Source organism: Aeromonas sp. QDB62 (genome assembly GCF_027705695.1).
Classification (GTDB): domain Bacteria; phylum Pseudomonadota; class Gammaproteobacteria; order Enterobacterales; family Aeromonadaceae; genus Aeromonas; species Aeromonas allosaccharophila.
On the sequence record NZ_JAPDCD010000020.1, the window covers coordinates 1 to 55,666 of the forward strand.

The window sequence follows — 55,666 nt, forward strand, 5'->3', positions numbered from 1 at the left end:
CGCTGACGGGTCATAACACCTCCAATAGTTGCCTCATTTTAAGGCTGTGAGGTGTCTAGGGAACTGGGGGCGATTCAGCCCCCATCCGCGGTGGTTTATGTCCAAGCAAGATGTCTTCATCTATTTGCACGGGCTGCCACTCTGGAATATATGAACGAGCTCGATACAAGATGGTAAATCCATGGGTATCCAAATCACCCTGTTGATGCAAGACCAAAACCGATAGGCATATAGCCAAGACTCTTCGATACGAATCCACCAAACCGAAATAACTATTTAAGCTTGATTCCTGTTAAAAAATAACATTATTTTACGAATGGCGATTGATGTTAACTTGATTATTACAGGGGTTGTTGTTATAGCTAAACTCTGAGTTTAAAACAAACAGATGGGGGTATTATGAGAGATAACATCATGCTTATGTTGCAAGGAGTGGATGGAGAACATGATCTCTTCCAGTATGCAACAGCGTTGGCAAAAACATTAAATGGGAAATTGACTTTAGTCCATGTCATTTTCAATCAAAAAGAAAATGCTCGCGTTCTTAACGTGGATATACGCAGTTCAATCAGTGACCGAGAACGAGCGATAAGGCAAAAGATAAATGAATGGAGATTAAGCACAGATATAATGCCCGAGATAGAAACGCTATTGACCGATAATATCAGCAATGACCTTCAAACTCTGTTAGAACAACGCAAAATAAATTTATTGGTTATTGGCCACCATCAACACTTGTTCGACTATTCACTAACGCCCCTGCTTATAAAAAAACTGTGTATCCCTGTACTTATCTATCCGTTAGATAAATATATATAGATTCGATATTCATCGCCAGATAGGCAAGATGGACTTTCTTTGAATGCGAGATACAATGTGCTTGGAGATGGCATTCCTCCATATGCATAAGCAAACAAACCGCCGCTGTGGCTAATGATGCCTACGTTTCAGTCCAGGTCAGGACTGCGTAGCTTTATGCACCACTGTCCTGGAGTCTCAGCACTAAAGGACGAAATGATATGCTTAATTCGATTCTGGCCATCAGTTGTGGTGCCTCACTCGGCGCCATATCAAGGTGGTTATTGGGAACAGCGCTCAATGCACTCTTTCCCACTATTCCCCCGGGCACTCTCATCGCAAACTTGCTGGGAGGCTATCTGATTGGAATCGCTATCGCGTTCTTTTCGGCAAATCCGGCCCTCTCCCCTGAATGGCGCCTGCTGGTGATCACCGGCTTTCTCGGTGGATTAACCACCTTCTCCACATTTTCTGCCGAAGTGAGTTCATTACTGCAAGCAGGACGATTCGTTTGGGCTGGCGCAGCCATTGGTGTTCATGTAGTCGGTTCACTGGTGATGACAATTGCAGGAATGTGGTCGATGTCTATATTGCAGCGTCTATGACTGGAGGATTTATGAAAGGTTATCAATTAACATTTTACACTCGACAAGATCGTTCAATACAGGGTCAACCATTAACACAATGGTTGGTTGAACAAGCGAAAAACCTCGGTATCCAAGGTGCGACATTATTAGCGGCCAATGAAGGGTTGGGACATGATCGCCGGTTACACTCTGCTCATTTTTTCGAACTGTCTGACCAACCATTGGAAGTAACACTCGCAGTAACGGAGAGCGAAGTTAACCTTATGTTTGATGCACTTAAAAATAATAATACCAGCGTATTCTATACATTAATACCGATAGAATTTGGCATGTCTGGCGAACGAGACTCTGATAATTAGATGCAACCAAATTATTCTACATAAGTTTAATATGCCGCCACTCATCAATATCTGATCAGTGGCGGCATCAATCAACCATCATGTTTTATGCTTTCATTGCCTGTTCCAGCGCAACGGCAACCGCGACAGAGGCGCCCACCATGGGATTATTTCCCATACCGATCAACCCCATCATCTCCACATGGGCAGGAACCGAGGATGAACCGGCAAACTGGGCGTCCGAGTGCATACGTCCCATCGTGTCGGTCATGCCATAAGAAGCTGGCCCCGCCCCCATATTGTCCGGGTGAAGTGTCCGGCCGGTGCCGCCACCTGATGCCACCGAGAAGAATTTCTTGCCCTCAAGCAGACGCTCTTTTTTGTAGACACCCATCACCGGATGTTGGAAGCGCGTGGGGTTGGTGGAGTTGCCCGTGATGGCGACATCGACTTGCTCATGGTGCATGATAGCCACACCTTCACGCACATCATCCGCGCCATAACAGCGAACCGCAGCTCTCTCCCCTGCCGAATAGGCCTTCTCACGAACAATCTTGAGCTTGCCGGTGGAGTAATCAAACTCGGTCTGAACGTAGGTGAAACCATTGACCCGCGAAATAATCTGGGCCGCATCTTTTCCCAAGCCATTCAGAATGACGCGTAGCGGATTTGTCCGGGCATTATTTGCTGAACGAGCCAGACCGATCGCCCCTTCTGCCGCGGCAAATGATTCATGGCCCGCACAAAAGGCGAAACAGTCGGTGTCTTCACGCAGCAGCATTGACGCCAGGTTGCCGTGCCCAATCCCCACCTGGCGATCGTCGGCGACAGAGCCCGGGATACAGAAAGCCTGCAAACCTTCGCCCAGGGTCTGTGCGATGTCAGCTGCCGATACCTGACCTTTTTTCAGTGCCGCGGCGGCGCCAATCAGATAGGCCCAGCCAGCATTTTCAAACGAAATGGGTTGGATGGATTTGACGATTGCCCTGACATCGACGCCTTGCTTCAGACAAATCTGTTCGGCTGCCTCCAGCGAGGCGATATCATAACTGGCAAGGAATGGGGTGATCTGTGCAATACGTCTCTCGTATCCTTCAAAGAGTGCCATGGTCTTGTCCTTATTCTTTGCGCGGGTTGATAGTTTTAACTGCCTCGGCAAACCGGCCATAAGTGCCCGTTGCCTTCCGTAGTGCATCCTCAGCCCCCATGCCTTTCGATATGTGATCCATCATCACGCCAAGCTGAACAAACTTGTACCCGATGATTTCATTGTCGTTATCAAGCGCCAATTCAGTGACATATCCCTCCGCCATCTCCAGATAGCGAGCGCCTTTCAGATTTGTGCCATACATGGTACTGGTCACACTGCGCAGCCCTTTGCCGAGATCTTCCAGACCCGCACCAATAGGGAGCCCCCCTTCAGAGAATGCAGTCTGGCTGCGGCCATAGATGATTTGTAAAAACAGCTCCCGCATCGAGACGTTGATGGCATCACAAACCAGGTCTGTGTTCATGGCTTCCAGAATGGTCTTGCCAGGAAGAATTTCGGCGGCCATCGCTGCGGAGTGCGTCATCCCGGTGCAGCCAATTGTTTCAATGAGCGCCTCTTCGATAATGCCGTTTTTGACATTTAACGTGAGCTTGCATGCCCCCTGCTGAGGGGCACACCAACCCACCCCATGAGTGAGGCCGGACACATCGGTCACCTCTTTGACCTTGATCCACTGCCCCTCCTGAGGGATCGGGGCAGGCCCATGATTAGGACCTTTGGCAACGACACACATCTGCTCAATTTCATGAGTTTGCATCATGATACGGATACTCCTTCATCTCGGTGAGTTATCCAAAAACCATAGGCCCATACCAATGATGATGATGTGGGTATGATCAAAGAAATACGCAAAAACCTTAATGTATGTGTGAGTACCTGCATTCGATGGGGATCAATGAAAAGCGCACCGCCCCTAGCGTCCCCCGTGCTTGTGAAAACGCATAGCAAGGAGCAGCCAAGAGACATCATCCAAAGACACCGAGATGGTGTTTATAACTACATGATTAAAAACAATTTATTTATAAAAATGGGAGGCCATGCTGCCTCCCTGAACACCTGTTCCTTACCGATTTAAAACCAGCTTTGCACTGCGTCTCTGGCCGGGATCCCACCTGCATGTACCACCTTGTCATCGATGACGACAGCTGGCGTAGACATCACCTTGTACTTCATGATCTCGGACAAGGACTCGACTTTCTCAAGCTGGATCTCGACCCCCAGCTCATCCACCACCTGCTGGATCAGTTGAACGGTGTTCTTGCAGTTGGCGCAGCCCATGCCCAGCACTTTTACCTGTTTCATCTCACACTCCTCATCAAGAAATTAACGGCGATACGAAGTTAAATACCCACCCAACCAGCGTGAAGGAGACCAGCAGCACCAGCAGCAAGGTCCCCAGCAATGGCCACTTCATCACTTGTTTGAGCAAAATAAACTCGGGAAAACTGGCCGCCACCGTGCTCATGCAAAATGCCAGTGTCGTACCAATGGGCAAACCATTGACGATCAGGCTCTCCATGACCGGGATCACCCCGGTCGCATTGGAATAGAGGGGAATGCCGATCAGCACGGCAGCCGGAACTGACCACCATTGACCGGCACCAAGGTGTGAGGCAATCCAGCCATCAGGCACAAAGCCATGAAGTGCGGCGCCGAGTCCCACACCGACAATGACCCAGAGCCACACCCGTTTGAAGATGGTGAGGGTTTCCTCTTTGGCAAAGGCATGGCGCTTGGCCAGTGAGAGGCTCGGGGCATCGGCATGCGGCTGGACGATATCACCTTGCTGATGCTGCCCTTGCTTGAGGGCCTCGGCGGCAAAATCGGCCAGCCAGCGCTCGGCCTTGATCTTGTCCAGAAACGCCCCACCCAGCATGCCAACCGCCATGCCGACCACCACGTAAATCAGGGTGAACTTCCAGCCCAGCAGACTGACCAGCAACAAGACGGCCACTTCGTTGATAAGCGGTGAGGTAATGAGAAAGGCCATGGTGATCCCGAGCGGAATACCGGCTGAGGTAAAGCCGAGGAACACCGGGATACTCGAACAGGAGCAGAAGGGGGTGATGGCTCCAAAGCCGGAGCCCAGGAGATAGCCCAACCCTCTATGCTTGCCCGCCAGATAGTCCCTCACCCGTTCAACATTCAGGGAGGCCCGCAGCATGGCCACGATGTAGATCATCACCAGCAACAGGGCAAAGATCTTGCTCACATCCTCCACGAAGAAATGCAGCGCATCCCCCAGCTTGGTTTGTGGGCTCAGGCCCAACTGCTGATAGACCAGCCAGCTGGCAAGATCGGTGAAAATCTGAAACATAATGGCTCCATCAACATCGGTGTTATCCAGAAGACGTTGCATGTCAGCAAAGGATGCGCATATTTTCCGTTTTTTTTACCAGTGCCGCGTTCTCTCGGTTTTCACCCAGCTATTCGCGCCATCAATCACTGAATACCAGCGAGTCCAGGACTCCTTGCCCGCTATGAACGCCCCCTTCTGTCGATCCGGCCAATTTGCTACGAATGAGATATCCCGCAAAGCTTTGCGCCGCGCTGGCAGGATGGCCATCGCTCTGAACGGTGAACATCCCCAGCTCACTGATCAAATCCGTCACCCAATGCAGCTCTCCTCTGCGTACTATCCAGGCGGGCATGGCTCTGGGAACAGGATGTAAGCGGCGCATCAGTGACCAGGCCTGATATTGGAGTGGGTCAAGCATTGCCAATTTTGTCGGGATGTCCGCCCCAAACAGACAATGCCCACCCCCTTCCCCTTGGTTTTTAAGTACCCAGCTGTCGGAGGGGGCCGCTTTGATAAAGCATGCGCTATCAGGGGTCACAGGATGCATCTCACCCAACACGCCTCTTACGGTATCAGCCTCTTGCGAGGTCAGGCCAAATGCAGCGAATCCCTCTTCTCCCAAACGCGACAGCAGCATTTGTACTCGCTTGCTGGTCGCCAATTGCTGAGCGACCGTGGCATTGACGGCGACTCTGTGTCGCTCAATCAACACACGGGTCGCCATCAGTGCCTGACAGCATCTCTGCTCGTTGAGATCGGCTGCCTCATAATACGAATATTGGTATCCGGCCCGCAGATAGACGGTATCGAGGGGGCCGACACCATCGAGGATCAACCTGTTGTTGGCGCCCGTGCTCAGTCGATTATGAAGTTCACGAAAGGTTCTGCGCTGGGTCTCAATCCCTTTGCGCTGGAGTGCCAGCTCAAGCAGGTGTTGATCAAACACATTGTTTTCATGCTCCTGCACTATCATCAAAAACCTTGCCGGGCCAGGGTCGCCAAACTCGCGCTTAATCTTGAAAGTGGCCTCGGCAATACCAGCTGACAACCCTTCAATGGCCTCATTGCCGACAAGTTCACCCATCGCCTCGGGTGACAACTGCCCATATTCAGCAGGCCATTGCCGTTGCAGATAGTGGTGCAGTTCATGTATTCGCTGACCAAATGGCCCCATGCCCGCGGCGATACCATTGAACTCGACCAGCTTGTGGCCATCGCGCTGGTCGTCCATAAAGTCGCTGCGCATGATAAGCAGTGACAGCCGGGGTGCCTTGGTGGCTGATGAGTGGATCTGTTGATGCATGCCAAGCAGCGCTGAGAAGAAGGGGTCGCCTGCCGTGATGGGGTGAATGGCATCGTATAAAAAACCATGATCCTCAGAGACGGCATAGATCAGTTTGCTCAAGGTCTGAGCCGCACTTTTCAAATGCTGGTAGCCCGCTCTGCTGATCGGGGTAGGTGTCAGGGTAAACGGGGTATGCACGGCAGAATAGAGCGACTCTTTAAAAGCGACACCATGGGTTAATGCCCACTCGACTGCATCATCCCTGATTTTCTGAATGCCAAGAGAACTCATCATTCACTCCTGAATATTGACTCACGAACCGCAACATCGGGTTGCCCGGTACTCATCTCCCCCAGAGACGCCAACATGGCAAACCAGTTCAGCCATATCGGGCAGGCCCCAATGGCATGACGGTCCAGGCAGCCAACCAGGAAACCCTGGATGAATACCTGGCCGAAGCCAAGAAAAAATAAAGAAAAGGCCAAGGAGAACACCTTGGCCTTTTTGCTGAATAGCGTTCATGGCTTACTTCACCGCCGGGGTGAAGCAGCAGACCCGCCCCGAGCTATCCAACCTGACCTGACAGTCAAGAGAGAGCTGCTGACGCAAGCGCTCCCTGGCTCGCAACAGACGAGACTTGACGGCGGCAAGGGTCAAACCGTATCGGGCGGCATAATCCGCCTGCTTCATGCCATCCAAATCACAGTGTCTGAGAATATCCCGATCAGCCTGAGCAAGCTTCTCCAGCACTCTGGGTAAACAGCCCGCCAAAGAGTCGACCGCATCAAGCTCCCCCTGCTGCATGGCCAACTCGTCAGAGAGTGGCAGCAACGGGCGTTGCCTGCGGCTTTTATCAATCACCAGATGTCTGGCGACGTCAAACAGCCAAGCCCTGGCATTCTCGATGGCGCAGAACTTGCCCTGCTGGCGGATTGCCCGCATGAAGGTCTCTTGCAACAGGTCATCGGCATCCATCGGGCTGCCAGATTGCTTGAGTAGCCACCCATAGAGCTCATGTTCATGCTGCTGCCATGCCGTCATCAGGCAAGGTGGTGCCCCGGTTGGCTCGGTCACTTGATGCGTTTTCCCTGTGCATCTACCACCTGCTCTCCATCCTCCTTGGTGAAGGCCCCTTGCTGAGGGTTCGGCAGGATATCGAGCACCACTTCTGATGGACGGCACAGCTTGGTGCCAAGCGGCGTCACCACGATGGGGCGGTTGATCAGAATGGGATGCGCCAGCATGGCGTCAATCAACTCGTCATCGCTGAATCGCTCGTCGGCCAGCCCTAACGCTTCAAAAGGCGGCACGTTCTTGCGCAGCAAGTCGCGCACCGGCATGCCCATGGCGGCAATCAATGCAACCAGGGTCTCACGGTTCGGCGGTGTCTCCAGATAGTGGATAACGGTCGGCTCAACGCCTGAGTTACGGATAAGCTCCAGCGTATTGCGGGAGGTGCCACAGGCCGGGTTGTGGTAAATGGTGATCTGGGTGTTATTCATGATTAAGCCTCTGCGTTGAGATAGTTGCGTTTCATTCTAAGTGCCACATTGACCAGAGCGATCAAGACCGGCACCTCCACCAGCGGGCCGATCACACCGGCGAACGCCTGATCCGAGTTCAACCCGAACACGGCGATGGAGACCGCAATGGCCAGCTCGAAGTTGTTACCGGTGGCAGTAAAGGCGATGGAAGCGTTCTTGTCGTAGGGAATACCCAGCTTCTTGCCAACCAGGAAGCTGGTGAAAAACATCAGCACGAAATAGACAACCAGAGGCACAGCAACCCGCAGTACATCCATCGGCAACTCGACGATCATCTCGCCCTTGAGGCTGAACATCAGCACGATAGTGGCCAGCAAGGCGATCAGCGTGATGGGAGAAATAGCCGGAATAAAACGCTCGGTGTACCACTTCTCCCCTTTCGCCTTGACCAGATAGTGACGGCTCAGGAAGCCTGCCAGGAAGGGAATGCCAAGATAGATCAGCACGCTTTCGGCGATATCCAGCATGGTGATATCCACTGCGAAGCCCTGCAAACCAAACAGCGGCGGCAGTACGGTAATAAACAACCAGGCCATGAAGCTGTAAGTCAGGATCTGAAAACCGCTGTTGAGCGCCACCAGGCCCGCACCGTACTCCTTGCTGCCACCGCCGAGATCGTTCCACACCAGCACCATGGCGATGCAGCGTGCCAGACCGATCAGGATCAGGCCCACCATGTAGTCCGGGTAGTCATGCAGGAATGTCAGGGCGATGACAAACATCAGGATGGGGCCGACCAACCAGTTCATCACCAGTGAGAGGGTGATGGCCTGACGGTCGCGGGTCATGGCGCCCATGATGCCGTAGTTCACCTTGGCCAGCGGCGGATACATCATCAGGATGAGGCCGATGGCGAGCGGCACATTGGTGGTACCGACCGACATCGCCTCGTTCCACTGGGCCACCTGAGGGAACAGATAACCAATCCCGACCCCTATGGCCATGGCGACAAAGATCCAGAGGGTCAGATTGCGGTCGAGAAAACTCATTTTTTTGCTGACGGGCAGATCGCAGCAGGCGTTGGTACTCATCAAGAGACTCCATGAGAGTTGGATGAAACAAAGGACTCAACCCGGGCAAATGCCCCTGTTGGTTGCGCCTTGGCAGTAAACTCGCGCGGTTGCATGTCACCCCGCCCTGTGGACAGGGTGACACAACGCTTGCAGCGCTTTCACGCCCACCGGTTCGACAGCTTGCAAGGGCACCACGGCATAACGCTTGGCATGCTCCCCCTTGACCGCGTCGATATGGGGCTGCTGGCGATACGCTCGCTGGGCCAGCAGTGGTGAGGTGACACTGGCTGGGGCCAGCATGTGATTGACCACCCAGGCCCATGGCTCGATACCGGCGCGGCGCAGGTCAGCTTGCAAGTTGGCCACCTCCTGTACCGGAGTGGGTTCGGGCAGGGTGACGATCATCACCTTGGTCTGTTTCGGGTCTTGCAGCTGCATCATGGGGGTCGTGAAGTGCATCCCCTTGCCCCCCATCTGACGGGCGATCTCCCGGTGATAGGCACCGGTCGCATCGAGCAGCAAGAGAGTGTGACCGGTGGGTGCGGTATCCATCACCACGAAGCGCTTGCCCGCCTCACGAATGATCCGCGAGAAGGCCTGAAACACGGCAATCTCTTCGGTACAGGGGGAACGCAAATCTTCTTCCAGCAGAGCGCGACCCTGGGCATCCAGACTCGCCCCCTTGGTGGCCAGCACCTGAGCACGGTAACGCTCGGTCTCGGCGTGGGGATCGATACGGCTGACCTCCAGGCTAGGCAAGGCGCCAGCCAGGGTCTCTCCCAGATGGGCTGCGGGATCCGAGGTGGTCAGATGAACCGGCAGCCCCCGACTGGCGAGCTCCACCGCGACTGCTGCTGCCAGGGTCGTTTTACCCACACCGCCCTTGCCCATCAGCATGATGAGCCCGTGGCCATCGCTGGCCAATTCATCGATAAGTTGCTTCAAACCAGGATGTGGTTCAGTGGTTGCGATCTCAACCTCACAAGTCCCGGTAACCGGTGCTGCACCCAGTAACTGGCGCAGGCTCTCCACCCCCACCAGGTTGGTCGCCAACAGCGGCACTCTGTCTTGTGGCAAACTGGCCAGCAGCGCTGGCATATCAGACATCGCCTGCTGCTCACGTTGCCATACGGCTGTCGCCAGGGGGTCATCCGCCAGCTCGCTTTGCGGGAAGATGCCATTGATGACCAGTTGCTGATTGGCAAGGCCGATGGCCGCCAGTTCGTCATGGGTACGCGCCACTTCCCGCAAGGTTGAGGCTTGCGCCCGGGCCACCAGAATAAGTCGGGTTTTCCCCGCATCTGACAGGGCAGCCACGGCCTCTGCGTATTGGCTATGCTGTTTTTCCAGTCCCGCCAACGGCCCCAGACAGGAAGCATCGCCCTTGCCTTGCTCCAGAAACTCGCTCCATGCCCCCGGCAGTTGCAAAAGACGGATGGTGTGACCGGTCGGTGCCGTATCGAACACGATGTAGTCGTATTCCCCCACCAGGCTGCTGTCGGTCAAGAGCGCGGTGAATTCATCAAAGGCGGCGATCTCTGTGGTGCAGGCACCGGAGAGCTGCTCTTCAATGCTGCGCACCACGCTCTCGGGCAGCTTGCCGCGCACCGGGCCAACGATACGTTCGCGATAGGCTTGTGCGGCGGCTTGCGGGTCAATCTCCAGTGCTGATAACCCACTGACTGCCGCGATGGCGGTAATGCTGTTACCTATCTGGGTGTCGAACACCTGACCTACGTTTGATGCCGGATCCGTGCTGACCAGCAGTACCCGTTTGCCACTGTCACACAAGGCAACCGCACTGGCACAGGCCAGCGAGGTTTTACCCACCCCACCTTTACCGGTGAAAAAGAGAAACGGTGGCGCATCATTGAGAAACGAGTAGTTCAGCAACGGGGACATGAGAGACTCCTATCAGGAAGAACGAGGCAATAAAGCAAACAGAGATCTTGCCAACCAGGCGATGACGCTTAGCAGCAACCACTGCTGCCGGAGCAGCATCCACTCTTGACGATCCCTTTGATGGCGCCCGCTTTGTTGGGCTCGGCTGCTGGCTGTTCAACGTCTTCGCCATCGACGTCAGCCGCTTTCGGTGACTCAAGTCCGGCATAACGCATCAATTCAGCGCGGCTGGGATAGCGACCGGTGAGTACCACCTGGCCATCAACCAGGGTCACCGGTAATCCTTCTTCACCGGACAGTTCCAGGAAGGAAGCCACTGCCGGGGTCTCGGCGAATACCAGAGGTTGCTGAGCCAGATTGAAGCGATATAGAGATCCCCCCTGCTGCTTGAGCCACTCGGCATCGCCAGCGAAGATCACCAGGTTTTGGTCAACTTCTGTGCCACATACGCCGCTGGAGCAGCACAGGGCCGGGTCAAAAACTTGTATCAGTCTCATGGTCTACTCCTTATTGCAGCATGGCTGCGCAGGCAATACATGGGGTGAGCAGCCAGACTCAGCCCTCATCACCCCGCAGGCTTCCGGATGACCGGCGCAGCACTCCTCGGTGAGGTAACCGATCAAGTCGAGCATCAGGGGAATATTGGCGCGGTAACGCAAGAAACGGCCCTCTTGCTCCACCGAGACAAGGCCTGCATGCAGCATGGCTTTCAGATGGAATGAAAGAGTGTTCGGGGCGATATCCAGTTCACTGGCAAGCTGGCCAGCGACCATCCCCTCCAGCCCTGCCTTGACCAGCAGACGCCATACATCGAGGCGGATACCGGATGCGAGAGACTCGAAGACTTTAGTGGCTGTATCTTTATTCATTTGAACCTCTTCATTCACTTCGTGATTACAACTATACAAGAATAGTTGAAATGATCAACCCACCCAAACCTTGCTATTGGTGTATTTAGGTACAGTTGCTGTTTACACAACACTCTTCACGGAAAAACGCGATGATCTCTTCCAGCACTTCGTATTGAGAGACGCACAGCAGGGTACGGCTCTCCCGGTTCTGCTTGACCAGACCAACCGAGACCAGCGCGGCAATGTGGTGGCTCAGGGTCGATGCGGGAATGGCGAGCTGCTTTTGCAACTCTCCGACAGGCAGGCCCTGCTCCCCCGCCTTGACCAAATGTTTGAAAATGAACAACCGAGTCGGATGACCCAGCTCTTTCAGTGCCTTGGCAACTTCTTCCAACTCCATAGCTCACTCTCCTTGATGGAACATATTTCGATAATACCAGAAATATCTTGACCACCCCAATGATTCGACTATTTTAGAAATATGGTAAATCAAAGAGGGTATGAAAATGAATGACTGGTTAACCATGCTGACAGATGCATCTCAGATGTTTTTGTTCCTGGCCTTCGAGCTCTCTGTGCTGTTTCTGGTGATCAGTGCAGGGGTCAGCTTGATCCGCCAGAAGATCCCCGATACTAAAATCCAGGCCATGCTGGGAGCACGAAAAGGAAGGGGCTACTTAATCTCTGCGGCACTGGGGGCATTGACGCCCTTTTGCAGTTGCTCAACCATTCCGATGCTGCGCGGACTGTTGTCTGCCAAAGCCGGTTTTGGGCCAACCCTGACCTTCCTGTTTGTCTCGCCGCTGCTCAACCCGATCATCGTCGGCCTGATGTGGGCCACCTTTGGCTGGAAAGTGACGGCACTGTATGCCGTGATTGCAGCCGGCGTTTCGGTGCTGGCGAGTATGCTGCTGGACATGCTGGGGTTTGAGCGTCATGTGATTGACCCCAAAGAGGCGTAGCTGTGGCACCGGTTGTGGCACCCCAACAAGTGAACCTGCCAGTGTGAGTGCAACCGCCTGCTGTGCAAGCAATGCTATCAAGTCCGTCAAACCGCTAAAGGCTCAGACATCCTGCTGTACTGCGCAGCCCGATGAGACCGCCCCCACTCTCTCTTGTTGCGCAGATGGCACTGCGGCACTGACCCAGGCCCCTGTCATTTCCACGGCCTTCGCCAAAGCGCGTATCGATGCCTGGCAACAATTCAGAGAAGTACTGCCTTATTTGTTGCTGGGGGTGCTGATAGGGTCATTTATCTACGGTTTTATCCCCGCCGAATGGATAGCGGCCCACGCCGGGGCAGACAACCCGCTGGCGATCCCGTTCAGCGCCACCGTGGGTATTCCGCTCTATATCCGGGCAGAAGCCGTTATCCCTCTGGCATCGGTATTGTTGGGCAAAGGGATGGGCATGGGGGCCGTGATGGCACTGATTATCGGTAGTGCAGGAGCCAGCCTGACCGAGGTGATCCTGCTCAAGTCGATGTTCAGAACCCCGATGATAGCGGCGTTCCTGACCGTCATACTGGGGATGGCCGTCATGATGGGCTACCTGACCCAACTGCTGTTTGCATAAATGACAAAGGGCCTTCTGAAACAGAAGGCCCTTTTGTGTGTAACTGGTTGCACCATGACCATCATGGGCGACGGGGCCGCAGCCAGCTTTATTTATTCACATACGACGAGTTTGTTCCGAATACGGAGAGATGTCTTGATGTCTTTGCGGCGGCCACAGGGGAACACGGTCACCTTGCGGTAGTACCAGATACCTTGCGGAGAGAGCCAGAGATTTACTATGAAGATTCCTGATCCATCCACACAAAGTGGATTACCAAGAGGTCTGAAAGGGGGTATTAGCTGTAACTTATTGAATTGCAGAAACAAGTGGTGGCCCTACCAGCCACATCCCGGCACTCGAGTCCCCCGCCTTGGCTGCTACCTTCCGGTCCTGACCAGGTCGACGGGTTATCAATGCGAGAGGACCAATAGGACCACCGGCGAGGAGAATAGGCAAACTGGGCGTTCAATGCAACGGCTTTCTACCCTCCAACAGATCGTTTGCCTTATTTTTCAACAATCTGCCGAATGAATCAGCTAAACAGCATAAATTTCGCCCCCACCAGCAGCATCAGCAGGGCAAATGCCTGCTTGAGGCGTTTTGGTGACAGGCGGTGTGCCAGCTTGGCGCCAATGCGGGCGAACTGGGTACTGGTCAGCACAATGCCCAGCAGGGCGGGCAGATAGATGTAGCCAACACTCCACTCGGGCAGATCGGCATGATCCCAACCCGCATAGAGGTAGCTCAGGCTGCCCGCCAACGCGATGGGCATGCTGCAGGCCGCAGAGGCCGCCACCGCATTGCGCATCGGTACCGAGTTCCAGCTCAGGTAAGGGACGGTGAGCGAGCCACCGCCAATGCCAAACAACGCGGACATCCAGCCGATAAGGGTACCGGCGATGCCTGTGCCGAGCGGCCCTGGCATATGACGCTCCGCCTTGGGTTTGAGGTTGAGCCCCATCTGCAACGCCATGCTCCAGGCGAAACAGCCGATGATGATATTGAGGGTGCTGGTACTGAGCAGATTGGCAGTCATGCCGCCAAGCCAACCGCCGATCAGCATGCCGGCGCCGAGTCGGCGGATCATCACCCAGTCGACGGCGCCCGCCTCCTGATGGGCTCGCAGCGAGCTGAAACCGGTGAAGATCATGGTGGGCAGCGAGGTGCCGAGGGCCAGATGGGTGATGATGTCCGGGTCGACGCCCTGGGCGTGAAAGGTCATGACCAGCACGGGCACAATGATGAGACCGCCGCCGATCCCGAACAGTCCCGCCAGCATCCCGGCGAATGCCCCCAGCAGGAGGTAACCCATATACAGCATAAAAATTCCTGTCTTAAACGGAAAATGGCCAAACTGGCCAGATAACAGATCAATATCAGCATGAAAAAAAAGAGATGGCGCGAGGGCCATCTCTTCATTGTGCCGGTTAGTGCAGTGGAATGGTACCGTCCATCACCTTGTAGAAGGCCAGTACGGCACAGCCGAGCAGGGCCGCCGTCATTCCCTGCTCCAGCCGGTTAAGGCCGCGCAGACCGTGATGCTGACGCGCCTTCCAGTAGATGAAGATGCCCGGGCTATAGAGCAGCGCCACCAGCAGCAGGTACTCGGCACCGGCAGCATAGACCAGCCAACAGCCGTAGACGGTTGCCAGCAGGGCCAATAGCAGATCACGCTTGCGCTGATGGGGTTGACCCTCATAGGTCTCCCCTTTCAGTGCCAGCTTCAGGCCATAAGCGCCCGAGAAGACGTAAGGCACCAGCGCCGCCGAGGTGGCGATGTTGACCAGCGCCAGATAGGTGCTGTTCTGGAAGTAGATGATGATGAGGAAAGTCTGCACCAGACAGGTGGAGCACCACAGCGACACCTGTGGCGAGCCGTTCTTGTTCTCCTTGGCAAACCAGCCCGGGAACACGCCGGTCTTGCCTGCGATGTAAGGCACTTCCGCTGCCAGCACGGTCCAGCTCAGCAAGGCGCCCATCACCGACACTACCAGACCGATGTTGATAAGCCAGGCCCCCCAGGGGCCGACCACGGCTTCGAGGATCATGGCGGTTGAGGGGTTCTTGAGCGCCGCCAGTTGTGGCTGACTCATGACCCCCAGCGAGAACAGGGTCACCATCACATAGAGCGTCAGGGCGCCGAGCAGCGCCAGCACGGTAGCGCGGCCCACATCCTTGCGATGACGAGCACGGGCGGAGACCACCACGGCCCCTTCAATCCCGATAAAGACCCAGAGGGTCACCTTCATGGTGGACTTGACCTGATCCATCACGGAGCCCAGCTCCATGTTGTTCTGGCCCCAGATATCCAGGGTGAAGGTATCCATGTTGAAGGCCAGCAGGATCGCGACGCAGAAGACGATAAGCGGCACCATCTTGGCGATGGTGGTGACGATGTTCACCAGTGCAGCGACCTGCACCCCGCGCAGCACCAGCGCATGCACCGACCAGATCAGAATAGACGCGAGAGTGATGGCGACCGGGGTATTGCCATCGCCGAAGATGACATTGTCCGGCGTATCGAAGAAGTAGCTCAGGGCGCTGAACACCACGATGGCGTAGGAGACGTTGGCCAGCAGTTGGCAGAGCCAGTAACCCCAGGCGGCGTTGAAACCAATGAAATCGCCGAAACCGGCTTTGGCATAGCTGAAGATACCACCATCGAGATCAGGGCGGCGCATGGAGAGGTTCTGGTAAACCAGTGCGAGACAGATCATGCCAAGGCCGGTGATGGCCCAACCCAGGGCGACCGCCCCGGCACTGGCATGCGCTGCAATGTTTTGTGGCAGACTGAAGACCCCGGCGCCGACCATAGAGCCGATCACCAGCGAAATGAGGGCGCCCAGCCCTAGTTTCTTGTCCATCTCAATCCTGTTTATTTAGGCGGCGGCAGAGCGTCCGTATTCATACTGCGCGCAATATGGGAGGGGCTAGAAATCCTGACCCCGTGAAAAAGGCGGCAACTATATTGCATGACTATTCCGACCGCAATCCCTCGTCCCGTCAATCATGCACCGCCTTGACCGCGCGCAATTTTACAGCACTGACCCATATGGCCTGTGAGCTGGCTCAAATTAACCAAGACCCGTTGATATTTCTCATTTTTCTGCCAACGTGACCTGACTCGCATGGTCCCCATGCATCCCCATTCAGCCCCTTACTGTATAAATAATCTGCATAAAAAAGCCCCGGTGAAAACACCGGGGCCCATGGTGTAAATCTCTATAAACGCAAACCGCCATCCAGTTCTATCATCCGTCCCGACAGATAGTCGTTGGCAAAAATAAAGCTCACCGTCTCGGCCAGCTGTTGCGCCTCGCCAAGGGTGCCGACCGGAATGGCCTGCTGCATCCGCGCCATCGCCTCCGGCTTCATCACCGCCGTCATGTCGGTGGCAAACACCCCGGGGGCGATCCCCATCACCCGAATACCGTGGCGCGCCAGCTCCCGCGCCCAGGTCACCACCAGCGAGGCAACCCCCGCCTTGCTGGCGGCATAGTTGCTCTGGCCGATATTGCCGGCGCGGGCGATGGAGGAGATGTTGATGATAACGCCCCCCTGCCCCCCTTGCGCCATCAGCGCCGCCCCTTCGCGACCGCAGAGGAAGGTTCCGGTGAGGTTGACGTCAATCACGCTCTGCCACTGGGCCAGCGTCATCTTCTCCACCAACTCACCCTCTTTCACCTTGATCAGCATGCCGTCGCGCAGAATGCCAGCGCAGTTGATGAGGCCGTGCAGCACGCCAAAGCGCCCCTTGATGGCGGCAAAAACCGACTCAACCTCGACTTCGCTCGCCACATTGCAGACAAACAGCTCGCACTGGCTATCTTGATCGCACTGATCATTCTGACTGCGCACCATGGCGGCGGTCGCCTCCAGATCGGCTCGATTGATGTCGAGCAGCGCCAGCGTCGCCCCCTGTGCGCCCAGGGCAAGAGCGATGGCGCGCCCCAACCCTCGTCCGGCGCCGGTAATGGCGATAACCCGTTGTTTGATATCCATCAATGCTCCTTGTAGCAGGTCGAGGGGAGATGCTTTGAAGAAAGGTGGCCCGTCAGGCGGGATCCTGTTTATCCAGATAGAGTTCGACAATGCTGGAGAAATCCCGACTCCCCTGCCCCTGGGCGGCATGCAGGTTGAACAGGTTGCGCGCCAGCGCCCCCATGGGCACCGCACTGTGGCCATGCTCGGCCAGCGCCATGGCCAGCCCCAAATCTTTCACCATCAGGCGGGTCATAAAGCCCCCCTGATAGTTGCGGGCGGCGGGCACATTCTCCATCACCCCGGGCCAGGGGTTGTAGCGCTCCAGACTCCAGTTGTTGCCCGAGCTCTTGCCCATGATGGTGGAGAGCACGGCGGGATCCAGCCCCTCCTTCACCCCGAGGGCCAACGCCTCGGCGGTGCCCGCCATGTGGATCGCAAGCAGCATATTGTTGCACATCTTGGCGATCTGCCCTGCCCCCAGCGCCCCGGCGTGAAACAGGTTCTGCCCCATACAGGCGAGCAGAGGTTTTGCTGCCTCGAAATCCGCCCTATCGCCGCCGACGATAAAGGTGAGCGTCCCGGCGGCAGCACCGCTAACACCACCCGACACGGGAGCGTCGATAAAGCGCAAACCACGCGCGCGGGCCGCCTCCCCGACCTGACGGGCAGAATCGACATCGATGGTGGAGCAGTCGATCACCAGTGCGCCAACCGGCAGGGCAGCCAGCAGATCCTGCCCGCCTCGCTCACCGGCGCTCTCGCCCTGCCAGAGGGCGCGCACATGCTCCCCCGCAGGCAGCATGCTGATCACCACCTCGCAGCCGGTCAGCGCCTCGCGGGCATCCCCCGCGGCGATGCAGCCAGCAGCAATGGCACGATCAATGTTTTCGGCAACCAGATCAAATACCTGCACCGTATGCCCGGCCTTGGCCAGATTGGCCGCCATGGGGCCCCCCATGTTGCCGAGCCCGATAAATCCTATCCTTGTCATCCCGCTTGCTCCTTGCGTTGCTGATGGCGGTGTCCGCCGGTTGCCAACCTGTTATTCCTTGCAGGCCAACGGATTGCTCCCCTGCGGCCAGCGGTAGAACTCGTCCAGCCACTCCCCCTCCGGTGGTAGCTGCTGCCAGCGGGGATCTTTATCCTTGTCGATCAGCAGTGCTCGCACCCCTTCCACAAAATCGCCCTTGAGCACGCAGTTGACCGAGAGGGTCAGCTCCTCGGCAAATACCTCGGCCAGGGAGTTGCGGCGAGCCTGCCAATATTGGCGCCACAAAATGGCGCGGCTGATGGGGCTGCCGGTGCGGCAAATCTGCTGCGCCTGCTGGAGCACAGCTTCATGTTCATCGAACTGGGCATCGAACAGCCGCGCCAATACCCCTTGCAACGTGCGCCCCGCCAGCAGGGTATCGATCCTCTGTTGATGGGGTAACAGCACAGACGCAGGCAAGCGGGCCGCCACCTCACCATGTAACCCTCTGAACAGCAGATCGATCTGCTCACGGGGATCACCACTGCCAGTCCAGTCGAGTACGGCGAGGTGTGACAGCAGCGCACTGCGCTCGCCACTGGCGATGGCGTGATCCGCCAGCCCAAGACCGATGGCATCACTCCCGTTGAAGCGGGCGCCAGTCAGACCGAGCCAGAGCCCGAGTCGCCCCGGCATCCGGCTTAAAAACCAGCTTGCCCCCACGTCGGGGTAGAGGCCGATGGTCACCTCCGGCATGGCGAACAGGCTTCTTTCGGTCACCACCCGAAAATCGGCTCCGGCAAACAGGCCAATGCCGCCCCCCATGCAGATACCGTCCGCCACGCAGATCAGGGGCTTGCGATAACTGTGGATGTGGTGGTCGAGCCGGTACTCCTGCTCGAAAAAGTCGCGGGCATAGCCAAACAGTTCCGCCTCGCTCGCCTCCTGCTTGCGGTAATAGAAGGAGCGAATATCGCCACCGGCACAGAACGCCTTCTCACCCGCCCCCTGCAGCAGCACACAGACGATGGCGGGATCCTGCTCCCAACGGGTCAGCGTCTGTTGCAGGATCTGGATCATCGGCAGGCTCAATGCGTTGAGAGACGCAGGGCTGTCGAGGGTCAACACCCCGATCTGATGACCATCTTCGGTGGGATAACAGCTAACCTTGACCGGCTCACTCATAAACGGCTCCGTATGGATTTATTCTGTTGGGCCATATTGCCAGCGTGGTGAGCGTTTCTCCAGAAAGGCGGCCACCCCTTCACGCTGGTTGGCATCGGTAAAAAGATCGAGAAACAGCGCCTGTTCAAGGGGCAGGGCCGCATCCCGAGGGCCGCTGCGGCCCTGATTGATCAGGGTCTTGCAGGCGCGCAGGGCGCTCGGGCTCTGGCGCTCCACCAGATGGGCCATCTGGTGCGCCGCCTCCCATGCCTGACCGGTTTTCACCACCTCCTCCACCAGCCCCATCTCGTAGGCCAGCGAGGCACTCACCTTCTCGCCGCAGAGGATCATCCGTTTGGCCCAGCCTGGCCCCACCAGCTCGGTCAGACGCTGGGTGCCACCGGCACAGGGGAGCAAGCCTACCGATGCCTCCGGTAGTCCCAGCAGCGCCTGCTGCTCGGCGATGCGGATATCACAGGCCAGCGCCACTTCCAGCCCGCCTCCCATGGCATAGCCATTGATGGCGGCGATGCTGACGCCGTGAAAACGGGTCAGCGCCTCGAAGGCCTTGCCAAAGGCGTCGACCACCTGACGAGCCCGCTCGAGATCCCCCTCGACAAACATATTGAGGTCAGCACCGGCGCAGAAGAATTTGTCGCCCGCGCCGCGGATCACCAGCGCCACCACGTCGGGGCGGCTGTCGAGCTCCACCATCATCTGCAAAAAAGCCTGCAGGCTGGCGAGGGTCCAGGTATTGGCAGGGGGATGGTCGAGGGTGATATAGGCAACGTGGCCATGATATTCGAGTCTGATCCTTGTCATAACATTGTCCTTGTCGATGAAGCTGCAGCCATGATGACAGGCTTGAATGACACCAACCTGTGGCTGGCTCACAAAGCCGAAACCGGCATGGCATGGCGCAAATCGGGTGGCAGGAGACACACCCTTGCTGCGACCACCGGTTAACCCAGCGACAAGCCGGGGTCGGCCAGCAGGCGACGCGCGATGATGAGTCGCATCACCTCGTTGGTGCCCTCCAGAATGCGGTGTACCCGTGTATCGCGCAGATAGCGCTCGAGCGGATACTCGCGGATATAACCATAGCCGCCAAAGAGTTGCAGAGCCTCATCGCAGACCCGATAACCCACATCGGTGGCAAAACGCTTGGCCATGGCACACCAGGCACTCTTGTCCGGTGCCCCGCGATCCAGCTTGTCGGCGGCCTGACGTACCATCAGGCGAGCCGCCGCCAGTTCGGTCGCCATGTCGGCCAGGCGAAACTGCACACTCTGGAATTCGCTGATCGGGCGACCAAATTGCTGACGCTGCTGCACATAGGCCAGCGCATCATCCAGCGCCTGCTGGGCGGTGCCCACCGAACAGGTGGCGATATTGATGCGCCCCCCATCGAGGGCCTGCATGGCGAATTTAAACCCTTCCCCCTCTTCACCCAGCCGGTAGCTGGCGGGAATACGCGCCCCGTTAAACGCCACTTCCCGGGTCGGCTGACTGTTCCAGCCCAGCTTCTCTTCTGCCTTGCCATAACTCACGCCGAGGGTATCTGCCGGTACCATAAAGGCAGAGATCCCTTTCGCACCTTCACCACCGGTGCGGGCCATCACCACCAGCACATCGGTGCTGCCCGCCCCCGAGATAAAGACCTTGGTTCCCTCAATGAGATAGCTGTCACCCTCGCGAATTGCTCGGGTCTTGAGTGCCGCAGCATCGGAGCCCGCACCCGGCTCGGTAAGGCAATAGGAGCCCAGCAGCTCGCCGCTGGCCAGTTTGGGCACCCACTGCTCGGCGACCTCCCTGGGCAACCAGCTGCCCAGCATCCAGCTCACCATGTTGTGGATGGTCAGATACGCCGTAGTAGAAGTGCAACCCATGGCGAGGCGCTCGAAGATGAGGCTCGCATCGAGGCGAGGCAGCCCCAATCCGCCAAACTGCTCCGGGGTATAGAGACCGCAAAACCCGAGTTCGGCCGCCTGCTTGATGGTGGGGATCGGAAACTCGTGTTCTTTATCCCAGCGCGCGGCATGGGGTTTGAGCGCATCGTCGGCAAAGGCGGCGGCCGCCTCCACATACGCCTGTTGATCATCGGTCAGGGTAAAATCCATCTTGTCGTTCGCTCCCTTGTTGCCCCGCGCTTATTTTCCTGAGTTAGTGCTTTATGACGCGGCGCCCAAACACTGGTCATTCGGATCTGCCACTATGGCGCTGTTGTGGTGGTAGCTGATGACACTCTCACGACCACCTCTCTATCGACACACAACAGATTAACAATTGATTTACGTTTACGCTAACGTAAACTTAAGACAGAAGTGAAGTACAAAAATGGATCGACCACTGCCAGCCGTAACGCCGAGTCAGCCGGTCGAACCAACCTTCCTACCCGACTGTCATATCCGCAAGGAGAGCATGGATGCAGATGGATGAGACCCTGAATGCCCTGACCGAACAGGTTGCGGCTTTCTGCCAGAAAGTGATCGCCCCGCGCGCCAGCGAGATCGATCAGAGCAACGCCTTCCCCCGTGATCTCTGGCCCCGGATGGGTGAGCTGGGGCTGCACGGCATCACAGTGGCAGAGGAGTATGACGGGGTGAACCTCGGCTATCTGGCCCACGTGCTGGTGATGGAGCAGGTGAGCCGCGCCAGTGCCTCGGTCGGCCTCTCCTACGGCGCCCACTCCAACCTCTGCATCAACCAGATCCACCGCCACGGCTCGGCGGAGCAGAAAGCGCGCTACCTGCCCGCGCTGGTGAGCGGCGAGCATGTGGGGGCGCTGGCCATGAGCGAGCCGGGCGCGGGATCCGACGTGGTCAGCATGCGCCTGACTGCCGTACGCGAGGGCGATCACTTCGTGCTCAATGGCAACAAGATGTGGATCACCAACGGCCCGGATGCCGACACCTTCGTCATCTATGCCAAAACAGATGCCAGTGCTGGCCCCAAAGGGATTTCTGCCTTTATCGTCGAGGCAGGCACTCCCGGTTTCACTACCGCCCAGAAGCTCGACAAGCTGGGGATGCGCGGCTCCAGCACCTGCGAGCTGGTGTTCGACAACTGTCAGGTGCCGCAGGAAAACCTGCTGGGCACCTTGCACGGCGGGGTCAAGGTTCTGATGAGCGGGCTCGATTACGAGCGGGTAGTACTGGCGGCGGGCCCCCTTGGCATCATGCAGGCCTGCATGGACGTGGTGCTGCCCTATGTGCGCGAGCGCAAGCAGTTCGGCCAGGCCATCGGCGAGTTCCAGCTGGTGCAGGGCAAGCTCGCCGACATGTATACCCACCTCGCCAGCAGCCGGGCACTGGTCTACTCGGTGGCGAGCGCCTGCGATCAGGGCCGCACCAGCCGCAAGGATTGCGCCGCCGCCATCCTGTTTGCCGCAGAAAACGCCACCCAGATGGCGCTCGATGCCATCCAGCTGCTCGGCGGCAACGGCTACATCAACGAATACCCCACCGGCCGGCTGCTGCGGGACGCCAAGCTCTACGAGATCGGTGCCGGCACCTCGGAGATCCGCCGCTGGCTGATCGGTCGCGAGCTGATGGGGGATAACCCATGAGTCGTATCCACTCCCGTCTCGACACGGCGAGTCCGGAATATGCGGCCAATCGGGCCGCCATGCAGGGGCAGGTCGACGATCTCCATGCCCGCATTGCCGAGATCGCGCAAGGGGGTGGCGCGGCCAACAACGCCCGCCATCAGGCCCGCGGCAAGCTGCTGCCCCGCGAGCGCATCAATCAGCTGCTGGACCCGGGCTCCCCGTTTCTCGAACTGTCGGCGCTGGCTGGCTGGCAGGTCTATGACGAGCCGGTGCCCGCCGCCGGCATCATCACCGGCATCGGCCGGGTCTCGGGCAGACTCTGCATGCTGGTGGTGAACGACGCCACCGTGAAAGGCGGCACCTACTACCCGCTCACGGTAAAAAAACACCTGCGCGCCCAGGCCATCGCCGAGCGGCTGCGCCTCCCCTGCCTCTATCTGGTGGATTCCGGCGGCGCCTTTCTGCCGATGCAGGATGAGGTGTTCCCCGACCGGGATCACTTTGGTCGCATCTTCTACAACCAGGCCCGCATGTCGGCCCAGAACATTCCGCAGCTGGCGGTCGTAATGGGGCTCTGTACCGCCGGGGGTGCCTACGTCCCCGCCATGGCGGACGAGTCGATCATGGTCAGAGAACAGGCCACCATCTTTCTGGCGGGCCCACCGCTGGTCAAGGCTGCCACCGGTGAGGAGATCAGTGCCGAGGCCCTGGGCGGCGCCGAGGTGCACTGCGCCCACTCGGGGGTGGCGGATCATATGGCCTGTGACGATGCCCATGCACTTGCCATCGCCCGCATGCTGGTGACCCACCTGGGGAACGAGCCGGTAGAGAGCAGCCCCGGCTACGAGCCCCCCTGCTACCCCATAGAGGATCTCTACGGCCTGGTGGGCACCAGCCTCAAACGCCCTTACGACGCGCGCGAGCTGATTGCCCGACTGGTGGATGGCTCTGACTTTGACGAATTCAAGGCGCTGTTCGGCACCACCCTGGTGACCGGCTTTGCCCGCATTTGCGGCATGGAGGTGGGGATCCTCGCCAACAACGGTGTGCTGCACAGCGACAGTGCCCAGAAGGGCGCCCACTTTATCCAGCTCTGTAACCGGCGCGTTATCCCGCTGATCTTTTTGCAGAACATCACCGGCTTTATGGTGGGGAGTAGCGCAGAAAAAGAGGGGATCGCCAAACACGGCGCCAAACTGGTCACCGCCGTGGCTTGCAGCCGGGTGCCCAAGGTAACGATCATCGTCGGCGGCAGCTTTGGTGCCGGCAACTACGGTATGTGCGGCCGCGCCTATGAACCCGATTTTATCTTTAGCTGGCCCAACAGCCGCATCTCTGTCATGGGAGGCGAGCAGGCTGCCGGGGTGCTGGTGCAGGTGCGTCGGGACAAACTGGCTGCCGAGGGCAAGTACTTGAGCGAGCAGGAAGCGGCCACCATCCGCGCCCCGGTGATCGAGCAGTATGAGCGCCAGGGTCACCCCTACTACGCCAGCGCCCGCCTCTGGGATGATGGCGTCATCGACCCGGCCCAGAGCCGCACCGTGCTGGCGCTGGCACTGGCCGCCTGTCAGGGTGCCCGCATTGAACCCGAGCAGTACGGCATCTTCCGGATGTAAGGAGCAAACCTATGTCAGATCCACTCACTTCCTCAGCACTTGGCTCTTCAACACAGGGCCCGTTTCGGCTTGAACGGCATGGCCCGCTGGCCGAGCTGGTGCTGTCGCGCCCGGCCCGCCACAACGCCTTTGATGCCGACCTGATGCTGGGGCTGCTCGACTGCCTCGATGATCTGGCCCATCTCCATGGTCATGATCTCGCCGAACGCCCTCACGCCCTGCTGCTGCGGGCCGAGGGCAAACACTTTTGCGCGGGCGCCGATCTCAACTGGATGCGCAATCTGGCCCACACCGATTTCGAGCACAATCGCGAAGACGCCCGAGTACTGGCGCGGCTGATGCAGACCCTCGACGAGCTCCCCTTCCCCACGCTGGCGCTGGTGCAAGGGGCAGCCTATGGCGGAGCGCTGGGGCTGATCTGTGCCTGCGATCTGGTGCTGGCCAGCGACGATGCCCGCTTCTGTCTCTCCGAGGTGAGCCTGGGCCTGGTGCCTGCGGTGATCAGCCCCTACGTGGTACGCACCATGGGGATGCGTCAGGCGCGCCGCTACATGCTCAGTGCCGAGCCGTTCGATGCCATCACCGCCTGTCGGCTCAATGTGGCGCATCAACTCTGCAAACCGGATCAGCTGCTGGCGGAGGGGCGGGCGCAAGCCCTGCGTCTGTGCCGCAACGGGCCGGAGGCGATGAAAGAGACCAAACGGCTGCTGGCGGCCATAGAGGCCCACCCTTCCCGCCTGCATGAAGAGAAAACCGTCGAGACTATCGCCCGGGTGCGGGTCGGTCTCGAAGCTCAGGAGGGGATGCAAGCCTTCTTCGACAAACGCCCTCCCGCCTGGCGCCCCCGTTTCAAGGATGAGACATGACCCATCACACCCCGATTAATGGTCTGCTGATCGCCAACCACGGCGAATATAACCGGAGTGCGGATCAACACGCTTCGTACTTGTGCGCCTTGAACAACAGGGAGCCAAAATGACTCATCACACTTCGATTAGACGCCTGCTGATCGCTAATCGCGGCGAAATTGCCGTGCGCATCATCAAGACGGCGAAACGCCTCGGCATCCACACCATCGCCCTCTACTCCGATGCCGACGCCCATGCCATGCACACCCGTCTGGCCGATGAGGCCTGGCATCTGGGGCCCGCACCAGCCAGAGAGAGCTATCTGGACACCGGCAAGGTGCTGAAGATTGCCAAAGAGACGCGCGCCGATGCTATCCATCCCGGTTACGGCTTTCTGTCAGAAAACAGCGATTTTGCCACCGCCTGCGAACAGCGCGGCCTGCGCTTTGTCGGTCCAAGCGGCGCCGCCATTCTCGCCATGGGCGACAAATCGGGCGCCAAGGCGCTGATGCAGGCCGCCGGTGTACCTGTGTTGCCCGGCTATCACGGTACGGATCAGCGGCCAGACTTTTTACGCGATCAGGCGAGCCAGATTGGCTTCCCGCTGCTTATCAAGGCCTCCAGTGGCGGCGGTGGCAAGGGGATGCGCCGGGTCGATCAGCTGGCTGACTTTGACGAGTCGCTGGCGGCAGTCAAACGGGAGGCCAAGGCCGCCTTTGGCGACGATCGGGTACTGCTGGAGCGCTATCTGCCCCATGCTCGTCACGTGGAGGTACAGGTCTTTGCCGATAGCCTCGGCAACGCCATCTATCTGGGGGACAGGGACTGCTCCTTGCAGCGACGCCATCAGAAGGTGATCGAAGAGGCGCCCGCCCCCGATATTCCTCCGGCTCTGCGGCGCGCCATGGGGGATGCAGCCGTGGCCGCTGCCAAAGCCATCCACTATCAGGGGGCGGGCACCATCGAGTTCCTGCTGTGCGGGGAGGAGTTCTTCTTTATGGAGATGAACACCCGGCTGCAGGTAGAACATCCGGTCACCGAAGCGGTGACCGGGCAAGATCTGGTGGCCTGGCAGCTGGCCGTGGCCGAAGGCAAGCCGCTGCCACTCACCCAGGATGAGGTGGTGCTGCGCGGCCATGCTGTGGAGGCGCGCCTCTACGCCGAGGATGTGGCGGCCGGTTTTCTGCCCGCCAGCGGCCCCATCCACTGGCTCCACTGGCCCGTTGGCGTGCGCATCGACACCGGCGTTACCTCTGGTGATGAGGTCAGCCCCTATTACGATCCCATGATCGCCAAGCTGATCGCCCACGGCCAGAGCCGCGCCGAGGCGTTCGCCCAACTGGCCGATGCGCTTGCTGCGCTGGATCTTGGCCCGCTGGTGCACAACGGCCCGCTGCTGCTGCGCCTGTGTGAAGAGCCTGACGTCTTGGCCATGGGCCACCATACCCAGTGGCCCATCCCCACCGAACCACAACCCATTCCTGAGTTCGCCTGGCCGCTGGCGACCCTCTGGCTGGCGAGCCGTCCTGCGGGCAACTCCCCCTGGCAGCAAGCCTGCGGATTTCGGCTGGGGCCGGATCGCTGCTGGACGGCAGCGGTGCGCATCGGTGATGAGCGCCGGGTATTGACCCTTCACGATCATGACGGTCAGTTTGGGTGGCAAGGGGAGACCTGTTGCTACCAAAAAGGCGATGACCATATCCGGCTGCAACAGGGGGGCTGCTGGCAGCAGATCCCCATTCAGACGGTCGCAGGCTCGGAGGCAACCTTCATCATGACCTTGGCGGGCCAGCGCATCCGCTTCACGGCCGATGATCAGCAACACAGTCACCACCATGATCAGGTAAACGATAAGGCGCAGGGCGCCATCGCCCCCATGCACGGCATCGTGGTGGCCGTGCTGGTCGAACCCGGCCAAACGGTCAGCAAGGGGCAACCCCTGCTGGTGTTGGAAGCGATGAAGATGGAGCACCAGTTGCGCGCAGAGCGAGACGGGGTAATTGAGGCCCTGCAGTGCAAGCAGGGCGAGCAGGTGAGCCAGGGGGCCGTGCTGGTACGCTTTGCCGAAGAGATAGCCATACAGGAGGATCACCCATGAACCGATCACAGGACGTCCGTGACGACAGGGTCAGTCTGGTGGAGATGGGGCCGCGAGATGGCCTGCAAAATGAAGCCAGCCCGCTGGCACTGATCCAGCGGCTGGAGCTGATCCAGCGACTGGCCGACAGCGGCCTGCAGCGCATCGAGGTGGGCGCCTTTGTCTCTGCCAAAAAGGTACCGCAGATGGCGGACTCCGCAGCACTTTTTCAGGCACTGCCGCGCAAGGGATCGACCCGTTACGGCGCCCTGGTGCCCAATCTGCAAGGCTTGCAGGCCGCCATCGCCGCCCGCGCCGACGAGATTGGCCTCTTCACCGCCTGCTCCGACGGTTTTACTCGCGCCAATATCGGCATCAGCGTGGAGGAGTCGCTGGTGCGCTTCGCCCCGCTGGTGCAGGAGGCGCGCAGCCTCGGCATCAAGGTGCGCGGTTACCTCTCCACCGTCATCGCCTGCCCGTTCGATGGCCCGACCCGCCCGAAACGGGTCGCCGCCATGGCCGAGCAACTGCTGGATCTAGGCTGCCACGAAATTTCGCTGGGAGACACCATCGGCGTCGGCACCCCGGGCACGGTGGCGCCCATGCTGGATGCGGTGCTGCACGAGATCCCGGCAGGGCGACTCGCGGTCCATTTTCACGACACCTACGGCCAGGGTCTGGCCAACCTGCTACCCGCGCTGGAGCGTGGTATTCGCACCATCGACTGCTCGGTGGCGGGCCTTGGCGGCTGCCCCTATGCACCGGGCGCCTCTGGCAATGTGGCGTCAGAGGAGGTGGTCTACCTGCTGCATGGCCTTGGCATGACGACGGGGGTGGATCTCGACAAACTGGCGGCCACCGGCCAGTGGGTCAGCGAGCAGCTTGGTCGCCCCAACGGCTCGCGAGTCGGTCAGGCCCTGCACGCCAATGCCGAGCGGCTGCGTGCCCGCCTCTGCCAGCCACTCGCCCACCCACAGGAGTCATGACCATGTCCCGTTCCCTGCCCGGCAAGGAGATCACCTACAGCATTTCGGAATTGGCTCACGAGTTCGATGTCACGCCGCGCACTATCCGCTATTACGAGGACGAAGGGCTGCTCACCCCGCTGCGGGAGGGGCAAACCCGCATCTACAACCACCGGGACAAGATCCGGCTCAAGTTGACCCTGCGCGGCAAACGGCTGGGGTTTAGCCTGGCCGAGATCCGCGAGCTGTTCGAGATGTATGACACCGACCGCTCGAGCAAAACCCAGCTCCACTCCATGATCCAGCTGATCGAGGAAAAGCGCGGCGCCCTGCTCCAGCAACTGGAAGATATCCAGATGGTGATGACCGAACTGGAGGCGGCGGAACAGCGCTGTGTTAATTCCCTTAACAGCTTGAAAAGCGGCGCAGATTAACCGAATCTGGGAACAAGCTATTGCCCTGGGGATCCCATGAAATATTGGTGCTGGTTTCTGCTCTTGTTCAGCCTGTCTGGCTGGAGCCATCCCCTCATCAAGGTTGGCGGTTACCCCTATGCCCCCTTCGTGGTCAAGCTCTCCGATTCCCACTATGAAGGGCTGACCCTGGATCTCATCGACCAGCTCAACGAGATCCAGCAGGAGGTGAAATTTATCTTTGTGCCCACCTCGGCCGCCAATCGCTACAAGGCGCTCGATCTGGGCCGCTTCTCGCTGATGCTGTTTGAAGACAGCAAATGGGGCTGGCAAACCGACAAGTTGAAGATGACAGCCCCCTTTCTCGGCGGTGGCGAAGTCTATGTGGCACTGCGGAAAACGGGCCGGGATCAACACTTTTTCGATGATCCCTCCCAGCACCACCTTATCGGGGTGACCGGCTATCACTACGGCGTCGGCCAGTTCAATGCCGATCCCGTCTACCTGCAGCGCAAGCTCAATATCACCCTGGTCAAGGACAACATCAGTGCCCTGCAAGCCCTGCTCAAAGGGCGCGGTGAGGTGGCCATTATCAACGTCTCTTACCTTAACCAGTATCTGCTGGCCCATCCCGGCACCGCTGAACAGCTGCTGATCTCGCAAAAATGGGATCAGCATTATCAGCACCGCGCCATTCTCCACCCCGCGGCCCCCATTACCCCTGCCCAGCTGGAACAGTGGCTGGCAGCGCTGCAACAAAAGGGTGAACTGGATCGCCTTTGGACAAAGTACGGCGTACAACAGCACGCAACCCCATGATTACTATCCAGCTTTTCTGTACCATGGCGGGAACCAAATGGGAGTGCACCAAATGAACACCACCGAGCCCGCGTCCCCCAAGCCCCGCTTGCTGCGCTACCTTGCCTACGCTTTCCTGCTGTTTCTTATCCTGATCATCCTGCTGCTATGGCAGACCCCTCGTCTGATCCAGCGCTATCTGCCCGGCTGGCTGGCCGAGCATTACGGTCTGCAGCTGACGCTGGGGGAGATTGACGTAGGACTGCGCAACCCTTCTCTCACCCTCGGCAAGACTGCCCTGCTCGATGCCAAACAGCAGCCCATCATCCGTTTTGAGCAGCTCTTTATCAGCCCCGACCTGCAAGCCAGTTGGCAGCAGAAAGGGGTCGTGCTTTCCGCCGTCACCCTGACCAAACCCGTGGTGCTGCTGCAACGGCTGGCCGACAAAACAGGGGACGTTCGACTCAATCTGACCGATGCGCTGGCCACCCTGCTCGCTCCTGCGCCCTCCCCGGAGCCCGAGACAACGAGCACCCCGCTGCTGGTTGACATCGCCAGCATCGCTGTCACTGACGGGCATGTGCGCTATCAGGATCAGCGCAAGGAGAGCGAACCCGGCTGGCTGCCGCCCCTCAATCTGGAAAAAGTGACCCTTAAGCTCGATAACCTGCGCACCGAGGCAAACCATCCGACCGCCTATCAGCTGAGCGCCGCCATCAACGGCAACAGCAGCCTCGCCGCTCACGGCAAGCTCGATGTGATGAGCGGTATGGGTCAGGGCAAGGTGAGCCTCAAGCAGGTCGAGCTTAAACCCTTTGCCCCGCTCTGGGCCCCCTACCTCAAGCTGGATCTGGCCAAGGGCCACGCCAATGCAGAGGTGGAATACCAGCTCAAAGAGGGCAAGCAAGAAGTGCAGTGGCAATTGTCAAAAGGCAAGCTGACGCTGGATAACTGGCAGCTTAAAAAACGCAAGGGCGACGAGTTTGCCCGCTTCAGCCAGCTGGCCCTGAGCGAATTGGCGGTCGATGGCCAGAAACAATCGCTGCAGATCGGTAAGGTGACCCTGCAACAACCCCTGCTCAAGGCCACCCTCAACGCACAGCAAGAGCTGGATCTGGCGGATCTGCTCATTGCACAGGCCCCCGCCAAACCCGTTAAAGGGGCCAACGCCGCAAACGAGGTAGCCAAAAGTGCGGATCCCAAGTCGGCACAACAAGCAAAGGCAGCCGGTAACGGCAAGAAACACGCGGCAGACACACCCTGGCAGTGGCAGATCAGGCAGATCGCCATCGACAAGGGCGATCTCACCCTTACCGAATCGAGCAGCGGCAAACCGCTGGCACGCCAGTTCTCCGGCCTCAAGCTGGCGCTGGGGCCACTGAGTAGCAAGGGAGAGCAACCGAGTAAACTGACTCTGGCCACCCACTTCAACCAGAGCAGTCCCCTCACCTTTGATGGCCAACTGACCCTGACCCCTTTCGCCCTGAGCGGCGACATCAACCAGCAGGGGCTGCCCCTGACGCTGGCGCAACCCTATCTGGCCGATCTGGTGCGCATCAAGGTGCAAAACGGGCTGCTGAGCAGCAAGACCCGACTTGATCTCGCCACCAGCGCCCAGGGGGATCTCAGCAAGCTGACCCTGCAAGGGGGGCTCGATGTCAACGGGCTCAAGGTGGTCGATCGGGCAGACAATCAGCGGCTGCTGGAGTTCAACACCCTGGCTCTCACCGGTCTGACGTACGACGGCATCAGCCAGCAGATGCGGATCAAGGAGATAGCCCTGCACAAACCCTTCGCCCGCATTGAAATCCACGAGGATGGCACCACCAACCTGCAACAACTGCTGTTGCCACAACCGGCGGCGACCAACAGCACTCATACGGCTGCAGGCAGCAAGACGAGCACTGGCAGCAAGGGCCCCGACTTTCGCTTCACCATCGACCAGTTGCGTACCGAGCAGGGCAACCTGCGCTTTGCCGATCGCAGCCTGAGTCAGGATTTCGTGGCCGATATCGCCTCGCTGGGCGGCCAGAGCCGTCATATCAGCAATATTCCGGGGCAACGCTCCGATCTCGCTTTCAACGGCAAGGTGGATCGCTATGCGCCGGTGACCATCCGCGGCGGCACCAACCTGCTGGTCGCCAACCCGCTCCTCGACATCGCGGTGGCCTTCCACAATCTGGAGCTCACCACCTTTACCCCCTACTCGGGCACCTATGCCGGTTATGCCATCGACAAGGGCCAGCTCTCCATGAAGCTGCACTACAAGCTGGAGGGCAACCGGCTGGAGGGGGATAACGACATCACCATCAAGAAGCTGCAGCTGGGCGAGAAGATCAAGAGTGAGCAAGCCAAAGATCTGCCGCTGGGGCTGGCCATCGCCCTGCTGAGCGATGCCAACGGGGTAATACAGATGAACCTCAAGGTGAAGGGGGATCTCGATCAACCGGACTTCAGCATCGGCAATATCTTCTGGGATGTGCTGGGCAACACCCTGAGCAAGGCGATCACCTCCCCCTTCTCCCTGCTCGCCTCGCTGGCCGATGGCACCGACGATCTGGACGAACTCCCCTTCCTGCCGGGGGATCCCGATCTCACCCCCACCCAGCAGGAGAAACTGGTCAAGCTGGCGCAAGCCCTCAAAGATAGACCCAAGCTCAGCATGAATATTCGCGGCAAGGTTAACTTCAACGAGGAGCGCCCCATCCTGCAACGGCAAAAGCTGGAGCGGGTACTGGCCAAACTGACTGGCAATCAGGCGGATCTCGACCTGCTGGAACAGGACCCCGCCCTGCAAGAGGCGCTGGCCCAGGCCTATGAAGAGCGCTTTGGTGAAGATCTGGAAGATCTGGCCGATCGGCTCCATCTGGATGAAGAGAGCGCGGCACTGCGGGCCCAGGCGGTGATCCTGCTGCGGGATCAGCAGCTCATCACCGCCAAATCCCTGCGCAATCTCGCCATGCGCCGGGCGCAAAATACCAAGGAGTTTCTGGTCGACAGCCAGGGGATCACCCCGGAGCGGCTGTTCGTGCTCGACAGCCAGGTCAAGGAAGAGGACAAGGAAGCCAAAGTGATCCTGACGCTGGATCAGTAACGCCGCCGCACTGCGCAAAAGCGTAATAAAAATACAACCCCTCAACTATTTTGACACCTTTTGCTCACCAAACAGCCTGCTTTGGTGAGCATTTGGCCTCTGATGCAAATAATCACGTAGTTTTTTTACGATTTATCCCCCTTGCCCCCTTGCGGGCGCGCCACAGCCTGCCTAAAATCGCGCGTCTTTTGTTAACCCCCCACCTCTATTTTTGGAGAACGCCACGTGAGCGAAAAATTGGCCAACCCTGCCCCTCTGGGTCTGATGGGTTTCGGTATGACCACCATCCTGCTGAACATCCATAACGCAGGTTTCTTCCCCATCAGCGCCATGATCCTGGCCATGGGCCTGTGCTACGGCGGTATGGCCCAGATCGTCGCGGGTATCATGGAATACAAGCGTGGCAACACCTTCGGTGTGACCGCCTTTATCTCCTACGGTTTCTTCTGGTTGAGCCTGGTGTTCCTGCTGGTGATGCCGACCATGGGGCTGGCCGAAGCCACCCCGCACGCCTACATGGGCTGGTATCTGCTGCTGTGGGGTGTCTTCACCCTGTTCATGCTGGTCGGCACTGTCAACTACCCGCGTGCCAAGCAGTTCGTGTTCGCCTCCCTGACCGTGCTGTTCTTCCTGCTGGCCGCCCGTGACTTCACCGGCAGCACCCTGATCGGCACCATCGCCGGTTTCGAAGGCATCATCTGTGGCGCCAGCGCCATCTACCTGGCCATGGCCACCGTGATCAACGAGCAGTTCGGCCGCACCGTGATGCCGATCGGCGATCACAAGAAAGCCGCCGCCGTACAGCTGAAAGCCGCTGCCTGATAGGCAAGCCATTCAGATAGTAAAAAAGCACCCTCGGGTGCTTTTTTGCTTTCTACGATGCTGTATTTGCTGCTCAGGATTCACAACAACCGACTATCTCCCTCTCCGGCTAATAGACGGGTTGGCGGAAAACGACTCGCCGGATCCTGACCAAACAGCAGGCTCAGCTGACGGTAAACCTCGGGATAGACACTACGAAGCCGCAGCGGATCAGTAAAGAAGCACTCGCAGCTGACGGCAAAAAACTCGGCGGGATGTTCGGCAGCATAGGGATCGATGGCGGTCACTTCGTCCCGATCGAGCTGCTGGCACAGCGCATCGAAGGCGGTCTGAAAGGCCTGTTGCCACAGCTGGCTGCTCATCGACCCCGGCAACGGCGGCGTGCCGTCCGCCTCACCACCCAGCATGTCGAGCTTGTGGGCCAACTCGTGGATCACCAGATTAAAGCCATCCCAGTCGCCATCCTGCTGCAGCTCGCTCCAGGCCAGCACCAACGGCCCTTGCGGCCAGGATTCACCGGCGTTCTCCTCTTCAACTTCGCTCACCAGCCCAAATTCATCCTGCACCTCCTGGCGCCGCGTGACAGGTTCGGGAATGATGATGATTTCGTGAAAGCCGCGATACCAGTCAAGGCCGAGGTGCAAGATGGGCAACGCCGCCTGCAGCGCCAGCACCGCCTGTTGACGGAGGCTGAGCGCTACCCCGATCAGGGTCAGGGTCTTGCGCCTGAGCAGCTGTTGCCCCAACCCGATAAGCGTCGTCTGCTCGGTGTCGCTGAGCCCTTGCAAGATAGGCACTGCCGCCAGCGCCTGACGCCACAGAGCCAACTCATCCTCACTCATGGGCATTTGCGGGCGACCACCCAGCCATTTAAACCATCCCAGCACGCCTACTCCTTCTTTTGATGCAAAAAACAGGTCACAGCAGTTTGACGAACCGTTTCGGCCGCTCCTGATAATCCTGCGCCAGATAGAAACGGTGAGCAGCCTCGCGCTTAAGGCTGCTGGAGAGCTCCAGCTGGGCGCAACCTGCGGCACGCGCCATCTGTTCGGCTTGCTTGAGCAAGGCCGCGCCCACTCCCGCCCCTCTTGCCCCTTCATCGACAACCAGCGCCGAGATCAGGCCCCATGCTGGTGCAACATGCAGCGGTGCCAGCCTGTGCCACACCAACACGCCGACCACCTTGTCAGCCAGGGAGGCGAGCAGCACAACGCTGGCGGGATCCGGCGCCAACAGGCACGCCGTCACGTCACAACCTTCGGCAGGATACCCCAATTGGCTGAACAGGTGGGCGACTGCGCTCCCGTCGTCGGCCTCAGGGGGACGGATCGTCAATGTGTCAGAGGTATCTTTCATTGTTGGCCTCATGTTTGCTTTCCATTGTGTTACGCCCGTCACATTGCTCGGCGCAGATCAACAAGGAGGATCTCATCTTTACTCATAGAAAACGCTGCCTGCCATTATCCACCCACCCTTGTCAATTCACAAATTTGCAACAAAACGACATTTTTAGCTGGGAAGCACCGATACAACTCGATATGTTACAAGCCATGCATGGCGCGCCTTTGCGCTCTGCTTAACCCCTCAACCCCGTGCTCGTTTGTTAACTGGATTGTTAACAGTCAGGGCCGAAAACAGTGACAGAGAGCGAGGCCAAGATCTCGCCAAGACAGCGCCACAAACACAACAAAGGAGTTGTTGTACATGAATGAAATCGTCAATGCCATCAATGGTGTAATCTGGAGCCCTGCGCTCATCTACCTGTGTCTGGGGGTCGGTCTTTACTTCTCCCTGCGCACCCGTTTTTTGCAACTGCGTCATATCAAAGAGATGGTGCGGCTGATGTTTGATGGCAAGAGCACCGATGCCGGTGTCTCTTCCTTCCAGGCGCTGGCCATGACTCTGGCCGGTCGCGTGGGTACCGGTAACATCGCGGGTGTGGCTACCGCCATCACCTTCGGTGGCCCGGGCGCCCTGTTCTGGATGTGGATGGTGGCCTTCCTCGGCGCCAGCTCCGCTTTCGTGGAGTCCACTCTGGGTCAGGTCTACAAGGAGAAGATCAACGGTGAGTACCGTGGCGGCCCGGCCTTCTACATCGAGAAAGGGCTTGGCATGAAGTGGTATGCCTGGACCTTCGCCATCGCCACCATCTTCGCCTGCGGCGTGCTGCTGCCGGGGGTGCAGGCCAACTCCATCGGTTCCAGCCTGCAAACCGCCTTTGATATCGATCCGAACGTCACCGCCGCCGGTCTGGCGCTGCTGCTCGGCTTTATCATCTTCGGCGGTGTCAAGCGTATCGCCAGCTTCGCCAGTACCGTGGTGCCCTTTATGGCGCTCGGCTACATCATCGTGGCTTGCGTCATCATCGCCCTCAACATCTCTGCCCTGCCGGGCGTGATCCTGCTGATCTGGAAGAGCGCCTTCGGTATGGATGCCGGTTTCGGTGCCATTCTGGGTCTGGCCATCATGTGGGGTGTGAAGCGCGGGGTCTACTCCAACGAAGCGGGTCAGGGTACCGGGCCGCACGCCTCCTCTGCTGCGGCAGTAAGCCACCCGGCCAAGCAGGGTCTGGTGCAGGCGTTCTCCGTCTATATCGACACCCTGTTCGTCTGCTCCGCCACCGGCTTTATGCTGCTGATCACCGGCCTTTATAACGTACAAGGGCCGGACGGCGCCGCCCTCTACACAGGTATTGCCGGTATCGCTGCGGGCCCGGGCTATGTGCAGACCGCCATGGAGAGCATGATGCCGGGCTTTGGCAGCATTTTCGTGGCGATCGCGCTGTTCTTCTTCGCGTTCACCACCATCGTTGCCTACTACTATATCGCCGAAACCAACATCGCCTACATCAACCGCAAGATAAATCGCCCCTGGCTCACCTTCTTGCTGAAGATTGCGCTGATGGCCGCCACTGTCTACGGCACCGTCAAGACGGCGGATCTGGCGTGGGGCATGGGTGATATCGGGGTCGGCCTGATGGCATGGCTCAACATCATCGCCATCCTGCTGCTGCAAAAAACTGCCTTCACCTGCCTGAAGGATTACGAGGCGCAACAGGCGCAAGGGCTGGATCCGGTGTTCCACCCGGAGAAGCTCGGCATCAAGAACGCCGATTACTGGGTGGGCAAACGCTCCGAAGAGAATTTGGAGCTGGAGAAATCCGGTCACCCGTTCGAACCGGATCAGGATCGCAAGATCTCCTGAACCTGAACGACATAAGACATCAATAAAGATGGCAGCCTCGGCTGCCATTTCTTTTTCCTATCACCTCATCTCAAAGCGGATTGCGGCGTGGCCCGAAGGGCAGACGCCAGCGAAACAGGCTGTTAAAGGTAGCTCGCCACTGATTGGGGCGCCCCAGAATCTGCTTTTGCAGGCGGGTCTCCTCTTTGAGCATCGCCTCGTCACTGCGGGCCCAGGCCTGGCTGTAGAGCTGCTTGATCCCCGCCAGCGCATCCGGCGACTTGGTGATGAGGGTGCGGGCAAACTCCCGCGCCTCCACCAGCGGATCGGCGCAGACCCGGCTCACCATCCCGAGGGATTTCGCCTCGACGGCATCCAGCTCGCGCCCGCTCATGGCCAGCTCCATGGCGGTATCCAGCCCCATCAGGTTGCGCATGGTGACGCTGCCACTCATGTCGGGAATGATGCCCCACTTGATCTCCATCACCGAGAAGCGGCAATCGGGGGTGCTGAAGCGAAAATCGGCGCCGAGGGCAATCTGCAGACCACCGCCAAAACAGACCCCCTGGGTCACCGCAATCACCGGCACCGGCAGTTGATGCCAGCCATAGGCGACCCGCTGGGCCAGATTGGTCGCTTCGTCCGCTTCGCGCTTGAGAATATCGAGCGCCGCTACCGGCTGTCTCAGCATGGATTTCACATCCAGTCCGGCGCAGAAGGCCCGCCCCTCGCCGTGCAGGATCACCGCCCGCAACCCCTTGTGCTGAGCAAGTTGCGTCAGCGTCTCGTCGATGGCGCTGAACATGGCGCGGTCCAGCGCATTGAGTTTATCCCCCCGCGTCAGCATCACTTCGGCAATCCCGTCGTGGATCTCGCACTTGATCCTTGGTTTTTCCATCTCCCTTGTCCTCTCCTTGATCCCTGAAACTGACTCACTGGTCATACCACCACGTTATCAGAGTGTTATCATCCGGTACAGCTGAGACTAAAGTCGGCTGGCCGCCTCCCCCTCCCTTTGTCACACTGGGCGCAGGATCAGTGCCGCAAGCCAGCAGAGGACGCTGTCATGTCAACCCTGTTCAATTTTGCCAGACCACCGTTCGACCGACTGGGCGATGAGGCGCGCGAGCGGCTCTCCCGTCACCTCTCGCTCTGCTATTTTCGGGCAGGGGATCTGCTGCTCAAGGAGGGGGACGAGCCTCCCGGCCTCTATCTCATCATCAAGGGGGCAGTGGAAGAGTCGGCCCCTCACCACCAGTTTGGTGATTACGGGGTTGATGATCTGTTCGATGTGCGCGCCCAATTTGACGGCCGCTGCCGCCACCGCTTCACCGCGCTGGAAGATAGCCTCTGCCAGCTCATTCCTCGCCACACCTTTCTGGCGCTCTGTGAGCAGGATCCGCAGTTTGCCAGCTACTTCACCGCCAATCTGGCCGAGCGCCAGCAACAGCAGGAACAACGCGAGCAACTGGGCCAGAAGAATCTGGCGGAATTTATCCTGACCCGCATCGAGCTCGGTCATCTGCAACCACCGCTCATCGTCGACAGCAAGCTGTCACTGCTGGCGGCGACCGAAGCCATGGTGAACAAGGGGACCGATTGCCTGCTCTACCCCGCCCACGATGGCTCCCTCACGCTGGCAACCCGCAAGACCTTGCTCCACGCGTTGACTCTCAAGGGATTGCCGCTGACGGCGCCCCTCTCGGTACTGACCCCCACCCCGCTGATTGGTCTGCCGCTGGAGAGCTATCTGTTTGATGCCCTGCTGCTGATGACCCGCCATCGCATCAAGCGGCTGGTGGTGTGGCGTGGCAACGAGGTGGCGGGCATTTTGCAACTGACTCAGGTGCTGGGACTCTTCTCGACCCACTCCCATGTGCTGACCTTGCGCATCGCCCGCGCCGACAGCCTGCCGGCACTGGAGGCGGTGGCCCGCGAACAGCAACAATTGACCCGTTCGCTGTTTGCCCAGGGGATCCACACCGCCTTTTTGATGAAGCTGATCGCCACCATCAACGAACAGCTGATCGCCAAAGCCTTTGCGCTGGTGATCTCCCCCGAGGTGCAGGATAACGTCTGCCTGCTGATGCTGGGCTCGGAGGGGCGCGGCGAGCAGATCCTCAAAACCGATCAGGACAACGCCCTGATCCTGCCAGAAGGGCTGACATGGCCCACCCAAGCCGCGGATCTGGCCGAATTCAGCGCCCTGCTGGAGCGACTAGGCTACCCCCTCTGCCCCGGGCAGGTGATGGTGAACAATCCGGCCTGGGTAAAAACGGGCAGCGAGTGGCAACAAGCCATTGCCAGCGCCTGCACCACGGCGAAAGAGGATGAGCTGCTCTGGCTCGCCACCCTTGCCGATGCCCACCCCATCGCGGGAGATCGCCAGCTGCATCTGCCTGTTGCCCGAGCACTGCGCGAGCAGCTGGCAGACAGGCGGGATCTGCTGGCAGAGATGGTGCGACCGGCGGTGGCTTTTCATGCCCCGCTCACCCTGTTTGGCCGACTGGAGCAGCCACCGGAAGGGCTGGATCTGAAGCGGGGCGGCCTGTTCCCGCTGGTACACGGTATCCGCATGCTGGCCATTGAGGGGGGAATAATGGAGACCTCGACCCTGGGGCGCATCGATGCACTGGTGGCCGCCGAGCGGCTCAGTGCCGACTATGGCAGCAATCTGGCGGAGGCGTTTCGGCTCTTTATCCGGCTGAGGCTGCGCAGCCAGCTCAAGGGGGGCAACAGTCGGGTGCAGACACAGGATCTCAGCCACAGCGAGCGGGATCTGCTGCGTCAGGCGCTGCATCAGGTGAAGAAGTTCCAGCAGTGGCTCACCTTGCACTTTCGTCTGAGACAATAACCATGTTGAGCCGCGCTCGACGCTACTGGTATGGCCGCGCGTTCCGAACGGGCGAGTTCGCGCCGCTGTTTGCCACCCCACCGGATGATGAACGGATCGCCCTCGATTTCGAGACCACCAGTCTCGATCCCGAGCAGGCCGAGATCGTCTCCATCGGGGCGGTGCGCATTCAGGGCAACCGGCTGCTGACTGGCGAGGCGCTCGCCATCAAGGTACAGCCACCGGCCAGCCTGACCGGCCAATCGGTGGTGATCCACGGCCTGCGCCATCAGGATCTGCAACAGGGGATGAGGCTGGAAGCCGCGCTGCGCCTGCTTCTGGCCTTTATCGGCCCGCGTGAACTGGTGGGCTATCACATCGCCTACGACCTGCGTATTCTCAATCTCGCCTGCCAGAAATTGTGGGGATTAACCCTGCCCCAACGAGGGATCGAGGTGAGCCAGCTCTATCACGACCACCTCTATCGCCGCTATCCCGATGCGGCCATCGACCTGCACTTGAGTGCCATTTGCCGTCACTTGGCGCTGCCCCCCCTGCCCGCCCACGATGCTCTTGCCGATGCCACCACGGCCGCGCTCATCTACCTGCGCCTGACCTGCGGCTCGCCGCTGGCTTATCCCAAAGTCTAATTGCCCACAAATAACATTTAATTCACATTTTGCTTACATGAGCAGGTCCCCTGCTCGTCGGGGTTACCCCATCCACCGCTGACACTTATGTCATGGAGAACTGCAATGGAACAGCAAAGCTACCTGAGGATCCAGCAAGATCCCAACTTCCAGGAGCTGGTCGCCAAGCGCCAGCGTTTTGCCTGGGCCCTCTCGGCTCTGATGCTGGGACTCTACCTGGCGTTTATTCTGCTCATCGCCTTTGCCCCCGGTTGGCTCGGCACCCCGCTCAGTGACAGCACCACCGTCACCCGTGGCATTCCGGTCGGGGTGGGACTGATCCTCTCCTCCTTCGTGTTGACCGGCATCTATGTGTTTCGGGCCAACGGCGAGTTTGACGAGCTGAATCAGAAGATCCTCAAGGGAGTGCAGTCATGAGCGCAAAAAGCATGAAAGGCAACTTGCTGCTGTTGGCCTCACTGGCTTCTTCACCCCTGTTGGCCGCCGATGCGATAAGTGGCGAGGTACAACGCCAACCCCTCAATGTGTCGGCCATCGTGATGTTTGTGGTCTTTGTGGCCGCGACCCTGTTCATCACCTATTGGGCTTCCAAGCGCAACCGCTCGGCCTCGGATTACTATGCGGCCGGTGGTCGTATCACCGGCTTCCAGAACGGTCTGGCCATCGCCGGTGACTATATGTCCGCCGCCTCCTTCCTCGGGATCTCCGCGCTGGTCTACACCTCCGGCTACGATGGTCTGATTTACTCCATCGGTTTTCTGGTGGGCTGGCCCATCATTCTGTTCCTGATCGCAGAGCGGCTGCGTAACCTCGGCAAATACACCTTCGCCGATGTCGCCTCCTATCGCCTCAAGCAGACTGAAGTGCGCACCCTCTCCGCCTGCGGTTCGCTGGTGGTGGTCGCCCTCTACCTGATCGCCCAGATGGTCGGTGCCGGCAAACTGATCGAGCTGTTGTTCGGCCTGCAATATCACGTTGCCGTGGTGCTGGTCGGTATCCTGATGGTGCTCTACGTGCTGTTTGGCGGCATGCTGGCCACCACCTGGGTACAGATCATCAAGGCGGTGATGCTGCTCTCCGGTGCCAGCTTCATGGCCATCATGGTCATGAAATCGGTCAACTTCGATATCGGCGCCCTGTTTAGCGAAGCGGTCAAGGTGCACGAGAAAGGGATCGCCATCATGAGTCCGGGTGGTCTGGTTGCTGACCCCATCTCCGCCATCTCGCTCGGTCTGGCATTGATGTTCGGTACCGCCGGCTTGCCCCATATCCTGATGCGTTTCTTCACCGTGAGTGACGCCAAGGAAGCGCGCAAGAGCGTCTTCTTCGCCACCGGCTTTATCGGTTACTTCTACATCCTCACCTTCATCATCGGCTTTGGCGCTATCCTGCTGGTCAGTACCAATCCGGCCTTCAAGGATGCTACTGGCGCGCTGCTGGGCGGCACCAACATGGCAGCGATCCACTTGGCCAATGCAGTGGGTGGCAGCCTGTTCCTCGGCTTCATCTCTGCCGTGGCGTTTGCCACCATTCTGGCGGTGGTTGCCGGGCTGACCCTGGCGGGTGCCTCTGCGGTTTCCCATGACCTCTATGCCAGCGTGCTGAAGAAGGGCAAGGCCAACGAGACCGATGAACTGCGCGTCTCCAAGTACACCACTGTAGTATTGGGTGTGGTGGCCATTGGTCTGGGGATCCTGTTCGAGAAGCAGAACATCGCCTTCATGGTGGGTCTGGCCTTCTCCATCGCCGCCAGCTGCAACTTCCCGGTGCTGTTCCTCTCCATGTTCTGGTCACGCCTGACCACTCGTGGCGCCGTCTACGGTGGCTGGCTGGGACTGGTGAGCGCGGTGACCCTGATGATTCTGGGCCCGACCGTGTGGGTGAAAGTGCTGGGCCATGCCCAGGCTATCTTCCCCTACGAATACCCGGCCCTCTTCTCCATGGGCTTGGCCTTCGCCGGGATCTGGTTCTTCTCCATCACCGACAGCTCCCAGAACGCCGCTGATGAGCATGCCAAGTTCCTGCCGCAGTTCGTTCGTTCACAAACCGGGCTGGGTGCCTCTGGCGCCACCTCCCACTGATGATGGGATGACACACGCAAGCCGGCCTCGTGCCGGCTTTTTTCATGGTGGATCCCTCTACAGCCAAATACGCATCTGACCGATCCAGATCACAGTTCTTGCTAAAACTTTTTGGGGATCTGTGCCATAATGCGCGCCATTTGACAGACCAACCGGGACACTTATCTTGTTAAGCAGCAATAACACTATCAATTAAGCTGCATCCCGCGAAAGCCGCGCCACTCCTGTGTTTTTCCTCGTTTTTTCCATCACGCCACCACTCAACACCACCTCATTTACCCGCAAAACCCCTCTCGATTTGCCCCAAAATTGCCCCAAGAATGCAGCCCAACCACTCGACCAAATCGCAGGCATAGAAAAGCCCGCTCAATGGCGGGCCAATCCGAATCCTTCCGCATCACGCTGACACGGTGGCTTCATCGCGTAGTTTTCCCAGAATGCGCGCGATCTTGCTCTCCTCCTCAGGCGCCAGGTCCAGCGTCTCAACAAACTCTTCCAGTTCGCTTAGTAGTGATTCCATCCGATCTCCCCCTTGCTCTCCCAGTCTCTCGACTGTGAAACACTGTATACACATACAGTAAACTTCTTGAGTTTATCATTTTCGGACTGATTTGGGTATTAAAAATGGGGCCGCAGCCCCATCAGTATCAGTCAGCCTTGTCTGGCATCATGCGCTGTATCCTGTCAACAAGCGCCCTGCGCTCCTGAGGACAGAGGTCGATAACCTCCAACTCCCCCAGCAGTGCATTCAACTCAACCTGCAGTTGGGCGGCGCTCATTGCAGACCTCCCGGCGCTGGGTGCGAGTTGACAAGTGGGTGCTCCTGCTTTAACTCAGCAAGCATGTCGCAGGCGTGAATGTACGCCATTCCAGCTAGCTCCATTGCGATATCTTTCAATCCATCGCTGTTGTCGTCGCATACCTTGATGCCGCCGATAATCTCCTCAACCTCGGCAAGATACCAAACGGCCCATTGCAGATCTGTCCACTCGAGGTCTTCACCAGCTGGATCCTGTAAAGCATGGATCGGAACAACCTTGTTGTCGCTCATGCTGCGCCTCCAACTTCCAGCAGTGTGATGATCTCGCCAATGGCCTTCATGCCGGCGTCGTTGTAGCGGAACGACTCCACCTGCTTGGGCGAGTTTGGCGATTTGTCGAGAAACACCTTGCCGTATTGCTCGGTTTTCAAGCCGTGCTCATTGGCGAGGCGGCCCACCTTGTTGGCACTGATGCCGTAGCGGTCGCCCACCTCCGTGGCTGTGTAGTAATGCTCAGTGAGCAATGGCAGCGGAATGATGTCAGCGCCCGCCACTGGGTTAACCAGTGACGCGGTAATGGTTTGGCGAGACACATCGCTCAGGTGGGGGAGCAGATTACAAATGGCCTGAGCATTCTTGATCTGCTGATCGAGCGCTTGGGCGCGCAACGTGACAGCCTTGGCCAAGCGCATGTCATCCAGCGCGGCCTTGGCCGCCTTGCTGCCCGAGAGCTCAACCGCCTTTTCAATGTCGCCGTGGCGCAGCGCTTGAGCTGCGGCATAGACCTGCACTTCAAATGAAGCATCGATCCAACCGGCGTACTTCATGGCGACCAGCTCAACAGCCCAAGTGCCGCCATTGCGCCCTTTGGTGGATTTAAATGCAGGAATTCCTGCATTTTCGGAAACAACGCGAGCAAACTCACGGTTTGTTTCCACATCAAAGAAAGCGCCTGGTCGCTGGCTCTCTGTTGCCTTGCCCAACGCCATAGCTGCCTTGTGCAGATCGTTGAGGCAGTACATGCCGTCAGCCTTCACTGCGATAGAATGGCTCTCGATAACGATGGCATTGACTTTCGTTTGTCTATCGGATTGATGTATATTCATGTCGTACACCTTACGTGGTTGTTGGGTTACATCCTCGGCCTTGACGGCTCCACCCGTCTTGGCCGAATTCTTTTCGCTATTTGCTAGCATTCTCCAGTTCCTCTTTCTTCATCATCTCCTTGAAAATCATCATGATCTCGCTGTTGATGCTGCGGCCATTCTCAACGGCGCGATGCCCCAACCATTTGCGGATCTCATTCGGCAAGCGCAGTGACGTGTTTTTGATCTTATCTTGTTCCATCTTTGTCTCCGTTTGTTGACTTCACTATAAAGGCAATGATTGCGCGACTTTACTGTGAGGTCAACTATTATTTTGAGGTCACTGTAAATTCATCTTTCGTTGTTGTTAAAATGGGGGCATATAAACAAACGTTGGTTGCAACCTCGGCATGAGCAAAGACATACAGAAAACCGCATTACGCCTACCAAGAGACCTTCATACCGCCATCCATGAGGCTGCTGACGCGTCAGGGCGCACCATGAACGCCGAGATCGTCTACCGGCTGCAAAGAACTTTTGACGATGACGCCGCGTTTGCTGAGCGTGATGGAGTAAAGTACATAAAAGACATGCGCATCGATCGTGCGGCGTACACGCTGCCAGCAGGAACTGTACTCACCCCACAGGAGATCGACGAAAACGACCCGCGCTACAATCCGGATGCCATAACGGAACAGCTCAAAGAGGTTAGAGAGTTACTGGAGACCATCACGAAGGAAATGAAAAACAAGAAGAGCTGATGTGATCGCAGTCACTGACGCACAGCCTCAAACGATGCAGCATTTGATTTTTGCAGATAGAAAAGGAGAATCTTGATGCGTGTAGCATTCATCGCTGCGCTGGTGCTTTTGTCTGGTTCAGTATCAGCAGACTGCATTGGAACTGGTAACTTTAAGACCTGCTATGACGATAGCGGGAATACATATACCGTTCAGAAATTTGGCAACTCTACTTATGTCAACGGGCAGAACCCCAGCACGGGATCAAGCTGGAATCAGCAGAGCCAGCGACTTGGCAATAGTACCTATACCACCGGCCAGGATGCTGATGGTAATTCTTGGAACAGCACTGCTACAAGAGTTGGAAATTCAACCATCATCAACGGTACAGATAGTGATGGCAATGCTTTCAGTCAGACCTGTAACGAATATGGCTGCTACTAGCCATTCACCAAACTGATATCAACACATTCAATGCAAATCCAACCAGAGCAATAAAAAAGCTGAATGCCATAAAGTCATCCAGATCGCTCCGGCTGGATTTGCTGAAACACCAACACCCTGCTGCAAAAGGTATCAGTGCCAGGGTGAAGCTGAAACTGAACGCTTTCAGCGCCACCACCATCATCACTAACGCAAACAGTATCCACATGGTCAGGTCCTCACTGGTCAGGGCCCAGCTTACCCCCTGTTGTTCGGGGCAAGCCAGGGCCGCGCAACGGAATTGGACATCCCACAGGTTGTCGCTTTACCATTTATGGTAAAGTCTCACCATGCGACATCAAGAGGTAGCCACAGCATGAAAGACAACACCGTCAGCAACAAATATGGATTGCCACAAGTGCAGAATCGGCCACAAATCAAGGCTGAAAAGAACCTGTGCCTGAACGGTGAAGAGGGCCGCCAGATCATCAAGTCTGAGACCAAGCTGACACTGAAGACCCACGAAAAGACCTTCACCCGTTTGGCTGATATGTAATGGATATCATCCAGTTTCCTCCCGCTCGGGTGCTGGAGATTAACCACTACATCCTAGGTGCGTCGCCTGGTCACCAGGGGCCTGCCAGCATAGCGTTATTGGAGGGGGCGCTTGGCCGCATCGACAACGCCATCGCCTACAACGGGCTAAATGATGTGTTTCTCATCGCCGCAAAGTACGCAATGGCCATCGGTACCGCTCACGCCTTTTCAGATGCCAACAAGCGCACCGGGCTCGCTGTCTGCCTTGAGTATCTCTCCCTCAACGACTTCGAGATTGAAAGAGATAACGAGAAGCTGGCGGACGCCATGGTTGACCTTGTGCTTGGCGAGCTGCCAGAAGAGTGGTTTGCCGATATCCTTTACGCGCTTTGGTTAGAAGAGCAAAAAACCGCCTGATTCCCTTTTTATCAGGCGGCCGCCATTCCCCATCAATCTGCGAAGCGCCCCTCCTCTCTCAGGTACTCTCGGTTGCGATTGAGGTATACCCCGCCCTGAGTTCGCTCGTTGCTGCGAAGCTTGGCCTTGAACGACAGCGCCAGGCTCTTGCCGGTGATACGCTCGCCTGGGTGGTGGATGGCATTGAACATTTTGATGCGCTCCAGTACCTCTTGCACCTCGTCCATATCACCACTCTTGCGGGCCATGTAGTAGTCGGTCAGCAACTGGGAGCGCTTATCCGCGATGCGCTTCTCCTTGCCTTTGATGTATTCGCGGGCGTCGTAGTTCTTGGCCATTTGGGCGCTACCGAAGCCCAACCCCTGCATGGCAACGTTCCAAGTCGAAACATCATCCATGATAATGTCTCCCTTGATGGTCTGCTCCCCTTCCGTCGCTTGGCGATAGGCCTTGGCAACATCGCGGATCGACTTCGGCAGCATGGTTTCCAGCCCGCGCTGAATGTGGCCATCTGTCATCTGCCCCGCGCCACGCGCCAGGTTGATGCCAATCCCGGCAACCGGTCCCAGAAGTTGCTGAACAGCGTGCCATGCCAGATCGTCCCCCTCAGTCCCCTCCTTGGGGCTGCGCCACCACAGATCGCCCAGCCCGGTGCGACCAGCAATGCTGAGGTTAGTCAAGGCATCCATCGGCCCTTTGGCTAACAGCTCCCCGGTGCGGGGCCCTAACGCCTCGGTCAGTGCCAAGCGGAACGAGGCCTCACCACTGCGGTCGTCATCGTCATCTAGCCCTGCCGCTATCGCGTAGGCTGCAAAGGTCAGTGGAGTTGGCAATCCCATCACCCCCGCCATCACCCAGTGGGTGGCGAGCACGCCACCAAGGGTCTTGGCTGCAAGCTTGCCATCGGCAATCGCTCTGAGGTCATCTTGCGTCAGCTCCTTGCCAAGCACTCCCTTCTTCCAAGCCTTCAGCGACCCAGCTTGGGCGGCCTTGATGGCATTGGAATAAATTACGTAAGTCATCATCTGGCTGTAGATCTTGAACTGGGTTAGTACCTTAGTGATGTCGTTTCGCATATAGCGTGGGCGGTTGCTTGCGGCGTAGTTGCCGTGGCCGTCATAAACCATCTCAGCCACCCGGTCAGCGTATTGCTGGCCATTCAGCGTCGGCTCGGCCTGCTTGAGCAAGCGGTAAGCCGCCAGGGCGGCCACCTCACGGTTGAGCACTTCGGCGTTGTGGAAAGTGGCTCCAGCCCAGCGCATGGCCCGTCGCCAATGTTTCCCCATCGGCTTGGCCTCTTGCTGGTCAGTGTCTGCCTTGGCTGCAATGCTATGCGCTTGAGTTAGATCCAGTGCTCCAGCGCGGTAAAGCCTGTCCAGAATGGCACGCTCATCTGCTGGCAAAGTGGTAGAGCGGGTCAGGGAGTGCCATGCCTCGGTGGTGCCTGCCTTGAACTTACCGTGCTTCACATAATCCCTCAGCGCCTGAGTCATGGCGACAGCGGATTTAGCAAAGCCATACTTGGCCCCCAACTGGGGCAGCATAACGGTGAAGTTCTGGGTCATGTTGACCACGGCAGAGGCAACTGATGGTCCGATGTAGTAGAGAAAACCGATATTACCGGCAGAACCCGCCCACGCTTTGCCGGTTGGGTTCATGTTCAGGTCATGACGCTTGTTCATCTCGTTGAGCACCTGCTGAGCTATCTCCAGGTCTTCTGGCTTGAGGCTGCTTGGCTCTCCAGCGACACCAGCCCGGATCTGCTCGCTTAGCTTGTCCAACTCCCCCTGCATCTTGTGGCCATAGCGGATCTTGGATACGTGGCGGGCATAGTGGTAGACGCTGTTGAGATAGGCGCGGTGCGCATCACGACTGGCCCCCTTCACCCGACGGCGGTGAATGGCATGCTTGGCGTATGACGCATCCGGCATCATGCGCAGCATGGCTTGCCAGATCTCGTCTTTCAGGGCGGTCTTGCTGACCCCGTCAGCGCTATCGAGAAAGCTCAGCATCTCCATGCCCAGCTGGTTAGCGTTGGCGCTGTCGCCGCCCCCCTCCTCCTTGACCGTCATCACAGCGTTGTAACCGTCGCGCTGGTACTGCTTTACCGCCTGCTCGGCATCGGCGCGGCGCTCGAAGTGCTCACGGACGTACTCATCCCCCTTGCGAGCTTTAACCACGTAGTCACCGTAGCGGGTCAGCGGGAAGTAAGGGCCATGCTGGAGGGCGTGCTCCATCTTATGGCGCATCTCGGCCGCCATGGCGCGCCCCTCGCTGACTCCCAGCAAGTCCTCCAGTCGCTGCTCTATCGCACCGCGCAGAGATTCCCACTGCTTGGTGTAGGTGTCCTGCATGGTGCCGTAGAGTGCCTTGGCATTGGCTGGCAGCGAGTTGTACTGCTTGGCCAATTCGGTGTGATTGCGCTCGATGATGTGCAGTTCTGCTTCATAGGCTGCTCGAGTCTCCGGTTTCTTGGCTCGTTCTACCTTCTGTTTGGCCTCCTGGTAGTAGCTGTTCTCATCCAGTGACTTGTCCGGGTGCAAGCGGGCCATGGTGGCATCGTGCATCAGGTTGGACAGATCCGCCTTCACCTGCTTGTCCAGCGCATCCCACAGCGGGTCGATCCGGGTTTCAGCATCCAGCAGGATGTCGTTACGATCAGCCTCCATCTGAGTGCGCAGGCGCTGGTATTCCGACACAGCCCCGCCCGTGATGTCGCGGTACACCTGGTCAATCTGCAGGTCGGTCAGGGTGCCGAGCATCACTGGGCGCCCCTGCTTCATCCAGTTCTTCACCGAGCCAAGTGCAGCACCAGCTTGGTAAACTGCCTTTTGCGTGATGGATTGCTCAAGGGAAGGGCTGTTATCAGCAACACTCTGGCTCATCTTGAGCCCGCCCTTCTTTGCTGGCTGTTCAGACTCCTGACTGAACTTATGACCACCATCCGGTCCGCCATTGTCAGGGCCGCCGCGCTTCATCTTCTTGCCCAGCCCCTCAATCAGCACTCTGGTTTCGGCGGCAGTAATGCCACCAGGCACAAAGCCGACAGTGCGCAGCGCCTTGGTAACCCATGCCACCACTTGATCCCAGCCGCGGCGCCAGGCGCTCTGCTCCAGTTCGGCCAGGTGGGCGATCACCTCCTCGGCCTGCACCCCGACATCCTCGCCAGCGTAATGGGTATCTACCCAATCCCACACAGCCTTCATGCTGGGGGCGCTCTTCGATTTGATGATGCGGCTGATCAGCTTGGTGTACTCGCCATCGCCCAGCACATTGGCCAACCCGTAGTGGGCCAGCACCTCATGGCGCAGGATCTCGCGCATCCGCTTGGGGTGGGCGATGGTGTCGGCGGCCACATGCAGGGTGCCGTTGTCATCATCGAACGCGGCGCGGCGGATCAGGCCGTCTTTGGCTGCCAGCCCCAGCGCCTGCTCCAGTTCGGCCTGGGTCGCGTGGATCTGCACATCAATGCCACTGGCGCCACGGTACTGCTTGAACCACTCCTTGGTGACCAGCTCCGCCTCTTTGCGGGTCAGGTGCTTGGCTGGCTTCTCGCCCTGCGCCATAGCTTGCTTGGAAAAGCTGATAATGCGTTCAGGCTTGTCGTCTTTGGCTGGCTCATCGGCTTGTTTACCGATCACCTCCCGATCGCCACGAATGTTCTGCTTGGTGCGCTCTCCGTTGCGAATGCCTTTACCAACGGCCTTTATCAGGCTGTCCAGCTCATGCTCTTTGATGGGGCCTTTCACCAAACCAGCTTTACGCAGCAGACGAGCGAATTCGGTCTTGATGTCATTCCAGGCCTGAATGGTGCGGGGCGGCAGCTCTTTCTCTGCGATATGGGCAAAGACCTCCTCCGCCTGATGCAGGTCACTCTTCTTGCCATAAACAGAATCGCCCGCAATCTGTTTCCAGACTGGGGCGATCCACTTCTCGTTCTTGGCGTCGATCAGCTTCTGGAGAAGGCGCTGCTTATTCTCTGGCGTAAACGTGTCAGCGCCGTAGTGGCCCAGCAACTCATGGCGTAACGTAGTGATGAGGTCCGCTTTTGCTCCTGATCGGCCAACCTCTCTGCCTCCAACGCGCCCCTGATCCTCGCTGAAGCTGCGCTCTCGATTGCTCCCTCTATCGGAAGATACTCCATCCCTTGCGTTCCGTGAGACGACGGTGACGATGGATTTACCTGGGTGGTAGGCACCTTTGGTTTTGTCTCCGAGTCCTTGTTCATCGATTGCTGGTCCATAGATCTCATTGGCCTTTTCTCTAATAAATGGCTCAACCGGAATGTTGCCATTGTAGTCCTTTAGAAAATCGTCCACGACTTTGCTCGCCTCGTCAACAGAAAGCCCTTCCTGCTGCTGTGACATGCGCACGTTACTGACTGGCGCGGTATCGGCTTCGATCTGCTGAACCGGCTCACTGGAGGCTGGCGCGGCGACAGGTGCAGGCACTACCGGTTCTGGTTGCGCCACCTCAGAAACAGCAACCCCGGCATCAGGGGCCGGGGCTGTCAGTGTTTGGTCATCTTGCTGCTGTCCATCAGGTACAGGTGCAGGCGCAGCGAGATCTGCCCGATCTCCGGATCCAGCTCGGTCGGTGAGTCCGGCAACGGCTGGTCCAGCGCCTGCTGCAGCCGGTTCGCCTGCGCCAGGCTGATCGCGTTGTCCTTCACTGCTGATTGCAGGTACTGGGGTAACTGGCTCATTGCTCACCTCTGCTTGGGGTTGGTTGCCGGGGATCACCTCTCGGTATCCGGTATCGATGGCTGGTGCTAGTTGGCTGGCCTCGCCCGCTGTGGCAGACGGTGCCGGAACTGTGTCAGCGCTTACGTTTTTGGCTGGCTGATCAGATGGTTGACGCATGTCGGCGACATTGATGTCGTCGACTTGGGACGGGGTTGCTTGCGCGCCGCGCGGGGCCATGCTTGCTACGGCGCTTTTGTCGATAACTACATGCTCTGTCTGGCCGCGCGGGTCGGTGCCGGTGACCACACCATATCCCTGACTCACCAACTCGTTGATGTAGCTTTCAGAAAGGCGGGTAATATCCCCCTGCTTGTGCAACACCTTGGTGCCAGGCTTAATCTTGACATCGTACAGGGTGGGCGTGCCGCCCATCATATCGGCGTAGGCTTGCGCTTGGTGCGCGTCCTGCTCGCTGGTGCCATAGAAGCCACCATAGACACGGCCCTTTTTGCCCTGCTTCTGACCACTTGCGCGGACAATCTGAATATCCTGCTCGCTCATGCCTGGATTGCCGGAACCATGAACGATCACCATGCCATTTTGCGCGATCTCAGTCTTTCCGTCTTGGCGATCCTGCTGGGCCGAATTGCTTGACGGTTGCTTGACTGCGCCCTGCTGCGCTTGGGCCTGTTGCACCTCACCGATAGCCGCTACCCCAAAGCCACCTCCATTGAGCGGCACCGGCATCTCCTGGCCCTTGCGGCTGGCCATGGCCGCCTCTTTCTCGGTTGCGAACGGCTTGCCTTTGCGGGTGATTCGGAGTGTCTGGAGCGGGCCAAATACCGAATCGGTGGCACTGCCTGCCTGCTCGATGGACTGCGCCACCGGGCTGCGCGGATCGCGGGTGGACTGCTCGCCCATGCTGGTATCGACCTGATCCCGTGACAGCTTGGGCGGGGTATAGGCGCTATTGCGCGGGTCAGCGCCCGGCGTGCCCCCGGCAAAGAGGGTCTCTGACTGACCGATCTTCAGGGGCTGGTTGTTCAGCTCGCGCTCACGGCGGGCCAGATCGGCGGCCCGTTGCTGCTCGGCGCGCAAGTCATTGCCATAGACCACATTGCGGTGCGGCAACTCGTTACCCACCTCGCTGGCCTCACCCTCAATCACCGCGCCCGGCAGCTCGCCAGCGGGCTTGGTGGAAGATGCCTCTAGCGGAAGCAGATCCCCCTCCTGCCCACTCTGCCAGTGGGTGCGCTTATTTCCTCGATACTGCGGACCGGTGCCGGCCTGACGATCATCATGATCACCCGGTGCCGCAACCGCCTTTCCCTTGGGCTTGGCATTGGCATCACCGGCAAAGATAACATCCTTGAGCGGCAGCGCTAGGCGCTGGTTCTCCATGGCCACTTGCTGGGCGCTCTTATTGCCAGCGAAAGGGTCAACCCCGAGCTCACCGGCCTGAGCTCGCTCATAGAGGCTCTTGCCCTGATCACCCGCCTGCATCTGGGAGGCAACCAGCTCCTGCACTGACTGGCCAAACTCACCAGCCAGGGCGCGCTGCACCTCGCTGTCGGCAGCCATGCCTTTAAACCGCTCCGCGGTATCGTCGCGGCGCAGGTAGGCAGGCACATCACGCAGCTCGTCAAACTGGCTGGCGCTGGGGCCGAGCGGGTTCAGATCTCCCTCAGCCTGTGTGGCGGAGGGCGCCTGCTCGCCACCCTCCTGTGGACCGAATGCAGAGACCGGACCCCCTGCGGGGCCTGCTGCTTCCTCCGTTACCGTCGCGGAAGGTTCTGAAACCGGATCGGTCCCTACGTCCTCCTCTGGGCCGGCATGCTTACTACCTCGCGCCCCACCGACAGCACCTACCGCACCACCTGTCCCCATCCCTATCAAGCCGCCCTCGATCGCGCTCGACATGACCCCCTTCATCGGGTCGATATCGGCGGCGGCCACCTCGTTGAGGGATTCGTTGACGGCGTATTGCTGCACCCCCTCCTCCAGGGTTTCGCTGATACCCTCACCTGCAGCCCCCTTGGCAGCACCTTTCAGCACTCCACCGGTGGCCGCCTTGCCAGCCAGCATCTTGAACAGCATGGCGTCGCCCATCATGGAGCCCATGGCGGCAGCTCCCCACACCTTGGCGTCGCTCATAGTGGCTCGGCTGGCCAAGTTGGCCGTTTCCTCACGGGCCAGCCCCAGCTTTTCCTCATCAGAGAGATGGGCGGTCTGCTGATCCTGGTCGATGCGAGTAAACGACTGGCGGAAGGTATCGCTGCCCGCCAGCTCGTCAAAGCTCATGCCCAGCACTGTGTCACGAGTGTTCACCCCCGCACTGCCGACTGACCCGGTCGCACCAGTGGTGATGGCGGCGCCGGTGGCAATTTTAGACACGGCCTTGGCGGCAACCGCTTCGGCTATCTCCTGGGTCGCGCCACGCTTGAGCATGGTCGCGGTGACCGCACGGCCAATAGAGGCTTTGGCTGCCAACCCTGTGACGCCGCCAGCCGCCATGGTCGGCAGCAAGGAGCCAACCCCCTGCGCCATTTTCATGGCCCAGACATCGATATCCCCTGCGCCATCCCCCAGGGTCAACCGGCCTTCTGGCGTTTCATCGACCAGTCGGCGTCCCAGTGCCTCCTTGGCGTCAGCACTCATCCCATCATTCAGTGATTCCGCCCCAGACGCGGCCAGATCACCTGCACCTGCGACCACATCCAGAACCGGGCTCAGCTTGCTGGCCATATTGGCGCGAGCCTGCTCCAGGTAATCGCCTCCCTGCTTGCCAGCGTTCTCCTTGCCAAACTGGCTTGCCTGCCTGGCCAACTCACCAATCCCGCCAACCAGATCTAGTGCGCCAGCGCCCACGCCGCGTGCCACATCACCCAGGCCAACATTGAGATCGCGCTGTGGGGTTTGGGCGGCAGACGGGGCGGCAGCCGCTGACAGGCTGCTATCGAGATTGCTCCAGAACGGGTCTGTGCGGGTGTCGGATAGTTTCGGTTGTGGCAAGGCGTCGCGCAGTCCAGGCTTGTCCATGGTGTCCTCGGCTTTTTGTGCAAAAGAAAAGCCCCGACCGGCGAACCGATCAGGGCTTGATATGGGGAGTGCTGGCCAATAAGCAGACTGGCCGACTATGGAGAGATGCTAACGCTGGGGGGTTGGAAAGGCAACTAGCGGCGCGCTTGCGCCAGACTGATGGCCTGATAGGCGCCTGCCTCCGCATCACGCAGCCTGCTGGCTGTCACGGTAGCTTGCTCCTCTTTCTTCTGCTTGGCCGCCTGTTGGCGCCACAGCTCGAACGCCGTGTTCATCCGCGCAGGGTTGTCCATCAGGCTGCTCAGCTTGCCGTGCTGGTTTGCCTCCTTGATAAACTGCAGGCGCTCAGGATCGCCACCGGTCCACGCCTTGAGTGGCGCCTCCTGCTTTGGCTCATCCGTTTTTGTGGTCAGGCCGTAGGTTTCAGCCAACGCAGCTTTGCTCTGCTCAAGTTGGGCATCCAGCGCATCGAGCTGCAGGTCTTTATCCTCCGCATTGCTGGAGGAGATCCTGGCGCGGTTCTGGCCGTGCTGCTTCTCAAGGTCAGCAACCGCCTTCTTGTAGCCAGCCTGATCCGGGCCTGCCGTCAGGCCGAGCGAGGCGCGCAGTTGGTCAGCGTTGCCGATCATGTGTTTGGCCAGCGCCGCCCGCTGATAGGCTGGTTTCAGGAAGTCATTGATGGGGATCACCTTGGGGGTGTCATCCGGCGCAGAGGTCCGGTTATTGGTGACCGGGCGGACGGCCTTGCTGCCGTCGTCGTAGGTCACCTCCACCCCCAGCACCACGCCGCGCCCATCAGGGGTGATCATGATGTTGCTCAGCTGCTTGCCGGTGATGGTCTTGCCGCTATCCGGGTCGATATCGCCAACCCCCTTATTTACCTCATCCTGATAGAGTGTGCCGGCAGCCTTGATAAACTGCGGGTTGTTCACGGCTGCATGCCCTTCCGGTGTGGTCGGGTCGAGCTTTCCTTCCTGAGCCAGGCGCACCAGATTGCCAGCATGGGTGACAAAGGTCTTGCCCGCCTCGGCATAATCCGGCTGCAGATAGCGCTCCGGATTAAATGAACCCGCACGCGGATCTCGCACAACCCCCCAGAATTTCTCGCCCGGGTCTTTGCCCTCGACCACAGCCTGCCAGCCAGACTGGATGATGGGCCGATTCTCCTGTTGGTACGCCTGCTTATCCCGCTCCTTCACCTGCCAGTCATACTCCTGCTTGCGGCGCCCCTCTTCTGCTTGGGCAAGGCCAAGGTTGGCATTTCTGTAAGCCTGCATCCCCTCAGACTCTTTCTGCCTGAGGCCTAACTCCTGTTTCCACTGTTCTTCAGCGGTCTTCGTGCGCTCTTTGTCATGCTCGAAGCTGGCCTGCCGAAGAGAGAAGTCGCGATCTGAGTTCTCCTTGTTCTGCTTCACCATTGCATCGCGCAACCCCAGTTCGCGCTCTTGCCGAGCATCCTCTTTCTGCCCCCGCTGATAGTTATCCATGGTGTTGAACCCGGCCAGAAAGCCTTCTGCCAATCCTGATACGCCCATCACTCACCCCCTGTTAAAACAAACTGTCAGCCAGAAAACCAACGCCACCACCAACCAGCGCCCCGACAGGGCCGCCCACCATCATGCCGATCCCGGCCCCCGTGCCGACCGCGCTCATAGTCTGCCCCTTGCGGGCAGTCTTGAGGTTTTCGTTGGCCGCCTCCAATTCCTG

The 55,666-nt window shown here is 58.6% G+C and carries 55 protein-coding genes, 1 other RNA gene and 1 riboswitch (1 of these 57 cut by a window edge); of the genes, 23 read left to right on the forward strand and 33 right to left on the reverse strand.

The features are described from left to right. Window positions 1-55 precede the first annotated feature (55 nt). Window positions 56-259, reverse strand: a complete 204-nt coding sequence (locus tag OKC27_RS22910; RefSeq protein ID WP_418133796.1) for a Wadjet anti-phage system protein JetD domain-containing protein — start codon at window positions 257-259, stop codon at window positions 56-58. A 140-nt stretch (window positions 260-399) separates the two neighbouring features. On the opposite strand from OKC27_RS22910, the gene OKC27_RS11425 reads away from it, so the two are divergent. From OKC27_RS11425 to OKC27_RS11435, 3 genes are all read left to right on the forward strand, one after another. Continuing rightward, window positions 400-819, forward strand: coding sequence for a universal stress protein (locus OKC27_RS11425; protein WP_182939568.1), 420 nt, complete (start codon window positions 400-402; stop codon window positions 817-819). A 54-nt stretch (window positions 820-873) separates the two neighbouring features. Then, window positions 874-950, forward strand: a riboswitch (Fluoride riboswitch). Window positions 951-1,019: 69 nt separating this feature from the next. Next, window positions 1,020-1,403 carry a fluoride efflux transporter CrcB gene (crcB, locus tag OKC27_RS11430; RefSeq protein ID WP_182939567.1) on the forward strand — a complete coding sequence of 128 codons (384 nt, stop codon included), beginning with the start codon at window positions 1,020-1,022 and terminating at the stop codon, window positions 1,401-1,403. An 11-nt stretch (window positions 1,404-1,414) separates the two neighbouring features. Beyond that, complete coding sequence (locus tag OKC27_RS11435; RefSeq protein WP_182939566.1) at window positions 1,415-1,744, forward strand: DUF190 domain-containing protein; 330 nt, start codon at window positions 1,415-1,417, stop codon at window positions 1,742-1,744. 85 nt (window positions 1,745-1,829) lie between these two features. Here the strand turns inward: OKC27_RS11435 and OKC27_RS11440 are convergent, their stop codons facing one another. The 12 genes from OKC27_RS11440 to OKC27_RS11495 form a co-directional block, all read right to left on the reverse strand. Next, complete coding sequence (locus OKC27_RS11440) at window positions 1,830-2,831, reverse strand: GGGtGRT protein (protein WP_058051859.1); 1,002 nt, start codon at window positions 2,829-2,831, stop codon at window positions 1,830-1,832. Window positions 2,832-2,841: 10 nt separating this feature from the next. Next, the gene (locus OKC27_RS11445) at window positions 2,842-3,534 is read right to left on the reverse strand and encodes an iron-sulfur cluster assembly scaffold protein (RefSeq protein WP_182939565.1); all 693 of its coding nucleotides are present in this window, start codon (window positions 3,532-3,534) and stop codon (window positions 2,842-2,844) included. 311 nt (window positions 3,535-3,845) lie between these two features. After that, the gene (locus OKC27_RS11450) at window positions 3,846-4,076 is read right to left on the reverse strand and encodes a thioredoxin family protein (protein WP_182939564.1); all 231 of its coding nucleotides are present in this window, start codon (window positions 4,074-4,076) and stop codon (window positions 3,846-3,848) included. A 13-nt stretch (window positions 4,077-4,089) separates the two neighbouring features. Further along, window positions 4,090-5,091, reverse strand: coding sequence for a permease (locus OKC27_RS11455; RefSeq protein ID WP_182939563.1), 1,002 nt, complete (start codon window positions 5,089-5,091; stop codon window positions 4,090-4,092). Window positions 5,092-5,212: 121 nt separating this feature from the next. Further along, window positions 5,213-6,649, reverse strand: a complete 1,437-nt coding sequence (locus tag OKC27_RS11460; RefSeq protein ID WP_182939737.1) for a glutathione synthase — start codon at window positions 6,647-6,649, stop codon at window positions 5,213-5,215. Between the two features lie 234 nt (window positions 6,650-6,883). Further along, window positions 6,884-7,432: a sigma-70 family RNA polymerase sigma factor gene (locus OKC27_RS11465; protein ID WP_232093640.1), complete on the reverse strand. Its 549-nt coding sequence runs from the start codon at window positions 7,430-7,432 to the stop codon at window positions 6,884-6,886. Then, window positions 7,429-7,860 carry a glutaredoxin-dependent arsenate reductase gene (arsC, locus tag OKC27_RS11470; RefSeq protein ID WP_182939562.1) on the reverse strand — a complete coding sequence of 144 codons (432 nt, stop codon included), beginning with the start codon at window positions 7,858-7,860 and terminating at the stop codon, window positions 7,429-7,431. Before arsC ends, OKC27_RS11465 begins: the two co-directional genes overlap by 4 nt. A 2-nt stretch (window positions 7,861-7,862) precedes the next feature. Beyond that, a complete protein-coding gene (arsB, locus tag OKC27_RS11475; protein ID WP_182939561.1) occupies window positions 7,863-8,933 on the reverse strand; it encodes an ACR3 family arsenite efflux transporter in 1,071 nt (356 codons plus the stop codon). A 96-nt stretch (window positions 8,934-9,029) separates the two neighbouring features. After that, window positions 9,030-10,817 (reverse strand): arsenical pump-driving ATPase, encoded by a 1,788-nt coding sequence (gene arsA, locus OKC27_RS11480; protein WP_182939560.1) that lies wholly within the window; start codon window positions 10,815-10,817, stop codon window positions 9,030-9,032. A gap of 68 nt (window positions 10,818-10,885) precedes the next feature. Continuing rightward, window positions 10,886-11,314 (reverse strand): arsenite efflux transporter metallochaperone ArsD, encoded by a 429-nt coding sequence (gene arsD / locus OKC27_RS11485; protein WP_182939559.1) that lies wholly within the window; start codon window positions 11,312-11,314, stop codon window positions 10,886-10,888. Window positions 11,315-11,317: 3 nt separating this feature from the next. Then, on the reverse strand, window positions 11,318-11,686 hold the full coding sequence (locus tag OKC27_RS11490; RefSeq protein WP_042062690.1) for an ArsR/SmtB family transcription factor: 369 nt from the start codon (window positions 11,684-11,686) through the stop codon (window positions 11,318-11,320). A gap of 85 nt (window positions 11,687-11,771) precedes the next feature. Next, window positions 11,772-12,068 (reverse strand): ArsR/SmtB family transcription factor, encoded by a 297-nt coding sequence (locus OKC27_RS11495; RefSeq protein ID WP_042657746.1) that lies wholly within the window; start codon window positions 12,066-12,068, stop codon window positions 11,772-11,774. 106 nt (window positions 12,069-12,174) lie between these two features. On the opposite strand from OKC27_RS11495, the gene OKC27_RS11500 reads away from it, so the two are divergent. Both OKC27_RS11500 and OKC27_RS11505 read left to right on the forward strand, forming a co-directional pair. Continuing rightward, a complete protein-coding gene (locus OKC27_RS11500; RefSeq protein WP_270692912.1) occupies window positions 12,175-12,630 on the forward strand; it encodes a permease in 456 nt (151 codons plus the stop codon). 43 nt (window positions 12,631-12,673) lie between these two features. Next, window positions 12,674-13,243: a permease gene (locus OKC27_RS11505; RefSeq protein ID WP_232093638.1), complete on the forward strand. Its 570-nt coding sequence runs from the start codon at window positions 12,674-12,676 to the stop codon at window positions 13,241-13,243. 315 nt (window positions 13,244-13,558) lie between these two features. On the opposite strand, the gene ffs is transcribed toward OKC27_RS11505, so the two are convergent. The 8 genes from ffs to OKC27_RS11545 form a co-directional block, all read right to left on the reverse strand. After that, window positions 13,559-13,655, reverse strand: an RNA gene (gene ffs / locus OKC27_RS11510) — signal recognition particle sRNA small type. Between the two features lie 102 nt (window positions 13,656-13,757). Beyond that, window positions 13,758-14,546: a sulfite exporter TauE/SafE family protein gene (locus OKC27_RS11515; protein WP_182939558.1), complete on the reverse strand. Its 789-nt coding sequence runs from the start codon at window positions 14,544-14,546 to the stop codon at window positions 13,758-13,760. Between the two features lie 106 nt (window positions 14,547-14,652). Further along, window positions 14,653-16,089: an arginine-ornithine antiporter gene (gene arcD, locus OKC27_RS11520; protein WP_058051835.1), complete on the reverse strand. Its 1,437-nt coding sequence runs from the start codon at window positions 16,087-16,089 to the stop codon at window positions 14,653-14,655. A gap of 358 nt (window positions 16,090-16,447) precedes the next feature. Then, window positions 16,448-17,227, reverse strand: a complete 780-nt coding sequence (locus tag OKC27_RS11525; RefSeq protein ID WP_182939557.1) for an SDR family oxidoreductase — start codon at window positions 17,225-17,227, stop codon at window positions 16,448-16,450. 52 nt (window positions 17,228-17,279) lie between these two features. Beyond that, window positions 17,280-18,200, reverse strand: a complete 921-nt coding sequence (gene mmsB / locus OKC27_RS11530; RefSeq protein ID WP_182939556.1) for a 3-hydroxyisobutyrate dehydrogenase — start codon at window positions 18,198-18,200, stop codon at window positions 17,280-17,282. Window positions 18,201-18,251: 51 nt separating this feature from the next. After that, window positions 18,252-19,364 carry an enoyl-CoA hydratase/isomerase family protein gene (locus OKC27_RS11535; RefSeq protein ID WP_182939555.1) on the reverse strand — a complete coding sequence of 371 codons (1,113 nt, stop codon included), beginning with the start codon at window positions 19,362-19,364 and terminating at the stop codon, window positions 18,252-18,254. A gap of 18 nt (window positions 19,365-19,382) precedes the next feature. Then, entirely contained in the window at window positions 19,383-20,165 is a 783-nt protein-coding gene (locus OKC27_RS11540) for an enoyl-CoA hydratase (RefSeq protein ID WP_042062702.1), read from the reverse strand. A 140-nt stretch (window positions 20,166-20,305) separates the two neighbouring features. After that, complete coding sequence (locus tag OKC27_RS11545) at window positions 20,306-21,463, reverse strand: acyl-CoA dehydrogenase family protein (protein ID WP_182939554.1); 1,158 nt, start codon at window positions 21,461-21,463, stop codon at window positions 20,306-20,308. A 305-nt stretch (window positions 21,464-21,768) separates the two neighbouring features. On the opposite strand from OKC27_RS11545, the gene OKC27_RS11550 reads away from it, so the two are divergent. The 9 genes from OKC27_RS11550 (at window position 21,769) to OKC27_RS11590 (ending at window position 33,526) form a co-directional block, all read left to right on the forward strand. After that, window positions 21,769-22,911 carry an isovaleryl-CoA dehydrogenase gene (locus OKC27_RS11550; protein ID WP_182939553.1) on the forward strand — a complete coding sequence of 381 codons (1,143 nt, stop codon included), beginning with the start codon at window positions 21,769-21,771 and terminating at the stop codon, window positions 22,909-22,911. Next, the gene (locus tag OKC27_RS11555; RefSeq protein ID WP_182939552.1) at window positions 22,908-24,509 is read left to right on the forward strand and encodes a carboxyl transferase domain-containing protein; all 1,602 of its coding nucleotides are present in this window, start codon (window positions 22,908-22,910) and stop codon (window positions 24,507-24,509) included. The genes OKC27_RS11550 and OKC27_RS11555 overlap by 4 nt, the downstream gene beginning before the upstream one ends. Before the next feature lie 11 nt (window positions 24,510-24,520). Then, the gene (locus tag OKC27_RS11560) at window positions 24,521-25,375 is read left to right on the forward strand and encodes an enoyl-CoA hydratase-related protein (RefSeq protein ID WP_182939551.1); all 855 of its coding nucleotides are present in this window, start codon (window positions 24,521-24,523) and stop codon (window positions 25,373-25,375) included. 109 nt (window positions 25,376-25,484) lie between these two features. Next, window positions 25,485-27,455, forward strand: a complete 1,971-nt coding sequence (locus tag OKC27_RS11565; protein ID WP_182939550.1) for an acetyl/propionyl/methylcrotonyl-CoA carboxylase subunit alpha — start codon at window positions 25,485-25,487, stop codon at window positions 27,453-27,455. Further along, window positions 27,452-28,420, forward strand: a complete 969-nt coding sequence (locus OKC27_RS11570; RefSeq protein WP_182939549.1) for a hydroxymethylglutaryl-CoA lyase — start codon at window positions 27,452-27,454, stop codon at window positions 28,418-28,420. The genes OKC27_RS11565 and OKC27_RS11570 overlap by 4 nt, the downstream gene beginning before the upstream one ends. A 2-nt stretch (window positions 28,421-28,422) precedes the next feature. After that, a complete protein-coding gene (locus tag OKC27_RS11575; protein WP_075112978.1) occupies window positions 28,423-28,833 on the forward strand; it encodes a MerR family transcriptional regulator in 411 nt (136 codons plus the stop codon). A gap of 36 nt (window positions 28,834-28,869) precedes the next feature. Next, window positions 28,870-29,631 carry a substrate-binding periplasmic protein gene (locus tag OKC27_RS11580; RefSeq protein WP_182939548.1) on the forward strand — a complete coding sequence of 254 codons (762 nt, stop codon included), beginning with the start codon at window positions 28,870-28,872 and terminating at the stop codon, window positions 29,629-29,631. Window positions 29,632-29,683: 52 nt separating this feature from the next. After that, on the forward strand, window positions 29,684-32,704 hold the full coding sequence (locus tag OKC27_RS11585; RefSeq protein WP_270806254.1) for a DUF748 domain-containing protein: 3,021 nt from the start codon (window positions 29,684-29,686) through the stop codon (window positions 32,702-32,704). 225 nt (window positions 32,705-32,929) lie between these two features. Beyond that, window positions 32,930-33,526, forward strand: coding sequence for an acetate uptake transporter (locus OKC27_RS11590; protein ID WP_042062716.1), 597 nt, complete (start codon window positions 32,930-32,932; stop codon window positions 33,524-33,526). 80 nt (window positions 33,527-33,606) lie between these two features. Here the strand turns inward: OKC27_RS11590 and OKC27_RS11595 are convergent, their stop codons facing one another. Further along, complete coding sequence (locus OKC27_RS11595) at window positions 33,607-34,374, reverse strand: zinc-dependent peptidase (RefSeq protein ID WP_232093657.1); 768 nt, start codon at window positions 34,372-34,374, stop codon at window positions 33,607-33,609. A 70-nt stretch (window positions 34,375-34,444) separates the two neighbouring features. After that, the gene (locus tag OKC27_RS11600) at window positions 34,445-34,882 is read right to left on the reverse strand and encodes a GNAT family N-acetyltransferase (RefSeq protein ID WP_182939545.1); all 438 of its coding nucleotides are present in this window, start codon (window positions 34,880-34,882) and stop codon (window positions 34,445-34,447) included. A 348-nt stretch (window positions 34,883-35,230) separates the two neighbouring features. Here OKC27_RS11600 and OKC27_RS11605 point away from each other — a divergent pair, with 348 nt between their 5' ends. Further along, window positions 35,231-36,730, forward strand: a complete 1,500-nt coding sequence (locus tag OKC27_RS11605; RefSeq protein WP_042062719.1) for an alanine/glycine:cation symporter family protein — start codon at window positions 35,231-35,233, stop codon at window positions 36,728-36,730. A 70-nt stretch (window positions 36,731-36,800) separates the two neighbouring features. On the opposite strand, the gene OKC27_RS11610 is transcribed toward OKC27_RS11605, so the two are convergent. Further along, window positions 36,801-37,607, reverse strand: a complete 807-nt coding sequence (locus OKC27_RS11610; RefSeq protein ID WP_075111897.1) for a crotonase/enoyl-CoA hydratase family protein — start codon at window positions 37,605-37,607, stop codon at window positions 36,801-36,803. 168 nt (window positions 37,608-37,775) lie between these two features. Between OKC27_RS11610 and OKC27_RS11615 the strand changes: the two genes are divergently transcribed. The 4 genes from OKC27_RS11615 to OKC27_RS11630 all read left to right on the forward strand — a co-directional run bounded on the left by OKC27_RS11615 (window position 37,776) and on the right by OKC27_RS11630 (window position 42,273). Further along, a complete protein-coding gene (locus tag OKC27_RS11615; RefSeq protein ID WP_182939544.1) occupies window positions 37,776-39,563 on the forward strand; it encodes a putative nucleotidyltransferase substrate binding domain-containing protein in 1,788 nt (595 codons plus the stop codon). A gap of 2 nt (window positions 39,564-39,565) precedes the next feature. Next, complete coding sequence (locus tag OKC27_RS11620) at window positions 39,566-40,192, forward strand: 3'-5' exonuclease (RefSeq protein ID WP_182939543.1); 627 nt, start codon at window positions 39,566-39,568, stop codon at window positions 40,190-40,192. Between the two features lie 105 nt (window positions 40,193-40,297). Continuing rightward, window positions 40,298-40,609 carry a DUF485 domain-containing protein gene (locus tag OKC27_RS11625; protein WP_005336970.1) on the forward strand — a complete coding sequence of 104 codons (312 nt, stop codon included), beginning with the start codon at window positions 40,298-40,300 and terminating at the stop codon, window positions 40,607-40,609. A gap of 11 nt (window positions 40,610-40,620) precedes the next feature. After that, window positions 40,621-42,273: a cation acetate symporter gene (locus OKC27_RS11630; RefSeq protein WP_182939735.1), complete on the forward strand. Its 1,653-nt coding sequence runs from the start codon at window positions 40,621-40,623 to the stop codon at window positions 42,271-42,273. A 397-nt stretch (window positions 42,274-42,670) separates the two neighbouring features. Here OKC27_RS11630 and OKC27_RS11635 read toward each other — a convergent pair whose 3' ends face one another. From OKC27_RS11635 to OKC27_RS11655, 5 genes are all read right to left on the reverse strand, one after another. Continuing rightward, window positions 42,671-42,793 (reverse strand): hypothetical protein, encoded by a 123-nt coding sequence (locus OKC27_RS11635; RefSeq protein WP_270806255.1) that lies wholly within the window; start codon window positions 42,791-42,793, stop codon window positions 42,671-42,673. Window positions 42,794-42,920: 127 nt separating this feature from the next. Next, the gene (locus tag OKC27_RS11640) at window positions 42,921-43,052 is read right to left on the reverse strand and encodes a hypothetical protein (protein ID WP_257520022.1); all 132 of its coding nucleotides are present in this window, start codon (window positions 43,050-43,052) and stop codon (window positions 42,921-42,923) included. Then, window positions 43,049-43,324 (reverse strand): hypothetical protein, encoded by a 276-nt coding sequence (locus tag OKC27_RS11645; RefSeq protein WP_270806256.1) that lies wholly within the window; start codon window positions 43,322-43,324, stop codon window positions 43,049-43,051. The genes OKC27_RS11640 and OKC27_RS11645 overlap by 4 nt, the downstream gene beginning before the upstream one ends. Further along, on the reverse strand, window positions 43,321-44,229 hold the full coding sequence (locus OKC27_RS11650; protein WP_182785840.1) for a KilA-N domain-containing protein: 909 nt from the start codon (window positions 44,227-44,229) through the stop codon (window positions 43,321-43,323). Before OKC27_RS11650 ends, OKC27_RS11645 begins: the two co-directional genes overlap by 4 nt. Continuing rightward, window positions 44,216-44,380, reverse strand: coding sequence for an Arc family DNA-binding protein (locus tag OKC27_RS11655; protein ID WP_081250441.1), 165 nt, complete (start codon window positions 44,378-44,380; stop codon window positions 44,216-44,218). Before OKC27_RS11655 ends, OKC27_RS11650 begins: the two co-directional genes overlap by 14 nt. 148 nt (window positions 44,381-44,528) lie before the next feature. On the opposite strand from OKC27_RS11655, the gene OKC27_RS11660 reads away from it, so the two are divergent. Both OKC27_RS11660 and OKC27_RS11665 read left to right on the forward strand, forming a co-directional pair. Further along, window positions 44,529-44,879: an Arc family DNA-binding protein gene (locus tag OKC27_RS11660; RefSeq protein WP_270806257.1), complete on the forward strand. Its 351-nt coding sequence runs from the start codon at window positions 44,529-44,531 to the stop codon at window positions 44,877-44,879. A gap of 75 nt (window positions 44,880-44,954) precedes the next feature. Next, complete coding sequence (locus tag OKC27_RS11665) at window positions 44,955-45,302, forward strand: hypothetical protein (protein WP_080944317.1); 348 nt, start codon at window positions 44,955-44,957, stop codon at window positions 45,300-45,302. 4 nt (window positions 45,303-45,306) lie between these two features. Here the strand turns inward: OKC27_RS11665 and OKC27_RS11670 are convergent, their stop codons facing one another. Further along, window positions 45,307-45,510 carry a hypothetical protein gene (locus OKC27_RS11670; protein ID WP_244775954.1) on the reverse strand — a complete coding sequence of 68 codons (204 nt, stop codon included), beginning with the start codon at window positions 45,508-45,510 and terminating at the stop codon, window positions 45,307-45,309. A 147-nt stretch (window positions 45,511-45,657) separates the two neighbouring features. Here OKC27_RS11670 and OKC27_RS11675 point away from each other — a divergent pair, with 147 nt between their 5' ends. Then, window positions 45,658-45,837, forward strand: a complete 180-nt coding sequence (locus OKC27_RS11675; RefSeq protein ID WP_033137226.1) for a hypothetical protein — start codon at window positions 45,658-45,660, stop codon at window positions 45,835-45,837. After that, on the forward strand, window positions 45,837-46,235 hold the full coding sequence (locus OKC27_RS11680; protein ID WP_270806260.1) for a type II toxin-antitoxin system death-on-curing family toxin: 399 nt from the start codon (window positions 45,837-45,839) through the stop codon (window positions 46,233-46,235). The genes OKC27_RS11675 and OKC27_RS11680 overlap by 1 nt, the downstream gene beginning before the upstream one ends. A 32-nt stretch (window positions 46,236-46,267) precedes the next feature. On the opposite strand, the gene OKC27_RS11685 is transcribed toward OKC27_RS11680, so the two are convergent. The 3 genes from OKC27_RS11685 to OKC27_RS11695 form a co-directional block, all read right to left on the reverse strand. Further along, the gene (locus OKC27_RS11685; RefSeq protein ID WP_270806261.1) at window positions 46,268-53,959 is read right to left on the reverse strand and encodes a PLxRFG domain-containing protein; all 7,692 of its coding nucleotides are present in this window, start codon (window positions 53,957-53,959) and stop codon (window positions 46,268-46,270) included. 134 nt (window positions 53,960-54,093) lie between these two features. Then, complete coding sequence (locus tag OKC27_RS11690) at window positions 54,094-55,494, reverse strand: hypothetical protein (RefSeq protein WP_270806262.1); 1,401 nt, start codon at window positions 55,492-55,494, stop codon at window positions 54,094-54,096. Window positions 55,495-55,507: 13 nt separating this feature from the next. Then, a protein-coding gene (locus OKC27_RS11695) for a bacteriocin (protein ID WP_270806263.1) crosses the window boundary here: on the reverse strand, window positions 55,508-55,666 show its 3' portion. 81 nt of this gene lie beyond the right edge of the window; only the last 159 of its 240 coding nucleotides appear in the window; its start codon lies off the right edge, out of view; the stop codon is at window positions 55,508-55,510.

Excerpts from the sequence above, each read along its gene's own strand:
- mmsB (WP_182939556.1), bottom strand. The coding sequence starts at position 18,200 with ATGACAAGGATAGGATTTATCGGGCTCGGCAACATGGGGGGCCCCATG.
- arsD (WP_182939559.1), bottom strand. The coding sequence starts at position 11,314 with ATGAGACTGATACAAGTTTTTGACCCGGCCCTGTGCTGCTCCAGCGGC.
- OKC27_RS11560 (WP_182939551.1), top strand. The coding sequence starts at position 24,521 with ATGTCAGATCCACTCACTTCCTCAGCACTTGGCTCTTCAACACAGGGC.
- OKC27_RS11625 (WP_005336970.1), top strand. The coding sequence starts at position 40,298 with ATGGAACAGCAAAGCTACCTGAGGATCCAGCAAGATCCCAACTTCCAG.
- OKC27_RS11670 (WP_244775954.1), bottom strand. The coding sequence starts at position 45,510 with ATGTGGATACTGTTTGCGTTAGTGATGATGGTGGTGGCGCTGAAAGCG.
- OKC27_RS11635 (WP_270806255.1), bottom strand. The coding sequence starts at position 42,793 with ATGGAATCACTACTAAGCGAACTGGAAGAGTTTGTTGAGACGCTGGAC.
- arsA (WP_182939560.1), bottom strand. The coding sequence starts at position 10,817 with ATGTCCCCGTTGCTGAACTACTCGTTTCTCAATGATGCGCCACCGTTT.
- OKC27_RS11685 (WP_270806261.1), bottom strand. The coding sequence starts at position 53,959 with ATGGACAAGCCTGGACTGCGCGACGCCTTGCCACAACCGAAACTATCC.
- OKC27_RS11455 (WP_182939563.1), bottom strand. The coding sequence starts at position 5,091 with ATGTTTCAGATTTTCACCGATCTTGCCAGCTGGCTGGTCTATCAGCAG.
- OKC27_RS11585 (WP_270806254.1), top strand. The coding sequence starts at position 29,684 with ATGAACACCACCGAGCCCGCGTCCCCCAAGCCCCGCTTGCTGCGCTAC.
- OKC27_RS11580 (WP_182939548.1), top strand. The coding sequence starts at position 28,870 with ATGAAATATTGGTGCTGGTTTCTGCTCTTGTTCAGCCTGTCTGGCTGG.
- OKC27_RS11690 (WP_270806262.1), bottom strand. The coding sequence starts at position 55,494 with ATGGGCGTATCAGGATTGGCAGAAGGCTTTCTGGCCGGGTTCAACACC.
- OKC27_RS11550 (WP_182939553.1), top strand. The coding sequence starts at position 21,769 with ATGCAGATGGATGAGACCCTGAATGCCCTGACCGAACAGGTTGCGGCT.
- OKC27_RS11450 (WP_182939564.1), bottom strand. The coding sequence starts at position 4,076 with ATGAAACAGGTAAAAGTGCTGGGCATGGGCTGCGCCAACTGCAAGAAC.
- OKC27_RS11440 (WP_058051859.1), bottom strand. The coding sequence starts at position 2,831 with ATGGCACTCTTTGAAGGATACGAGAGACGTATTGCACAGATCACCCCA.
- OKC27_RS11445 (WP_182939565.1), bottom strand. The coding sequence starts at position 3,534 with ATGATGCAAACTCATGAAATTGAGCAGATGTGTGTCGTTGCCAAAGGT.
- OKC27_RS11435 (WP_182939566.1), top strand. The coding sequence starts at position 1,415 with ATGAAAGGTTATCAATTAACATTTTACACTCGACAAGATCGTTCAATA.
- OKC27_RS11620 (WP_182939543.1), top strand. The coding sequence starts at position 39,566 with ATGTTGAGCCGCGCTCGACGCTACTGGTATGGCCGCGCGTTCCGAACG.
- OKC27_RS11655 (WP_081250441.1), bottom strand. The coding sequence starts at position 44,380 with ATGGAACAAGATAAGATCAAAAACACGTCACTGCGCTTGCCGAATGAG.
- OKC27_RS11555 (WP_182939552.1), top strand. The coding sequence starts at position 22,908 with ATGAGTCGTATCCACTCCCGTCTCGACACGGCGAGTCCGGAATATGCG.
- OKC27_RS11525 (WP_182939557.1), bottom strand. The coding sequence starts at position 17,227 with ATGGATATCAAACAACGGGTTATCGCCATTACCGGCGCCGGACGAGGG.
- OKC27_RS11515 (WP_182939558.1), bottom strand. The coding sequence starts at position 14,546 with ATGCTGTATATGGGTTACCTCCTGCTGGGGGCATTCGCCGGGATGCTG.
- OKC27_RS11630 (WP_182939735.1), top strand. The coding sequence starts at position 40,621 with ATGAAAGGCAACTTGCTGCTGTTGGCCTCACTGGCTTCTTCACCCCTG.
- OKC27_RS11615 (WP_182939544.1), top strand. The coding sequence starts at position 37,776 with ATGTCAACCCTGTTCAATTTTGCCAGACCACCGTTCGACCGACTGGGC.
- OKC27_RS11425 (WP_182939568.1), top strand. The coding sequence starts at position 400 with ATGAGAGATAACATCATGCTTATGTTGCAAGGAGTGGATGGAGAACAT.
- OKC27_RS11600 (WP_182939545.1), bottom strand. The coding sequence starts at position 34,882 with ATGAAAGATACCTCTGACACATTGACGATCCGTCCCCCTGAGGCCGAC.
- OKC27_RS11650 (WP_182785840.1), bottom strand. The coding sequence starts at position 44,229 with ATGCTAGCAAATAGCGAAAAGAATTCGGCCAAGACGGGTGGAGCCGTC.
- OKC27_RS11500 (WP_270692912.1), top strand. The coding sequence starts at position 12,175 with ATGAATGACTGGTTAACCATGCTGACAGATGCATCTCAGATGTTTTTG.
- OKC27_RS11610 (WP_075111897.1), bottom strand. The coding sequence starts at position 37,607 with ATGGAAAAACCAAGGATCAAGTGCGAGATCCACGACGGGATTGCCGAA.
- OKC27_RS11660 (WP_270806257.1), top strand. The coding sequence starts at position 44,529 with ATGAGCAAAGACATACAGAAAACCGCATTACGCCTACCAAGAGACCTT.
- arcD (WP_058051835.1), bottom strand. The coding sequence starts at position 16,089 with ATGGACAAGAAACTAGGGCTGGGCGCCCTCATTTCGCTGGTGATCGGC.
- OKC27_RS11645 (WP_270806256.1), bottom strand. The coding sequence starts at position 43,324 with ATGAGCGACAACAAGGTTGTTCCGATCCATGCTTTACAGGATCCAGCT.
- OKC27_RS11570 (WP_182939549.1), top strand. The coding sequence starts at position 27,452 with ATGAACCGATCACAGGACGTCCGTGACGACAGGGTCAGTCTGGTGGAG.
- OKC27_RS11605 (WP_042062719.1), top strand. The coding sequence starts at position 35,231 with ATGAATGAAATCGTCAATGCCATCAATGGTGTAATCTGGAGCCCTGCG.
- crcB (WP_182939567.1), top strand. The coding sequence starts at position 1,020 with ATGCTTAATTCGATTCTGGCCATCAGTTGTGGTGCCTCACTCGGCGCC.
- OKC27_RS11575 (WP_075112978.1), top strand. The coding sequence starts at position 28,423 with ATGTCCCGTTCCCTGCCCGGCAAGGAGATCACCTACAGCATTTCGGAA.
- arsC (WP_182939562.1), bottom strand. The coding sequence starts at position 7,860 with ATGAATAACACCCAGATCACCATTTACCACAACCCGGCCTGTGGCACC.
- OKC27_RS11565 (WP_182939550.1), top strand. The coding sequence starts at position 25,485 with ATGACTCATCACACTTCGATTAGACGCCTGCTGATCGCTAATCGCGGC.
- OKC27_RS11675 (WP_033137226.1), top strand. The coding sequence starts at position 45,658 with ATGAAAGACAACACCGTCAGCAACAAATATGGATTGCCACAAGTGCAG.
- OKC27_RS11680 (WP_270806260.1), top strand. The coding sequence starts at position 45,837 with ATGGATATCATCCAGTTTCCTCCCGCTCGGGTGCTGGAGATTAACCAC.
- OKC27_RS11495 (WP_042657746.1), bottom strand. The coding sequence starts at position 12,068 with ATGGAGTTGGAAGAAGTTGCCAAGGCACTGAAAGAGCTGGGTCATCCG.
- OKC27_RS11460 (WP_182939737.1), bottom strand. The coding sequence starts at position 6,649 with ATGAGTTCTCTTGGCATTCAGAAAATCAGGGATGATGCAGTCGAGTGG.
- OKC27_RS11665 (WP_080944317.1), top strand. The coding sequence starts at position 44,955 with ATGCGTGTAGCATTCATCGCTGCGCTGGTGCTTTTGTCTGGTTCAGTA.
- OKC27_RS11535 (WP_182939555.1), bottom strand. The coding sequence starts at position 19,364 with ATGAGTGAGCCGGTCAAGGTTAGCTGTTATCCCACCGAAGATGGTCAT.
- OKC27_RS11595 (WP_232093657.1), bottom strand. The coding sequence starts at position 34,374 with ATGCCCATGAGTGAGGATGAGTTGGCTCTGTGGCGTCAGGCGCTGGCG.
- OKC27_RS11490 (WP_042062690.1), bottom strand. The coding sequence starts at position 11,686 with ATGAATAAAGATACAGCCACTAAAGTCTTCGAGTCTCTCGCATCCGGT.
- arsB (WP_182939561.1), bottom strand. The coding sequence starts at position 8,933 with ATGAGTACCAACGCCTGCTGCGATCTGCCCGTCAGCAAAAAAATGAGT.
- OKC27_RS11640 (WP_257520022.1), bottom strand. The coding sequence starts at position 43,052 with ATGAGCGCCGCCCAACTGCAGGTTGAGTTGAATGCACTGCTGGGGGAG.
- OKC27_RS11545 (WP_182939554.1), bottom strand. The coding sequence starts at position 21,463 with ATGGATTTTACCCTGACCGATGATCAACAGGCGTATGTGGAGGCGGCC.
- OKC27_RS11540 (WP_042062702.1), bottom strand. The coding sequence starts at position 20,165 with ATGACAAGGATCAGACTCGAATATCATGGCCACGTTGCCTATATCACC.